This window comes from Frateuria terrea, from assembly GCF_900115705.1.
GTDB classification, from domain to species: domain Bacteria; phylum Pseudomonadota; class Gammaproteobacteria; order Xanthomonadales; family Rhodanobacteraceae; genus Frateuria_A; species Frateuria_A terrea.
Genome location: NZ_FOXL01000008.1, coordinates 54,664 through 110,760, shown reverse-complemented (window position 1 = coordinate 110,760; position 56,097 = coordinate 54,664). Strand labels below are relative to the sequence as shown.

57 protein-coding genes (1 of these 57 only partly in view) are annotated in these 56,097 nt (G+C 69.1%); 51 read left to right on the top strand and 6 right to left on the bottom strand.

Annotation, left to right across the window (positions count from 1 at the left end; translation table 11 throughout):
- The 38 genes from flgF to BMZ38_RS14440 all read left to right on the top strand — a co-directional run.
- Positions 1–732 carry the 3' portion of a flagellar basal-body rod protein FlgF gene (gene flgF / locus BMZ38_RS14630; RefSeq protein ID WP_091339295.1) on the top strand. 9 nt of this gene lie to the left of the window's left edge, so 732 of the gene's 741 nt are visible here — the last part of the coding sequence; its start codon lies off the left edge, out of view; the stop codon is at positions 730–732.
- A gap of 17 nt (positions 733–749) precedes the next feature.
- On the top strand, positions 750–1,535 hold the full coding sequence (flgG, locus tag BMZ38_RS14625; RefSeq protein WP_091339292.1) for a flagellar basal-body rod protein FlgG: 786 nt from the start codon (positions 750–752) through the stop codon (positions 1,533–1,535).
- A 12-nt stretch (positions 1,536–1,547) separates the two neighbouring features.
- On the top strand, positions 1,548–2,225 hold the full coding sequence (gene flgH, locus BMZ38_RS14620) for a flagellar basal body L-ring protein FlgH (protein WP_091339290.1): 678 nt from the start codon (positions 1,548–1,550) through the stop codon (positions 2,223–2,225).
- Positions 2,226–2,425: 200 nt separating this feature from the next.
- The gene (locus tag BMZ38_RS14615) at positions 2,426–3,523 is read left to right on the top strand and encodes a flagellar basal body P-ring protein FlgI (protein ID WP_091339287.1); all 1,098 of its coding nucleotides are present in this window, start codon (positions 2,426–2,428) and stop codon (positions 3,521–3,523) included.
- Between the two features lie 17 nt (positions 3,524–3,540).
- Complete coding sequence (gene flgJ / locus BMZ38_RS14610; protein WP_091339284.1) at positions 3,541–4,638, top strand: flagellar assembly peptidoglycan hydrolase FlgJ; 1,098 nt, start codon at positions 3,541–3,543, stop codon at positions 4,636–4,638.
- Between the two features lie 114 nt (positions 4,639–4,752).
- The gene (flgK, locus tag BMZ38_RS14605; protein WP_091339281.1) at positions 4,753–6,627 is read left to right on the top strand and encodes a flagellar hook-associated protein FlgK; all 1,875 of its coding nucleotides are present in this window, start codon (positions 4,753–4,755) and stop codon (positions 6,625–6,627) included.
- A 12-nt stretch (positions 6,628–6,639) separates the two neighbouring features.
- A complete protein-coding gene (gene flgL, locus BMZ38_RS14600) occupies positions 6,640–7,833 on the top strand; it encodes a flagellar hook-associated protein FlgL (protein WP_091339278.1) in 1,194 nt (397 codons plus the stop codon).
- Positions 7,834–7,996: 163 nt separating this feature from the next.
- Entirely contained in the window at positions 7,997–10,078 is a 2,082-nt protein-coding gene (locus BMZ38_RS17640) for a flagellin N-terminal helical domain-containing protein (protein ID WP_139202438.1), read from the top strand.
- A 62-nt stretch (positions 10,079–10,140) separates the two neighbouring features.
- Entirely contained in the window at positions 10,141–11,538 is a 1,398-nt protein-coding gene (gene fliD, locus BMZ38_RS14585; RefSeq protein ID WP_091339276.1) for a flagellar filament capping protein FliD, read from the top strand.
- Between the two features lie 16 nt (positions 11,539–11,554).
- Positions 11,555–11,965: a flagellar export chaperone FliS gene (fliS, locus tag BMZ38_RS14580; protein ID WP_091339273.1), complete on the top strand. Its 411-nt coding sequence runs from the start codon at positions 11,555–11,557 to the stop codon at positions 11,963–11,965.
- Positions 11,962–12,246, top strand: coding sequence for a flagellar protein FliT (locus tag BMZ38_RS14575; protein WP_175483752.1), 285 nt, complete (start codon positions 11,962–11,964; stop codon positions 12,244–12,246). Before fliS ends, BMZ38_RS14575 begins: the two co-directional genes overlap by 4 nt.
- A 271-nt stretch (positions 12,247–12,517) precedes the next feature.
- Complete coding sequence (locus BMZ38_RS14570) at positions 12,518–13,072, top strand: PilZ domain-containing protein (protein ID WP_091339268.1); 555 nt, start codon at positions 12,518–12,520, stop codon at positions 13,070–13,072.
- 375 nt (positions 13,073–13,447) lie between these two features.
- Positions 13,448–14,875: a sigma-54 dependent transcriptional regulator gene (locus BMZ38_RS14565; protein ID WP_091339565.1), complete on the top strand. Its 1,428-nt coding sequence runs from the start codon at positions 13,448–13,450 to the stop codon at positions 14,873–14,875.
- 156 nt (positions 14,876–15,031) lie between these two features.
- Positions 15,032–15,355, top strand: a complete 324-nt coding sequence (gene fliE, locus BMZ38_RS14560; protein WP_091339266.1) for a flagellar hook-basal body complex protein FliE — start codon at positions 15,032–15,034, stop codon at positions 15,353–15,355.
- A gap of 39 nt (positions 15,356–15,394) precedes the next feature.
- Positions 15,395–17,086: a flagellar basal-body MS-ring/collar protein FliF gene (gene fliF, locus BMZ38_RS14555; protein ID WP_091339263.1), complete on the top strand. Its 1,692-nt coding sequence runs from the start codon at positions 15,395–15,397 to the stop codon at positions 17,084–17,086.
- The gene (fliG, locus tag BMZ38_RS14550; RefSeq protein WP_175483753.1) at positions 17,086–18,096 is read left to right on the top strand and encodes a flagellar motor switch protein FliG; all 1,011 of its coding nucleotides are present in this window, start codon (positions 17,086–17,088) and stop codon (positions 18,094–18,096) included. The genes fliF and fliG overlap by 1 nt, the downstream gene beginning before the upstream one ends.
- Positions 18,096–18,710, top strand: a complete 615-nt coding sequence (locus BMZ38_RS14545; protein WP_091339258.1) for a FliH/SctL family protein — start codon at positions 18,096–18,098, stop codon at positions 18,708–18,710. The genes fliG and BMZ38_RS14545 overlap by 1 nt, the downstream gene beginning before the upstream one ends.
- A 112-nt stretch (positions 18,711–18,822) precedes the next feature.
- Positions 18,823–20,166, top strand: coding sequence for a flagellar protein export ATPase FliI (gene fliI / locus BMZ38_RS14540; protein WP_091339255.1), 1,344 nt, complete (start codon positions 18,823–18,825; stop codon positions 20,164–20,166).
- The gene (fliJ, locus tag BMZ38_RS14535) at positions 20,163–20,600 is read left to right on the top strand and encodes a flagellar export protein FliJ (RefSeq protein ID WP_091339252.1); all 438 of its coding nucleotides are present in this window, start codon (positions 20,163–20,165) and stop codon (positions 20,598–20,600) included. Before fliI ends, fliJ begins: the two co-directional genes overlap by 4 nt.
- A gap of 69 nt (positions 20,601–20,669) precedes the next feature.
- Positions 20,670–21,686, top strand: a complete 1,017-nt coding sequence (locus BMZ38_RS14530; RefSeq protein WP_091339250.1) for a flagellar hook-length control protein FliK — start codon at positions 20,670–20,672, stop codon at positions 21,684–21,686.
- Positions 21,687–22,433: 747 nt separating this feature from the next.
- Positions 22,434–22,949 (top strand): flagellar basal body-associated FliL family protein, encoded by a 516-nt coding sequence (locus tag BMZ38_RS14525; protein WP_091339247.1) that lies wholly within the window; start codon positions 22,434–22,436, stop codon positions 22,947–22,949.
- Between the two features lie 13 nt (positions 22,950–22,962).
- Positions 22,963–23,976 carry a flagellar motor switch protein FliM gene (gene fliM / locus BMZ38_RS14520; protein ID WP_091339243.1) on the top strand — a complete coding sequence of 338 codons (1,014 nt, stop codon included), beginning with the start codon at positions 22,963–22,965 and terminating at the stop codon, positions 23,974–23,976.
- Positions 23,973–24,305 (top strand): flagellar motor switch protein FliN, encoded by a 333-nt coding sequence (fliN, locus tag BMZ38_RS14515; protein ID WP_091339240.1) that lies wholly within the window; start codon positions 23,973–23,975, stop codon positions 24,303–24,305. Before fliM ends, fliN begins: the two co-directional genes overlap by 4 nt.
- Positions 24,306–24,309: 4 nt before the next feature.
- Positions 24,310–24,693: a FliO/MopB family protein gene (locus BMZ38_RS14510; RefSeq protein WP_091339235.1), complete on the top strand. Its 384-nt coding sequence runs from the start codon at positions 24,310–24,312 to the stop codon at positions 24,691–24,693.
- A gap of 47 nt (positions 24,694–24,740) precedes the next feature.
- Positions 24,741–25,508, top strand: coding sequence for a flagellar type III secretion system pore protein FliP (gene fliP, locus BMZ38_RS14505; RefSeq protein ID WP_091339562.1), 768 nt, complete (start codon positions 24,741–24,743; stop codon positions 25,506–25,508).
- On the top strand, positions 25,505–25,774 hold the full coding sequence (gene fliQ / locus BMZ38_RS14500; protein ID WP_091339232.1) for a flagellar biosynthesis protein FliQ: 270 nt from the start codon (positions 25,505–25,507) through the stop codon (positions 25,772–25,774). Before fliP ends, fliQ begins: the two co-directional genes overlap by 4 nt.
- Before the next feature lie 15 nt (positions 25,775–25,789).
- The gene (fliR, locus tag BMZ38_RS14495; RefSeq protein WP_245747262.1) at positions 25,790–26,572 is read left to right on the top strand and encodes a flagellar biosynthetic protein FliR; all 783 of its coding nucleotides are present in this window, start codon (positions 25,790–25,792) and stop codon (positions 26,570–26,572) included.
- Between the two features lie 7 nt (positions 26,573–26,579).
- On the top strand, positions 26,580–27,716 hold the full coding sequence (gene flhB, locus BMZ38_RS14490) for a flagellar biosynthesis protein FlhB (protein ID WP_091339228.1): 1,137 nt from the start codon (positions 26,580–26,582) through the stop codon (positions 27,714–27,716).
- Positions 27,717–27,728: 12 nt separating this feature from the next.
- A complete protein-coding gene (gene flhA, locus BMZ38_RS14485; RefSeq protein ID WP_091339223.1) occupies positions 27,729–29,825 on the top strand; it encodes a flagellar biosynthesis protein FlhA in 2,097 nt (698 codons plus the stop codon).
- A gap of 126 nt (positions 29,826–29,951) precedes the next feature.
- The gene (gene flhF, locus BMZ38_RS14480) at positions 29,952–31,364 is read left to right on the top strand and encodes a flagellar biosynthesis GTPase FlhF (protein ID WP_091339219.1); all 1,413 of its coding nucleotides are present in this window, start codon (positions 29,952–29,954) and stop codon (positions 31,362–31,364) included.
- On the top strand, positions 31,361–32,305 hold the full coding sequence (locus BMZ38_RS14475) for a nucleotide-binding protein (protein WP_342707644.1): 945 nt from the start codon (positions 31,361–31,363) through the stop codon (positions 32,303–32,305). Before flhF ends, BMZ38_RS14475 begins: the two co-directional genes overlap by 4 nt.
- Position 32,306: 1 nt before the next feature.
- The gene (locus BMZ38_RS14470; protein WP_091339212.1) at positions 32,307–33,110 is read left to right on the top strand and encodes an RNA polymerase sigma factor FliA; all 804 of its coding nucleotides are present in this window, start codon (positions 32,307–32,309) and stop codon (positions 33,108–33,110) included.
- Positions 33,111–33,154: 44 nt separating this feature from the next.
- Positions 33,155–33,562, top strand: coding sequence for a chemotaxis response regulator CheY (locus tag BMZ38_RS14465; protein ID WP_091339209.1), 408 nt, complete (start codon positions 33,155–33,157; stop codon positions 33,560–33,562).
- Positions 33,559–34,200, top strand: a complete 642-nt coding sequence (locus tag BMZ38_RS14460) for a protein phosphatase CheZ (RefSeq protein WP_091339206.1) — start codon at positions 33,559–33,561, stop codon at positions 34,198–34,200. The genes BMZ38_RS14465 and BMZ38_RS14460 overlap by 4 nt, the downstream gene beginning before the upstream one ends.
- Positions 34,201–34,217: 17 nt before the next feature.
- Entirely contained in the window at positions 34,218–36,131 is a 1,914-nt protein-coding gene (locus BMZ38_RS14455) for a chemotaxis protein CheA (RefSeq protein WP_091339203.1), read from the top strand.
- Position 36,132: 1 nt separating this feature from the next.
- The gene (locus BMZ38_RS14450) at positions 36,133–36,873 is read left to right on the top strand and encodes a flagellar motor protein (protein ID WP_091339200.1); all 741 of its coding nucleotides are present in this window, start codon (positions 36,133–36,135) and stop codon (positions 36,871–36,873) included.
- Entirely contained in the window at positions 36,870–37,919 is a 1,050-nt protein-coding gene (gene motD, locus BMZ38_RS14445; RefSeq protein ID WP_091339197.1) for a flagellar motor protein MotD, read from the top strand. The genes BMZ38_RS14450 and motD overlap by 4 nt, the downstream gene beginning before the upstream one ends.
- A gap of 28 nt (positions 37,920–37,947) precedes the next feature.
- Complete coding sequence (locus tag BMZ38_RS14440; RefSeq protein ID WP_091339195.1) at positions 37,948–38,409, top strand: chemotaxis protein CheW; 462 nt, start codon at positions 37,948–37,950, stop codon at positions 38,407–38,409.
- A gap of 249 nt (positions 38,410–38,658) precedes the next feature.
- On the opposite strand, the gene BMZ38_RS14435 is transcribed toward BMZ38_RS14440, so the two are convergent.
- The 5 genes from BMZ38_RS14435 to fliK form a co-directional block, all read right to left on the bottom strand.
- A complete protein-coding gene (locus tag BMZ38_RS14435) occupies positions 38,659–39,294 on the bottom strand; it encodes a DsrE family protein (protein ID WP_175483754.1) in 636 nt (211 codons plus the stop codon).
- A gap of 129 nt (positions 39,295–39,423) precedes the next feature.
- Positions 39,424–40,353 carry a c-type cytochrome gene (locus tag BMZ38_RS14430; protein ID WP_091339186.1) on the bottom strand — a complete coding sequence of 310 codons (930 nt, stop codon included), beginning with the start codon at positions 40,351–40,353 and terminating at the stop codon, positions 39,424–39,426.
- Positions 40,350–40,994 (bottom strand): c-type cytochrome, encoded by a 645-nt coding sequence (locus BMZ38_RS14425; RefSeq protein WP_245747253.1) that lies wholly within the window; start codon positions 40,992–40,994, stop codon positions 40,350–40,352. The genes BMZ38_RS14430 and BMZ38_RS14425 overlap by 4 nt, the downstream gene beginning before the upstream one ends.
- A gap of 258 nt (positions 40,995–41,252) precedes the next feature.
- The gene (locus BMZ38_RS14420) at positions 41,253–41,519 is read right to left on the bottom strand and encodes a flagellar biosynthesis protein (RefSeq protein WP_091339181.1); all 267 of its coding nucleotides are present in this window, start codon (positions 41,517–41,519) and stop codon (positions 41,253–41,255) included.
- Complete coding sequence (gene fliK, locus BMZ38_RS14415) at positions 41,516–42,673, bottom strand: flagellar hook-length control protein FliK (protein WP_091339178.1); 1,158 nt, start codon at positions 42,671–42,673, stop codon at positions 41,516–41,518. The genes BMZ38_RS14420 and fliK overlap by 4 nt, the downstream gene beginning before the upstream one ends.
- A gap of 176 nt (positions 42,674–42,849) precedes the next feature.
- Between fliK and BMZ38_RS14410 the strand changes: the two genes are divergently transcribed.
- From BMZ38_RS14410 to BMZ38_RS14365, 10 genes are all read left to right on the top strand, one after another.
- Entirely contained in the window at positions 42,850–43,164 is a 315-nt protein-coding gene (locus BMZ38_RS14410; protein WP_091339175.1) for an STAS domain-containing protein, read from the top strand.
- A 17-nt stretch (positions 43,165–43,181) separates the two neighbouring features.
- Positions 43,182–43,544 (top strand): response regulator, encoded by a 363-nt coding sequence (locus BMZ38_RS14405; protein ID WP_091339172.1) that lies wholly within the window; start codon positions 43,182–43,184, stop codon positions 43,542–43,544.
- Positions 43,545–43,564: 20 nt separating this feature from the next.
- Positions 43,565–45,532 carry a chemotaxis protein CheA gene (locus tag BMZ38_RS14400; protein ID WP_091339169.1) on the top strand — a complete coding sequence of 656 codons (1,968 nt, stop codon included), beginning with the start codon at positions 43,565–43,567 and terminating at the stop codon, positions 45,530–45,532.
- 161 nt (positions 45,533–45,693) lie between these two features.
- Positions 45,694–46,215 (top strand): chemotaxis protein CheW, encoded by a 522-nt coding sequence (locus tag BMZ38_RS14395; protein WP_091339166.1) that lies wholly within the window; start codon positions 45,694–45,696, stop codon positions 46,213–46,215.
- 12 nt (positions 46,216–46,227) lie between these two features.
- A complete protein-coding gene (locus BMZ38_RS14390; protein ID WP_091339163.1) occupies positions 46,228–47,949 on the top strand; it encodes a methyl-accepting chemotaxis protein in 1,722 nt (573 codons plus the stop codon).
- A gap of 2 nt (positions 47,950–47,951) precedes the next feature.
- On the top strand, positions 47,952–48,827 hold the full coding sequence (locus BMZ38_RS14385) for a CheR family methyltransferase (protein WP_091339160.1): 876 nt from the start codon (positions 47,952–47,954) through the stop codon (positions 48,825–48,827).
- Positions 48,824–49,474, top strand: a complete 651-nt coding sequence (cheD, locus tag BMZ38_RS14380) for a chemoreceptor glutamine deamidase CheD (protein ID WP_091339157.1) — start codon at positions 48,824–48,826, stop codon at positions 49,472–49,474. The genes BMZ38_RS14385 and cheD overlap by 4 nt, the downstream gene beginning before the upstream one ends.
- 130 nt (positions 49,475–49,604) lie before the next feature.
- Positions 49,605–50,705: a protein-glutamate methylesterase/protein-glutamine glutaminase gene (locus BMZ38_RS14375; RefSeq protein ID WP_091339154.1), complete on the top strand. Its 1,101-nt coding sequence runs from the start codon at positions 49,605–49,607 to the stop codon at positions 50,703–50,705.
- Between the two features lie 16 nt (positions 50,706–50,721).
- Positions 50,722–51,903 carry a methyl-accepting chemotaxis protein gene (locus BMZ38_RS14370; RefSeq protein WP_091339151.1) on the top strand — a complete coding sequence of 394 codons (1,182 nt, stop codon included), beginning with the start codon at positions 50,722–50,724 and terminating at the stop codon, positions 51,901–51,903.
- Between the two features lie 18 nt (positions 51,904–51,921).
- Entirely contained in the window at positions 51,922–52,221 is a 300-nt protein-coding gene (locus BMZ38_RS14365) for an STAS domain-containing protein (RefSeq protein ID WP_091339555.1), read from the top strand.
- A 44-nt stretch (positions 52,222–52,265) separates the two neighbouring features.
- On the opposite strand, the gene BMZ38_RS14360 is transcribed toward BMZ38_RS14365, so the two are convergent.
- Positions 52,266–52,592: a DUF6249 domain-containing protein gene (locus BMZ38_RS14360; protein WP_091339149.1), complete on the bottom strand. Its 327-nt coding sequence runs from the start codon at positions 52,590–52,592 to the stop codon at positions 52,266–52,268.
- 110 nt (positions 52,593–52,702) lie between these two features.
- On the opposite strand from BMZ38_RS14360, the gene BMZ38_RS14355 reads away from it, so the two are divergent.
- The 3 genes from BMZ38_RS14355 (at position 52,703) to BMZ38_RS14345 (ending at position 56,063) form a co-directional block, all read left to right on the top strand.
- A complete protein-coding gene (locus BMZ38_RS14355; protein WP_091339146.1) occupies positions 52,703–53,284 on the top strand; it encodes an RNA polymerase sigma factor in 582 nt (193 codons plus the stop codon).
- The gene (locus BMZ38_RS14350) at positions 53,281–53,736 is read left to right on the top strand and encodes a hypothetical protein (protein ID WP_091339143.1); all 456 of its coding nucleotides are present in this window, start codon (positions 53,281–53,283) and stop codon (positions 53,734–53,736) included. The genes BMZ38_RS14355 and BMZ38_RS14350 overlap by 4 nt, the downstream gene beginning before the upstream one ends.
- 233 nt (positions 53,737–53,969) lie before the next feature.
- Complete coding sequence (locus BMZ38_RS14345) at positions 53,970–56,063, top strand: M13 family metallopeptidase (protein WP_091339140.1); 2,094 nt, start codon at positions 53,970–53,972, stop codon at positions 56,061–56,063.
- Positions 56,064–56,097 lie beyond the last annotated feature (34 nt).

Sequence of the window (56,097 nt, the reverse complement as noted above, 5' to 3'; positions counted from 1 at the left end):
TCGCTCTACGTCGCCATGACCGGCGCCACGCAGATGATGCGGGCGCAGACCGAAGTGGCGCACAACCTGGCCAACGCCGACACCGTCGGTTTCAAGGCGCAGATGTCGGCCTTCCAGGCGCTGCCGGTGCAGGGGCCGGGCATGCCCACGCGGATCAACGGCGTGGCGCAGGGCGAGGGCGTGGACCTGCGCTCGGGCGCCGGGATCCAGACTGGCCGCGAGCTCGACGTCGCGGTGCAGGGCGAGGGCTGGATCGCAGTGCAGGCGGCCGACGGCAGCGAGGCCTACACGCGCGCCGGCAACCTGCAGCTCACGCCCGACGGCCTGCTGACCGACGCACGCGGCAACCTGGTGATGGGCGACAGCGGGCCGATCAGCCTGCCTCCGGCCACCCAGGTCAGCATCGGCAACGACGGCACCGTGTCGGTGGTGCCGACCGGGCAGGGTCCGGAAACGCTTTCCTCGGTCGGCCGCATCAAGCTGGTCAACCCGCCGGCCAACCAGCTCGCGCTGGGCAGCGATGGCCTGATGCACCTGGCCGGTGGCGGCACCGCCCAGGCCGATCCGGCGGTCGGTCTGAAATCCGGCGTACTCGAGTCCAGCAACGTCAACCCGTCGCAGACGCTGGTGCAGATGATCGAGCTGTCACGCCAGTACGAACTCCAGGTCAAGGCGATCAAGAACGCCGACGACAACGCGCAGTCGGCGACCCGCCTGCTGCAACTCAGCTGATTGCTCAGGAGACATCCATGTTCTCTTCCCTGTGGGTCGCCAAGACCGGTCTGGATGCGCAGCAGACGCGCATGGACGTGGTTTCGCACAACCTGGCCAACGCCAACACCACCGGCTTCAAGACCTCGCGCGCCTCGTTCCAGGACCTGATCTACCAGAACCTGCGCCAGCCCGGCGGCCAGACCACCGAGCAGACCAACGCACCGTCCGGCCTGATGCTGGGCACTGGCGTGCGCGTGGTCGGCAACGAGAAGCTGTTCACCCAGGGCAACCCCGAACAGACCGGCAACTCGCTGGACGTGATGATCCAGGGCCGCGGCTTCCTGCAGGTGACCATGCCCGACGGCACCATCGCCTACACCCGCGACGGCTCGCTGCACATGGACCAGAACGGCCAGGTGGTCACCGCCAATGGCTACGCGGTGGATCCGGCGATCACCATTCCCGCCAATGCCCAGTCGATCGTCATCGGTAGCGACGGCACGGTCAGCATCACGGTGCCGGGCCAGGCCGCGCCGCAACAGATCGGCACCGTGCAGCTGGCCGATTTCATCAATCCGGCCGGCCTGCAGCCCAACGGCGACAACCTGTACCTGGAAACCGCCTCTTCCGGCTCGCCGCAGATCGGCCAGCCGGGCCTGAACGGGCTGGGCACGCTGCAGCAGGGCGCGCTGGAGTCCTCGAACGTCAATGTGGTCGAGCAGATGGTCGACATGATCGAGACCCAGCGCACCTACGAGATGAACTCCAAGGCCGTCTCCGCGGCCGACCAGATGCTCCAGTTCCTCACCAACAAGACCTGAGCGTAAGCCGCGATGTCCCTGTGCCGCCTTTCCACCCTTGCCCTCGCGCTGTCGCTGCTCGCCGGCTGCATGGCCATGCCCGCGTGCGACGACGGTCAGTGGGCGCCGACGCCGCCGATGCAGCCGCCGGTCGCCGCAGCGCCCGCCGACGGCTCGATCTACCACGACAACCAGAACATGGAACTGTTCTCCGATGCGCGCGCGCACCGGGTGGGCGACATCCTCACCATCGCGCTGGTGGAAAGCACCCAGGCCAGCAAGAAGGCCAGCACCAGCACCAGCAAGAAGGACAAGGCCGACCTCGCGGCGCCGACGATCCTCGGCAAGGGGCTCACGCTCAACGGCAATCCGCTGAGCGCGGGCCTCGACGGCGAGCGCAGCTTCGACGGCAACGGCTCCTCCAGCCAGAGCAACCAGCTCACCGGCCAGATCACCGTTACCGTGGCCGAACGGCTGTCCAACGGCAACCTGATCATTCGCGGCGAGAAGTGGCTGACCATCAACCAGGGCCAGGAGCTGGTTCGCATCTCCGGCATCGTGCGCCCGCAGGACATCAGCCCCGACAACTCGGTGCCCTCGACCCGCGTGGCCGACGCACGCATCAGCTACACCGGCCGGGGCACGCTGGCCGATGCGAACACACGCGGCTGGCTGTCGCGCTTCTTCAATTCCAAGTGGATGCCGTTCTGATGAACGCCATGAAACGCAACCCCGCGCGCAGTGCTCCCTCTCCCCTGCAGGGAGAGGGCTGGGGTGAGGGGTCGATCGTCGCGGGCGGCGTTCGTCCGACCCGGTCCGTTTTTGCTTCTTTCAAAAGTCGCCTGATCAACCTCTTTCGCACCAGTGGCCGTGCACCCCAACCCTCTGCCCGGAGGGGAGAGGCAGCGGGTTTGTGGCTCGTCCTGGGGATCGCGGCGCTCTGCCTGCTGGCCGTCCCAGCCCACGCCGACAAGATCCGCGACCTCGCCTCCGTCGGCGGCGTGCGCTCCAACCAGTTGATCGGCTACGGCCTGGTCGTGGGCCTGGACGGCTCCGGCGACCAGACCACCCAGGCGCCCTTCACCACGCAAAGCCTGGAGAACATGCTCCAGCAGTTCGGCATCACGGTGCCGCCGAACGCGCGCCCGCAGCTGAAGAACGCCGCCGCGGTGACGATCACCGCCGAACTTCCGCCGTTCGCCAAGCCCGGCCAGACCATCGACGTCACCGTCGCCTCGATCGGCAACGCCAAGAGCCTGCGCGGCGGCGAACTGCTGATGTCGCCCTTGCGCGGCGCCGACGGCAACGTCTACGCGATCGCCCAGGGCAGCGTGGTGGTCGGTGGCGTCAGCGCGCAGGGCAAGAGCGGCTCCAGCGTGCAGGTCAACATCTCCGCCAGCGGCCGCATTCCCAACGGCGCCTCGGTCGAGCGCAGCGTGCCCAGCGCGTTCGGCAATGCCGGCGACCTGATGCTCAATCTCAACACGCCCGACTTCACCACCGCCGCGCGCATCGCGCAGGCAATCAACACGGCGTTCGGCGCGGGCACCGCGCAGCCGGTCGACGGCGGCACGGTCAGCGTGCGCGGCCCGCAGGACCCGGCGCAGAAGGTGGCCTGGCTGGGCCTGGTCCAGCAGCTGGAGGTCACGCCGGGCGATGCTCCGGCGCGCGTGGTGGTCAATTCGCGCACCGGTACCGTGGTGATCGGCTCGGACGTCAAGGTCACCGCCGCCGCCGTGGCGCACGGCGCGATCCAGGTGACCATCAGCGAACAGCCGCTGGTGAGCCAGCCGCAGCCGTTCTCGCGCGGGCAGACCGCCGTGGTGCCCAGCTCCGACGTGCAGGTCAGCGAGGATGGCGCGCACATGTTCAAGTTCGGCCCCGGCGTGAGCCTGGACACGATCGTGCGCGCGGTGAACCAGGTCGGCGCCGCCCCCAGCGACCTGATCTCGATCCTGCAGGCGCTCAAGCAGGCTGGCGCGCTTCATGCAGAGCTCGTGGTGATCTAGTCACGCGCGACGGAAACATGACGCCCGCCAACGCCTCCCTGCCAGCGCTCGACACCTGGACCGACCTGTCCGGGTTCGCCCAGCTGCGCGCGCAGGCGCAGGACAACGGCAAGGCGGCGCTGCCGAGGGTCGCCAAGCAGTTCGAGGCGATCTTCACCCAGATGATGCTCAAGTCCATGCGCGAGGCCAACGCCAGCTTCGGCGACAACGCCGTGGGCGACAGCGAGCAGGGCAAGGCCTACCGCGACCTGTTCGACCAGCAGCTGTCGCTGTCGCTCTCGCAGGGCAACAATGGCCTGGGGATCGCCCGCATGCTGGTGCGCCAGCTCGGCGGAAAGGACGCCGAGCCGAAGACCGCGCCAACCACCGACAACAAGGCATTGCTCGCCAGCGTCGCCACCGGTGCGCTGCCGGGCGGTGCTGCCGCCAGCCTGTTCGGTCCGCTCGCCGCCGGCGCTGAAGTGGGCACCCGCGCGCTGCTTCACCTGGGCGAAGGTACCGACGGGCAGAACGACGGCTCGCTGCCGTTCGCCGCCGATGCGGGCGCCGCGCAGGACTGGCGCGCCACGCTGGGCAAGCTGGCGCAGGGCGCGGCGAGCGTGGCCAGCAAGTTCATCCCCGGCGATCCGGTCGGCTTCGTGCAGGCGATGGCGCCGCATGCGCAGGCCGCCGCCGACAAGCTCGGCGTCTCGGTGCGCGCGCTGCTGGCGCAGGCCGCACTGGAGACCGGCTGGGGCAAGCACCTGCCGCACCGTCACGACGGCTCGAGCAGCTTCAACCTGTTCGGCATCAAGGCCGGCGGCGGCTGGGACGGCGACAAGGTCAGCGTGCCGACGCTCGAATACGAAGACGGCGTGGCGGTGCGCAAGCGCGACAACTTCCGCGCCTACGCCAATCCCGGCCAGGCCTTCGCCGATTACGCACGGATGCTTTCGGACAACCCACGCTACGCCCACGCGCTCGGGCAGGGCGAGAACGTTGCCGGCTTCGCCCATGCGTTGAGCCGAGGCGGCTACGCCACCGACCCGGCCTACGCCGCCAAGCTCACCGCGATCGCCAACAGCCCGCAGATGCGCGAGGCGCTGGCGGCACTGGATGCGGGGACATTCAAGTGAGGCGTCAAGTTGCCGTCACAGGGGGCATGACGCATGCCCTCGACACCATCGCCTTCTTGCCCGGCCGGACCGGGAAAGAGACGTCACAGGCATTGCGTTGTCAAAGGATTCCCCATGGCTGACCTGCTTTCGACCGGCGTCTCCGGCCTGCTTGCCGCGCAGGTGGGCCTGAGCACCACCGGCCACAACGTCTCCAATGCCAACAGCGACGGCTACAGCCGCCAGCAGGTGACGTTCGCTGCCCGCGCGCCGCAGGCCGAGGGGCGCTACTACGTGGGCACCGGCGTGAATACGCAGGCAGTGCAACGCGCCTACAGCCAGTACCTCAACAGCGCGCTGTGGTCGGCGTCCTCCTCCAAGGGGCGCGCCGATGCCTACCAGGCGCTGACCGACCAGCTCAACAACCAGCTCTCCGGCAGCAGCAACCTGCAGAGCTCGCTCGACACCTTCTTCGGCGCGGTGCAGGACGTGGCCAACGCGCCGGCCGACGCCTCCGCGCGCGGCGTGCTGCTGGCTCGCGCGGGCGCGTTGGCGAGCACTTTTCGCGCGCTGTCCGGCCAGTTCGGCAGCCTGGATGGCCAGGTGCAGCGACAGCTCACTGACACCGTCACCTCGATCAACTCCGACAGCGCTGCCATCGCCAAGCTCAACGAGCGCATCCGCGCCTCCACCGGCGGCAGCGAGCCCTCCGACCTGCTCGACCAGCGCGATGCGCTGATCAAGAAGCTCTCCGGCGAAGTGGGCATCAACGTGGCCAAGCAGAATGACGGCACCCTCAGCGTGTTCGTCGGCAATGGCCAGGCGCTGGTCAGCGGCACGCAGTCCTTCGAGCTGGGCACGTCATCCAACACCTACGACGCGACCCGGCTGGAAGTGGTCGACAAGGGCACCGGCGCGGTGCTGAGCGGGCGCATCGGCGGCGGCACGCTGGGCGCGCTGCTGGATTTCCGCAGCAACGTGCTCGACCCGGCGCAGAGCCAGCTCGGCCGCGCCGCGCTGGCGATGGCCGATGCCTTCAACGCCCAGCATGCGCAGGGCGTGGATCTCAACGGCCAGCTCGGCGGCACGTTCTTCAACGTCGCCGGCCCGGCCGTCCAGGCAGCCGGGAGCAATGCCGGCAGTGCCACGCTGTCGGCCAGCATCGACGACATCGGCGCGCTGGGCAGCCAGGACTACGTGCTGTCCTTCGACGGCAGCGCCTGGAACCTCAAGGATGGCAGCGGCGCCACGGTCGCGATGACGGGCACCGGCACCGCCGCCGATCCGTTCAAGGCCGGCGGCCTGAGCTTCGTCGTCGGCGGCGGCGCGGCCAGCGCGGGCGACAGCTTCCGCATCCAGCCCAGCCGCAACGCGGCCGGCGGCATCAATGTGGCGATCACCGATCCGAACAAGATCGCCGCGGCCAGCGCGCTGCTCGGCAGCGCGGCGGGAACCAACACCGGCAGCGGAAGCGTGGGTGCGCTTTCCGTCGCCGACGGCACGGACGCCAACCTGTTCACCGCCTCCAGCATCGTGTTCGCCTCCCCGACCAGCTACAGCATCGATGGCGGCCCGGCGCAGACCTTCACCCCCGGCACGCCGATCGTGCACAACGGCTGGAGCCTCACCCTGGACGGCGCGCCTGCCGTCGGCGACAGCTTCGGCGTCAAGGCCAACACCAACGCGCGCGGCGACAACGCCAACGCGCTCAAGCTTGGCGCGGTGGCCAACCTGGGCGTGCTCGACGGCGGCGCCACCAGCGTCGGGCGCGCCTACGGCCAGCTGGTCGGCCAGGTCGGCAGCGCCGGGTCGCTGGCCGACGACGCGGCCAAGACGCAGAGCGCCGTCTACAACCAGGCGATGTCGGCGCAGCAGGGCGTCAGCGGCGTGAACATGGACGAGGAAGCGGCCAACCTGGTGCGCTACCAGCAGGCCTACCAGGCATCGGCGCAGGTCATCACCGCTGCCAACACCGTGTTCAACGCGCTGCTCGGCGCGTTCAGGGGCTAAGGGATTTCCGCCATGCGAGTCTCCACCAGCTGGATGCAGCAGCAGTCGGTCAACACCATGATGGAGCGGCAGGGCGACCTGTCCGACATCCAGACCCAGATGGGTACCGGCAAACGCATCAACCAGCCATCCGACGATCCGGTCGGTGCCGCGCGCGCGGTCGAGCTGACCCACCTGGGTGCCGACACCGCGCAGTACCAGCGCAACATCACTTCGGCCAACGCGCGGCTTGGGCTGGAAGACCAGACGCTGTCGTCGGTCACCAACGTGTTGGCCCGCGTGCGCACGCTGCTCTTGGAGGGCATGAATGCAACCCAGACGGACGAGTCGCGTAGCGACATCGCCGCCGAGATGGTGCAGCTGCGCGGCCAACTGCTGGGCATGGCCAACAGCAAGGACTCCCAGGGCGACTACATCTTCGCGGGCAACCGCACGGGCGCAGCGCCGTTCCAGGCGCAACCCGGTGGCGTCAGTTACGTGGGCGACGACGGACAGCGCATGGTCGCCGCCGGCCCCGGACTGCAGGTGGCTACCGGCGATCCAGGCAGCGCCATCTTCATGGCTGTTCCCAATGGCAACGGCGTTTTTGCCGTCGGCGCCGCCGCGGCCAATGTCGGCAGCGCGGTGGCCGGCGCCAATAGTGTCACCGACGCCAGCGTATGGGATGGCGGCACCTACCAGATCACCTTCACCGCAGCCGATGCCTACGAGATACGCGACGGCGGCGGCGTGCTGGTCGCCAGTGGAGCCTACGACGCGCAGAAGGGCGGCGCGGTCCCCTTCAAGGGCGTGCAGGTCGCCTTCAGTGGCGCTCCCGCCGCGGGCGATAAGTTCACCGTCGCGCCTTCGTCGAACCAGGATGTCTTCGCCACGCTCGACGGCATCATCGGCACGCTGAGCCAGACCAATGGCGGCGGCGCGGCAATGCAGAACGCACTCAACGGGCAGCTTTCCAATCTGGATCAGGCCATAGGCTCGGTCAGCCAGGCCCGCGCAGGGGTCGGTGCACGCATGAATGCGCTGGATCAGCAGTCCTCGCTCAACGATGACCTGACGTTGCAATACAAGACTGCATTGTCAGACGTGCAGGATCTGGACTACTACGACGCGGTGAGCAGGTTGAGCCTGCAGAGTTCCTCGTTGCAGGCGGCGCAATTGACCTTCAGCAAGTTGCAGAACATGTCTCTGTTCGATTACCTGCGTTGACATGCGGCTTTTCTTCAACTGAGAGATAAAGTCAACAAGCGTTGCTCAAGTTTCCACAGATCGGGTCGAAAAAGTGGCTGAGGCGGCGGTGTTCCCACGGAATCCCCGCTGGCTACCACCGCCGGCCACCGGCACTTGAAGACCCTATCTGGAGATATTTCCCATGGTCATGAGCGTCAACACCAACATCAGCTCGCTGAACGCCCAGAACAATCTGGCGAAGTCGCAGAGCAAGCTCGCCACCGCGATCGAGCGCCTGTCCTCGGGCATGAAGATCAACAGCGCGAAAGACGATGCCGCCGGCCTCGCCATCTCGACCCGCTTCACCACCCAGATCAACGGCCTGAACCAGGCCGTCAGCAACGCCAACGACGGCATCTCCCTGGCGCAGACCACCGAGTCGGCGCTGAACGAGGTGACCAACAACATGCAGCGCATCCGCACCCTGGCGGTGCAGTCGGCCAACGCGACCAACTCGCAGAGCGACCGCGACGCGCTGGACGCCGAAGTGCAGCAGCGCCTCTCCGAGATCACCCGTATCTCGCAGCAGACCACCTTCAACGGCCGCCACGTGCTCGACGGCAGCTTTGGCAGCGCCGCGTTCCAGATCGGTGCCAACGTCGGCGAGACCATCTCGGTCAACCTGAGCCAGGGCGCCGGTGCCAAGCAGGTCGGCCAGATCGCGCAGTCTGCCACCAGCGACATCAGCAGCATGTTCGCCAGCCCGGCCGGCCTGACCGTTGCGGCGGGCGACCTGACGGTCGGTGGCCAGAACGTTGCCGCCGGCAGCTACACCGATGCGGCCAGCCTCGCGGCCGCCCTGAACACCGCGGCTGCCGCCGCCGGCTATACCGGCACGGGCGCCGATACGTTCGCCACGGTGTCGGGCAACGAGATCCAGTTCGCCAACAACACGGCCAGCGCCATTGCGCTGGGTGGCACCAAGGCCGCTGCGGTGTTCGGCGCCGGCGTGACCTCGGTCGCCGCTGCCACCACGGGCGCGGCCACGCCTGCGACGGCTTCGTCGTCCGGCCTGCCTGCCGGCAAGAATGCGATCACGCTCGCTGCGGGTGATCTCACGATCGACGACGGCACCGGCGGTGGTGCGGTCAGCATCACGGGCACCTTCAAGGATGCGACCGAGCTGGCCGCCGCCATCAATGCAGCAGGCTTCACGGCATCGGCTGCCGGTGGCGAGCTCACGATCGACAATTCGGCCAATGCCAACCCATTGACGGTTGCTGGCGCGACTGCCACCGCTCTGGGCTTGAACCAGACCGTCGCTGCGTCCTCCGCGGGTACAGCCTCGTCGGGTCTGGCGGCTGCCATCAGCACCAACGCCAACTCCTATGAGCTGGCCGCCGGCGACCTGACGATCACCTCGGGCAGCGGCACTGCCCAGGACATTACCGGCACCTTCGCTGATGCGACCGCCCTCAAGGCCGCGATCGACACCGCGGCAACCGCCGCCGGCGCCACCGGTTTCACCACCACGGTCAATAGTGGTGAGCTGGACTTCAGCAACGCCGGTGCAAGCACGGTGACCTTTGGCGGCACCCTGGCAGGTGCGCTGGGCATCTCCACCACTGCCATTGCGGCTGCCACCCCGGGTACGACGACCGACGGCGCGGCCACCACCACCGGCGTCAATACGGCGGTGTCGGCGGCGGCGACCGGCGCGCTGTCGCTGGCGACGGGCGACCTGACCATCAACGGCACCGACCTGGCCGGCTCTTACAAGGATGCGCAGAGCCTGGTCGATGCGATCAACAGCAAGGGTATCGACGGCGTCTCGGCGTACTACGACAGCAGCAGCAAGAGCGTGCACCTGAACTCGCAGAGCGACCTGACCGTTAACGGCACCAAGGCCGGCACCGGCGCGGGCAACCTGGGCTTCTCGGGTGCCGGTGCCACCGCCATCGCCACCGGCAGCAACCTGGCCGCCAGCGACGTCAAGTCCGTGGCCGGGGCCAACGACACCATCAGCCGCATCGATGCCGCCCTGGGCACCATCAGCTCCATGCGCAGCGACCTGGGTGCGGTGCAGAACCGCTTCAGCTCGACCATCGCCAACCTGCAGACGATCTCGCAGAACCTGTCCTCCTCGCGCAGCCAGATCCAGGATGCGGACTTCGCGGCCGAGACGGCCAACATGTCCAGCGCGAACATCCTGCAGCAGGCTGGTGTCTCGGTGCTGGCCCAGGCCAACTCCTCCACGCAGGCCGTGCTCAAGCTCCTGCAGTAATTGCCTGACCCGGAACGGCCGCGGCAACGCGGCCGTTCCTCTTATTCAAGGAACCTTCGACCATGGCAATCACCGCAGCGTCCACTTCACCTACGACGGGCTTGCTGACTTCCATGGGCGTGGGTTCCGGCCTCGACGTCGCCAGCCTGGTGACGTCGCTGGTCAATGCCAAGAAGGCGCCGCAGCAGGACCAGATCACCAGCCAGGCGGCCGAGACCAATACGCTGCTTTCCGGCCTGGGCCAGATCAGCGGCGCGCTCTCCGGCCTGCAATCGGCGATGTCCTCGCTGACCGATGGAAGCGCCTTCAGCGCGCGCTCGGTCACCAGCAGCGACACCGATGTGCTGAGCGCCAGCAGTGCCGGCACCCCGGTCAGCGGCAGCTACAAGATCGAGGTGACCCAGCTGGCCGCCGCGCTCAAGGCATCTTCCGGTGCCTTTGCCACGTCGAGCACGACGGTCGGCACGGGTACGCTCACCCTGGCGGTGGGCGGACAGTCGATGAAGCTCACCATCGACAGCAGCAACAACACGCTGGCGGGCATCCGCGACGCGATCAACAAGTCCACGGACAACCCCGGCGTCTCGGCCACCATCGTGACCGGCACCGACGGCGCTCACCTGGTGCTCAGCGGCACGCGCACCGGTGCGGCCAACGGATTCACCGTATCCAGCAGCGGCGGCGACGGCGGTCTGGCCGCGCTCTCCTACAACGCGGCGGCCTCCAGCGGCAACGCGCTCAGCGTGATCACCGCGGCGCAGGATTCGGAATACACCATCGACGGCCTGGCCGGGCATAGCGCAGGCAACACCGTCGCTGGCGCCATCGATGGCCTGAGCCTGAGCCTGGTCACCGCAGGCACCAGCACGCTGACGGTGGCCAACGACGGTTCCAAGGCCACCTCCGCGCTGACCAACCTGGTCAGCGTCTACAACAGCTTCGTGGGGATCTACCAGAACCTCACCAAGTATGACGCGACCACCAATACCGCTGGCGCGATGATCGGCGATGCCACCGTCAACAGCATCAGCAGCACGCTCCAGCGGCTGGTCAGCGGCACCGCCAATGGCGGCAGCCTGGCCGATCTGGGCATCACTTTGCAGGTCGACGGCACCCTGAAGCTGGATAGCGGCAAGCTGGCCACATCGCTCGCCGATGGCGGCAAACGAGCGGCGGACCTGTTCGGCGGAGACGACGGTTTCGCCGCCCAGATCAACAGCCAGCTGGACCAGTGGGTCGGCAGCAACGGCGCGATCGCCAGCCGCACCTCCAGCCTGAGCCAGCAGCTGAAGGATCTGTCCAGCCAGCAGACCGACCTGGACAGCCGCATGGCGGACCTGACCGCGCGCTACCAGGCCCAGTTCACTGCGCTGGACACGCTGATGACCAAGCTCAACAGCACCAGCAGCTACCTCACCCAGCAATTCGACGCGCTGACCGCGGCGAGCAAGAGCAAGTAAGACGGAGTAACCCAACATGGCATTCGGACAGGGCGCCAACGCCTACCAGCAGGTCCGCTCGCACGGCGGCGTGGAGTCGGCCGATCCGCACGGCCTGATCACGCTGTTGATGGATGGCGCGCTGGAACGCCTGGTCACCGCGCGTGGCCACATGCAACGCGGCGAGATCGCGCCCAAGGGCGAAGTGATCGGCCGCTGCATCGAGATCATCGGCGGCCTGCGCGACGCGCTCGATCCGAAGGTCGACACGCCGCTGGTCGGCCAGCTCGACCAGCTCTACGACTACATGGGCCGGCGCCTGCTGCACGCCAACATGCGCAACGACGTCGCCGCGCTGGACGAGGTCAGCGCGCTGCTGCAGAAAGTGCGCAACAGCTGGGTGCAGGTGCCGCTCGAAGCGCGGCGCCCGGCCGGCGCCGGCGCATGAATGAACAACTGCCAATGGCACTGGCCCTGGCGCTGACCCGCGTCATGCTAGACGCCGCCCGCACGGGCGACTGGGAGCAGGTGGTCGCCCTGGAAGCCGAGCGCCAGCCGCTGGCGATGCAGCCGGTGGCGGGCGACGCGGACAGCGTGCGCCAGCTCGGCGAACTGCTGGCGCTGGACTGCGAAGTGCGCGCCCTGGTCACCCAGGCGCGCGAGACGGCCGGCGCCCAGTGGCAGGCCGGACAGGACCGCGCCCGCGCGATTGCCGCCTACGGCGGTTGAGCCGCATACCGCTTCCTGACCTAAAAGCCGGCTTTAGCTCCCTCTCCCCTACGGTGAGAGGGCTGGGGTGAGGGGCCAAGGTTTGCGGACATCACGGACAAGCCGGATCAGGTTCGCGTCGTCGGGTCGGGAACCGAATCGGCTAAGTGAAGGCTTCCCGCGAGCCCCGGCCCCTCACCCCAACCCTCTCCCAGGAGGGGAGAGGGAGCAAAAGGCACGGCCCGCTGGCTGCATACTCACCGCCGATGCCGCCATTCGTCGGAGCAACGTCATGATCGCCACCGCCTGGAACGAGTTCGAGCAGCGGCTCGCCTGCGAGGACAGCTGGCACGCAGACAGCCAGCCGCTTGCCTGGCCGGTGCCCGACACGCTCAGCCAACGCCTGGCCGAACGCAATGCCGCCGCGCTCGCTTCGGTCGCCGCACTGGAAGAGCGCCGCGCCGAGAACGTCGATGACGACAGCCCGGTCATGCAGGAACTGCTGCGCCTGGATGCCAAGCTCAACGCGCTGATCGACATGATCAACCGCGTTGCGCTTCCGGCCGACGCACTGCCGCCACGGCAGCCGCTGCGCTTCAACGCGATCGGAGCGGTGCTGCCGGCTGCGCTGGTGCCCGTCGGCGAGGCTTTGCTGCTGCGCCTGCGTTTCGATGCCTGCCCTGGCGTGCCGCTGGAAATACCGGCCCGCGTCGAGCGTCGACTCGACGGCGGCGGCGCCTTCGTCGCCTTCCATGCGTTGGGCGATGGCGTCGCCGCGTCACTCGAACGTTTCGTGTTTCGTCACCACCGACGCAAAGTGGCAGGTGCGCGTCAGGTCAACGGCTGAGCAAGTGCCAGAGCCACGTGAAGCAGAGCACTTGTGATGCGTGAAGCACTTCACACTTTTGCAGGCTCGCGCGCCGTCGATTTGACGGTCGGCGGCGCCACGGTGTCGCACAAGGTCACTCGCCGTCGAACCGATGGCGCCGGCAAACCGTCGCCAATGCTCGGGTCGCGCGTGACGCACCTTCGACATTTTCTTCACGGGTGACGCATTAGGGCCACCCGCCCGTCCGCGGACAGCCCGCGCAGGCGCCTGCGCTGGCCTTCTTCTTGCTCCCTCATCCGCGAGCCCGGTGACGGAAAGCCGGCATCTGGAAAGTACGAACACTGCGGGATGGTCGGCGGTTCGTCGTTCAAGCGCCAAGCGGAGACACATTCAATGAGCAAGGTCGATTTCCTGGTGATCGAGTCGAACGAGGCGCGGGCCGAGTCCATCGTGTCCGCGCTGCATTTCCTCGGTTACCACCCGCAGCGGGGCGTGGACTGCACCGCAACGGAGGAATCGACCCACGCCTGGCGCGCCGTCTACGTCGGTTCCGTCGAGCACGCCGCCGAGGCCGAGCGCCAGTTCGCGCTGCTGGGCGACGCCGCCAGCCACGTGCCGGTACTGCTGGCGAGCGATTCGCAATGGGCCGCGCGCCTGTGCGCCGCCAGCTCGCCGTTCGCCGCGCGCATCGGCATGGTGGAATTCCCTCTGCGCTACGAGCAGCTGGCCGAAGTCATGCGCAGCCTGTATGCGCGCCTGCTCGGCGGCCGCCGCGGCGAGCTGCGCTTCGTCGGTGATTCGTCGCCGATGCGCCATGTCAACGCGCTGATCCGCCAGGTCGCCCCGTTCGACTCCTCCGTACTGGTGCTGGGCGAGTCCGGCACCGGCAAGGAAATGGTCGCGCGTACCATCCATGAGTGCTCGCCGCGCCGCGACAAGCCGTTCGTGGCGATCAATTGCGGCGCGATTCCGGCAGAACTGCTCGAGAGCGAGCTCTTCGGCCACGAGAAGGGCGCCTTCACCGGTGCGATCAGCGCGCGCAAGGGCCGCTTCGAGATGGCCGAGGGCGGCACGCTGTTCCTGGACGAGATCGGCGACATGAGCCTGCCGATGCAGGTCAAGCTGCTGCGCGTGCTGCAGGAACGCATGTTCGAGCGCGTCGGCGGCAACAAGACCCAGCGTTGCGACGTGCGCATCATTGCCGCCACCCATCGCAACCTCGAACAGGCGATCGCCAACGGCCAGTTCCGCGAGGACCTGTTCTACCGCTTGTCCGTGTTTCCGTTGGAGATGCCTGCGCTGCGCGAGCACCTGGACGACCTGCCGGTGCTGATCGGCGAGTTCAACCAGCGCCTGGCCCGCCGCGGCCTGGGCAGCGTGCGTTTCACTGCCGGCGCGCTCAACGCGCTGCACCAGTACGCCTGGCCCGGCAACGTGCGTGAGCTGTGCAACCTGGTCGAGCGGTTGGCGATCCTTTACCCCCACGGCGAAATCCGTGCCGGCGACCTGCCGGAGAAATACCGTGGACGCCAGGTCGTGGAGGAGGTGCAGGGCGCCGCTTCGCTGCTGGCGATGATGGAAGGCGCTGCGCTGGATACCCAGATCACCGCTGCGGCCGTCGCCAGCGACGTCACGGTGCTGCCCGAGGGTGGGCTCGACCTCAAGGACCACCTGGCCGACATCGAAGTGGGGCTGATCCGCCAGGCGCTCGACGTGACCGGCGGCGTGGTCGCCCACGCGGCCAAGCTGCTGCACATGCAGCGCACGACGCTGGTGGAGAAGCTGCGCAAGTACGGCTTGCAGAACAGCCTGGCTGCGTAAGCCGCGGGGCGGGATCGGCGGCTGCGCGGCTGCTTCCGCACCGCGCCCGCGAACGCCTTCGTGGGCGCCGCTCGGTCTTCGCCGCGATGCTCCCGCTTCCATGGCACGGCTCGTGCAAACACCCCTTCGAAACCCGCCACGCGCCGGAAACCCGACATGAGCACCATCGACGTCAACAACCTGCTCGCCCAGATGCGCCAGCTTTCCACGCAGGTGCGCCCGGCCGAAAGCGCGTTCAAGGCGGCGCCGGCAGCGAAGGCGGATTTCGGTTCGCTGCTGAAGGAATCGATCGCCAGCGTCGGCCAGAGCCAGCAGCAGGCCGGGCAGATGGCGGCGAGCTTCGAGCGCGGCGATCCGGGCGCGGACCTCGGCCGAACGATGGTGGCGATCCAGAAGGCCGACCTTTCGCTGCGTGCGATGACCGAAGTACGCAACAAGCTGGTCGATGCCTACAAGGACATCATGAACATGCCGGTCTAAACACCGGCTTTCCATTCGCTCTACGGATGAACCCTCCCCATGGCTGACAACGCCATCGCCACCACCGCCGACAGCCCGGCCAGCCGCTTCGACCTCAAGCAGCTTGCGCGCAGCCCCGCCTCGCGCCAGTTGCTGCTGCTGGTCGGCATGGCTGCGGCCGTGGCGCTGGGCGTGGCAGTGGTGTTGTGGTCGCGCGGACCGAACTGGGGCCTGCTCTACGCGGGCCTGGGGCAGCAGGATGCCGCCGCGATCACGCAAGCGCTGCAATCCACCAACACGCCCTACAAGCTGGGCGACGACGGCGGCTCGATCATGGTGCCGGCGTCCGACCTGGCCGCGGTGCGCCTGCGCCTGGCCGGGCAGGGCCTGCCGCAGGGCACGGCCGCCAACACGCTGCCACAGTCCGATTCGCCCTTCGGCATGAGTGACCTGGCCGAGCGCACGCGCTACCAGCAGATGCTGGAAACCGACCTGGGCAACACCATCGGCAGCCTGCAGGGCGTGCGCTCGGCGCGCGTGCACCTGGCGATGGCCAAGCCCTCGGCGTTCATCCGCGACAGCCGCGAGGGCAGCGCCTCGGTGCTGGTCACGCTCTATCCCGGCCGGCAGCTCGATGCGAGCCAGGTGGCCGCGATCGTGCACCTGGTCGCCGCCTCGGTGCCGGATCTGGACCCCAAGCAAGTCTCGGTGATCGACCAGCAGGGCCAGCTGCTCACCGGCAGTGACCCGGACAGCGCCGCCGCCGTGGGCGACAGCCGCCTGCGTCTAGCCACGCGCATCGAGAACACCTACGCGCAGCGCATCGAGGAGCTGCTCACCCCGCTGGTGGGGCCTGGCAAGGTGCACGCACAGGTGTCGGTGGACCTCGACTTCAGCCAGACCGAGAAGGCCAGCGAGACGTACGGCCACGACCACCCCGCGCTGCGCAGCGAGCAGACCAGCAGCGAGCGCCACGGCAGCGGCAGCGTCGCCGACGGCGGCGTGCCGGGTGCGCTGAGCAACCAGCCGCCGGTGATGACCGCGCAGCCGACCGCCGCCAACCCGAACGCGGGCGGCAAGGCGGCGGCCACACCCGCGCCCGCGGCGGCCACGGCGCAGGCCGACACCGGCGACAACTCATCCAGCGCTACCCGCAACTACGAGCTGGACCGCACCATCAGCCACACCAGCGACCCGGCCGGCCGGCTGGCGCGCCTGACCGTGGCGGTGGTGGTCGACGACAAGTCCGTGAGCGGTCCGAAGGGCGACGCCAGCGTGCCATTCACGCCGCAGGAGCTGGACCACCTGACCCAGCTGGCCAAGAACGCGGTCGGCTTCGACCCGGCGCGCGGCGACAGCGTCAGCGTGATCAACCAGGCCTTCCACACCGCGCCTGCCGCCGACGCGCCCGAGGAGTTGCCGTTGTGGCAGCGTCCTGGCGCGCTGGACCTGATCAAGCAGGGCATCGGCGTGCTGATCGCGCTGATCGTCGCCTTCGGCCTGCTGCGCCCGCTGCTCAAGGGACTGCTGCGCGGCGCGCCGCAGCCGGCGCTGGCCGGCGCCGGCGGCAGGATGCCTACGGTTTCCGTGCGCGTGGCCGATGACCCGGAGGATGAGCGCAGCCGGCTGGCGGGACCCTCGCAGGTGCTCGGCTACGAACAGAAGGTGGGCCTGGCCCGCCGCATGGTCAGCGACAATCCCAAGCAGGTGGCGCAGGTGGTGAGGAACTGGGTGGGCGAGGACGGCGTCTGATGTCAGGCAAGGCAGACACATCCATCTCGGGCGCCCAGCGCGCCGCGATCCTGCTGCTCACCCTCGGTGAGGAGGATGCCGCGGAGGTGCTCAAGCACCTGTCCGCGCGCGACGTGCAGGCGGTCGGCCAGGCCATGGCCGTGCTCACCTCCGTCTCGCGCGAGCAGGTCGACCAGGTGCTCACCCGCCTGCACGACGACCTGGGCCGGCAGACCTCGCTCGGCGTCGGCACCGAGGACTACATCCGCAAGATCCTCACCAACGCGCTGGGCGAAACCAAGGCCGGCAATCTGATCGACCGCATCCTGCTGGGGCGCTCCAGCAAGGGCCTGGAATCGCTCAAGTGGATGGAGGGCCGCTCGATCGCCGAGATGATCGGCCAGGAGCACCCGCAGATCATCGCACTGGTGCTGGCGCACCTGGAGCACGACCAGGCCGCCGAAGTGCTCGGCTACCTGCCCGCGCGCACGCGCTCGGACGCGATCATGCGCATCGCCACGCTCGACGGCGTGCAGCCGCATGCCCTGAACGAGCTGGACGAAATCATGGAGCGCCAGTTCTCCGGCAACACCAACAAGTTGAAGTCCGCCAGCGTCGGTGGCCTGAAGGCCGCGGCGAGCATCCTCAATGCGATGGAGACCAGCCGCGAGGCCGAGCTGATGGCCGCCATCCGCAGCCACGACCCGGGCCTGGGCAGCAAGATCGAGGACCTGATGTTCGTCTTCGACGACCTGGTCGAGCTGGACGACCGCTCGATGCAGGCCTTGCTGCGCGAAGTTCCGTCGCCGCGCCTGATCGTGGCGCTCAAGGGAGCCGAGCCGGCGATCCGCGACAAGATGTTCGCCAACATGTCCAAGCGCGCGGCCGAGATGCTGCGCGACGACCTGGAAGTGGCCGGGCCTGTGCGCGTGTCCGAGGTGGACGCCGCGCAGAAGGAAATCCTCGGTATCGCGCGCCGGCTGGCCGACGCCGGCCAGATCACCCTCGGCGGCGGGGATGACCTGGTCTGATGAGCGCCGTGCTCAACCGCGATGCCGCCGGCGGCTACCAGCGCTGGGAGCCGCCGCAGGTCGGCGACGTCCAGGCCCCGGCACCGGCCGAATCCGTCAACCATCCCACCGTCAGCGACCTGGAAACGCTCGAGCGCCAGGCGCGTGAGGAAGGCTACGCCGCCGGCCACGCCCAGGGCCTGGCCGAGGCGCGCGCGCAGGGGCGCGAGCGCGTAGCGCGGCTGGAGTCGATGTGCGCGCAGGCAGCGCGTCCGCTCGATGCGCTCGACGCGGCCGTGGAGCAGGAACTGGCGCAGCTGGCGCTGCTGGTCGCCCGCCGGGTGATGGCCCATGAGCTGGCCACGCATCCGGAGCACATCGTGCACGCCGTGCGCCAGGCCGCCGCGGCGCTGCCTGCGGCGACCCGCGAACTGAAGGTGCGCCTGCACCCGGACGACCTCGCACTGCTGCGCGAGCTGGACGCGGCCGAACCGTACTGGCAACTGGTGGCCGATGCCACGCTCAGGCGCGGCGACTGCCTGCTGCAGAGCGAACGTTCGCGGCTGGACGCGCGCGTGGAGACGCGGCTGGCGGCCATGATCGACGCCGTTCTCGGCGCCGAGGCCGACGCATGAGTCGCGGCAACGCCCGGAAACCGAAGGCGGTTCTGGCGCGATGTCCCGCTAGCCCCGCCCGTCACCCTCTCCCCACGGGGCAGAAGGAGCTCGGTCGCGAGGGTATCGGTCGATGACCCGCGCGGCCTGGACCGAGCAGCTTGCCCGGCGGCGCCAGCGCGCGCAGGCCGCCCCCACGTTTGCCGTCGAAGGTCGACTCCGCCGCGTCGTCGGCCTCACGCTGGAAGCCGAGGGCTGCGAAGCCGCCCTCGGCGCGCGCTGCCTGGTCGACACCGCCGACGGCAGCCAGCTCGACACCGAGGTGGTCGGCTTCGCCGACGAACGCCTGCTGCTGATGCCGGTGGGCGAGATGCACGGCGTGTTGCCCAATGCGCGTGTACGGCCGCTCGCCCATGCCGGTGGGCTGCCGGTCGGCGCCGGTCTGCTCGGGCGCGTGATCGGCGCCGATGGCATACCGCTGGACGGCAAGGGTCCGCTGGACTCCGGCGAGCACGCCGCGCTCAAGGCCGAACCGATCAATCCGATGGCGCGCAAGCCCATCGACACCCCGCTGGACACCGGCGTGCGCGCGATCAACGCGCTGCTCACCGTCGGCCGCGGCCAGCGCCTGGGCCTGTTCGCCGGCTCCGGCGTGGGCAAGTCCACGCTGCTGGGCATGATGACCAGGTACACCGACGCCGACGTCGTGGTCGTGGGCCTGATCGGCGAGCGCGGCCGCGAGGTGAAGGAATTCGTCGAGCACACGCTCGGCGAGGAAGGCCGCCGTCGCGCGGTGATCGTCGCCGCCCCGGCCGACGCGCCGCCGCTCAAGCGCCTGCGCGGCGCGCAGTACGCCACTGCCATCGCCGAATGGTTCCGCGACCGCGGCCAGCGCGTGCTGCTGCTGATGGATTCGCTCACCCGCTACGCCCAGGCGCAGCGCGAGATCGCGCTGGCGATCGGCGAGCCGCCGGCGACCAAGGGCTACCCGCCCTCCGTCTTCGCGATGTTGCCGGCGCTGGTCGAGCGTGCCGGCAACGACGCCGAGGGTGTCGGCTCGATCACCGCCTTCTACACCGTGCTGACCGAGGGCGACGACTACCGTCACGATCCGATCGCCGATGCCGCGCGCGCGATCCTGGACGGCCACATCGTGCTCTCGCGCGACCTGGCCGAAGCCGGGCACTACCCGGCGATCGACATCGAGGCATCGATCAGCCGCGTGATGCCGGCGGTCACCGCGCGCGAGCACCAGCGCGCCGCGCAGCGATTCCGCCAGGTCTACTCGGCCTACCGCCAGCAGCGCGACCTGATCGCGGTGGGCGCCTACCAGAAGGGCTCGGACCCGCAGGTCGACCAGGCCATCGTGATGTGGCCGAAGCTGCGCGCGTTCCTGCAGCAGGAAGTGGACGAACCGATGAGCCTCGCCGACGGCATCGGCGCGCTGGATGCCCTCGCCGCCGAGGCGGCCCAATGAGCAAGCGCGCCGACCGCCTGCAGCCGGCCGCCGACCAGGCCAAGCAGCGCAGCGAAGATGCCGTGCTCAAGCTCGCCGAGCAGCAGCAGCGGCTGGCCAAGGCCGAGCGGCAGTTGATGGAGCTGCGCGGCTATCGCCAGGAGTACGCCAACCCACCCAGCGCCGGCGGATTGACGGCCACCGCGCTGATGAACCGCCAGCAATTCGTCGAACGCATCGACCGCGCGATCGCCCAGCAGACCCTGGAGATCGAACGCCAGCACCGCCTGCTCGACCAGGTGCGGGGGCTCTGGCGCGACGCGCACGCCCGTGAGGCCGCGCTGGACAACGTGATCGACCGATACCGCGAGCAGGACCGCAAGGCCGAGGAGCGCCGCGAGCAGAACGACGTCGACGAGCGCATGCAGTACCGCCGCCCCAACCGCCAGCCGTGAGCACGCTTGGCGTGGAGTTTGCACGCCAGTGCCTGACGCACGTCGTTTGACGCCATTGAAGGAAGTGCCATGAGCGCGACCACCGCCGCCGTGAACCCCGCCGCCCCGCCGGCCCCCGCACCCGCGCGGACTGCCGCCGACCCGGCTTCCGCCGCTGACGACAATCGCTTCGACCGCCACCTGGACGCGGCCCGCCAGCAGCACGGCGACGCGCAGGACAGGCCGGCGCACGAGGACGGGCACGAGTCGCCCTCGACCAACGATCCGGCGACCGCCAGGACCGGCCAGGGCAAGCCTTCGCACGCTTCGGCAAAGGACGAAACCAACCCCGACGCCGCCGCGCTGGCTGCGGCGATGCTTACGCTGATCGGCCAGGCGGCGCCGGCCAAGCCGTTGGCTCAGGCCGGCGGCGTGGCGGCGGCACCGGCCAAGGTTGCCGGTACCGCTGGAACGGTCGCCAGGCAGCCGGCCGCGCTCATGCTGCTCGCCGGTGCAGCGGCCACGGCCGCGGCCGCCAGGCCGGCGGTCAACCTGGATACCAACGCGCTCGCGCCGATGCTGGCCAAGCCATCCGAGCAGAAGGACACCCCGCTGGATGCGCTGCAGATGGCCGCTGCGTCCGGCGCCCAGCCAGCGATGCCTACGCCTGCGAACACGGCGCCGCCGGCTCCCACCCTCAACATCGCCAGCCCTGCCGGTACCCCCGCGTTCGCGCAGGAGCTGGGCCAGCACGTGGTATGGCTGGGCCACCAGGACGTCAAGCAGGCACGCATCCGCCTGCACCCGGAAGACCTGGGTACGCTCGACGTCAAGGTCAGCATGAACCACGACCGCGTCGATGTGAGCTTCGCCGTGCAGCACCCGGCCGCCGTACACGCCGTCCAGCAGACATTGCCTCAGCTGGACGCGCTGCTCGCGCACCATGGCCTGGCGCTGGGCCATGCCGATGTCGGCCAGCGCCAGCAGCAGGGCGAGGGCGGACGTGGGGGCGAAACGGCCGGTACGGTCGGCGAGATCGAGCCGGAGTCCGTGACGAGGGCGAGCGTCCCGGTAACGGCGCTCGGGATGCTCGATACGTTCGCCTGAGGCAAGGCCGTTCGAATACGGCCTGTGGCCTACGCTCACGGCGAACGGGTTTTCCGGCCTGGCCCCACGCCAACTCCTGTCCCGCGGGGCGAAGGGCTCAAAAGCCCGCGCTTTCGAACCCGTTCGCGCTGAGCGTAGGCGCGCAGCGCCGAAGTCGAGGTGCCAGCCTCGAACCACCCATTCGAACCCTCTCCCTCCGGGAATGGGTGCCGACAGGCGGTGAGGGTCCGGGCAGAGCGCGCTCATCGGCACCACCGGACCCTCACCCCAACCGCTCTCCCGGAGGGAGAGGGGCTCAAGAGCCCGCGCTTTCGAACCCGTTCGCGCTGAGCGTAGGCGCGCAGCGCCGAAGTCGAAATCCCGGCCTCAACCCGTCTATTCGAGCCCTCTCCCTTCGGGAGTGGGTGCCGACAGGCGGGTGAGGGTCCGGACGGAGCATACGCACCGGCAAGACCGAACCCTCACCCAACCTTCTGCCGGAGGGAGAAGGACTCGAGAGCCTGAGCTTTCGAGCCCGTTCGCGCCGAGTCCAGGCGCGCCGCACATGACTCGAAGCGCCCGCTGCCGACTTTCAGGCGCTCGTCGTGATCGCGACGCGCCCTTTCCCCGCCACGCGTCAAGAAAGCGCCGCCTTGGCCGCAAACCCTGCAGGGACAAGGCGCCCCCACCATGGCATGCGGCTTGCAACAACGCTCCTGCACGGTGGCGCCTGTCGCCCCGACGGACACATACGGACCGAGGTTAGGCATGGCAACAACCGAAGAAGAAGTGGTCGCAACGGTGCCGAAGAAGAGCCGCTCGCCGCTGGTGATCGGACTGGCGGTGGCGCTGCTGGCCGTATCTGGCGTGTGCGCCTACGCGCTGACCGCGTTGCGCGGCCACGGCAAGGCAACCACTGCGGCGACCAGCAAGCACGGTGCCGAGGCCAAGCCGGTCGACACGCAGCCGGAACTGTTCCTGCCTCTGGACCCCGCCTTCGTGGTCAATTTCCGCGACGACGCATCCATGCGCTACCTCCAGGTCGGCGTCACCCTGATGGCGCACGACCAGGCCGCGCTGGACACCGTCAAGAGCGTCGACCCGGTGGTGCGCAACGCGCTGGTGATGCTGTTCAGCCGCCAGGACTACGCCATCCTCAGCGACCCCGCCGGCAAGCAGAAGCTGCAGGCCGAGGCGCTCGATGCCGTGCGCAGCATCGTTGCGTCGCGTACCGGCAAGCCCGGCATCGACGCGCTGTACTTCACCAGCTTCGTGATGCAGTGAGGCCATCGCGCCCATGAGCGACCTTCTTTCCCAGGACGAAATCGACGCGCTGCTCGACGGTGTCACCGGCGGCAGCGTTGCCACCGGCGAGGACGAGCCGCCGCCGACCGAAACGGTGCAGTCCTACGACTTCACCCAGCAGGACCGCATCGTCCGCGGCCGCCTGCCGACGCTGGAGATGGTCAACGACCGCTTCGCGCGCTTCTTCCGCCTGGGCGTGTTCAACGTGCTGCGCAAGAGCTGCGAGGTCTCGGTGCTCGGCGTGAAGATGGTCAAGTTCGCCGAGTACGTGCACAGCCTGGCGGTGCCGAGCAACCTGAACCTGGTCAAGATCAAGCCGCTGCGCGGCACCGCGCTGGTGGTGTTCGAGCCACGGCTGGTGTTCACCGTGATCGACAATTTCTTCGGCGGCGATGGCCGCTTCCACGCGCGCATCGAGGGCCGCGACTTCACCGCGACCGAGAACCGCGTGATCCAGATCATGCTGAGCGAGCTGTTCGGCGCGATGACCGAGGCGTGGAACCCAGTGCTGCCGCTGGAGTTCGAGTACCTCAATTCCGAGATCAACCCGCAGTTCGCGAACATCGTCAGCCCGACAGAAACCGTCGTGGTGTCGCGTTTCCACGTCGAGCTCGACGGTGGCGGCGGCGAAATCCACCTGACCTTGCCCTACGCGATGGTCGAGCCGATCCGCACCCTGCTCGATGCCGGCGTGCAGAGCGACCTGGCCGACCGCGACGACCGCTTCACCGAGCACCTGCACGAGGAGGTGCTCGACGCCGAGGTGGAACTGAGCTCGCTGCTGCTCGAGGCGGAACTGTCCATCGGCGATTTCCTGGGCCTCAAGCCGGGCGACGTGATACCGGTGGCATTGCCCGAGCTGTGCACCGTCTTCGCCGAGGACGTGCCGGTGTTCCGCGGCCGCTACGGCCTATCCAACGGCCACACGGCCATCCAGTTCCAGGCCCATGTCGGCCGCCGCGAAAAGCGCGCGTCCGGCGAGTTCACAGAGAAGAAAAGCGCATGACTGCCAACGACGCCGCGATCGTAGACCGCATCGAATCGGACGCCCTGAACGGCTTTGCCGGCGAGGGCGACGTCAACCTGGACATGATCCTCGACGTGCCGGTGACCCTGGCCATGGAGGTCGGTCGTACCCGCATCAGCATCCGCAACCTGCTGCAGCTCAACCAGGGCTCGGTGGTGGAGCTGGACCGCGCGGCCGGCGAACCGCTGGACGTGTTCGTCAACGGCACGCTGGTGGCACACGGCGAGGTGGTGGTGATCAACGAGAAGTTCGGCATCCGCCTGACCGACGTGGTCAGCCCGGCCGAGCGCGTGCGCAAGCTGCGTTGATCCGATGCTGGCCGCCCTGATCTTCGCCGCGCCCGCCGCCGCGCCCGACATCAATGTCGGCGGGGAATTGCTGCGGGTGCTCTTGAGTCTCGCCGCGGTAGTCGCGCTGATCTTCGTGGCCGGCTGGATGAGCCGTCGCCTGCAGGCGCGCACGCTGCCGGGCGGGCGGCGCATCCGCTGCGTGGAGACCTTCGCCGTGGGTGCGCGCGAGCGCGTGCTGCTGCTCGATGCCGACGGCAAGCGCCTGCTGGTCGGCGTGGGGCAGGGCGGCCTGCGCACACTGCACGTCTATGAAGGCGCGGCTCCGGTCGAGGCCAACCCGCCGGCGGCGATGCCGGCCGCTCCCAACTTCGCGCAACTGCTGTCGCGCTGGAAAGGCAAGTCGTGAATCCGTTTTCGTTCCGCGGCGCCCGTTGGGCGCTCGCGCTGCTGCTGATGCTGCTTCCGCTGTTCGCCGCCGCCGCACCGCAAGCCGCGCCGACGCAGGCCCCCGCGCTGAGCATGCCGGCCAGCCCCGCTGCGCCGGCCGGCATCCCGGTGCTGACCGTGCACGACGCACCCGGCGGCGCGAAGAACTGGACGCTCTCGCTGCAGCTGCTGGGCCTGATGACGGTCCTGACGCTGCTGCCGGCGATCCTGCTGATGATGACCTCGTTCACCCGCATCATCATCGTGCTGGGCTTCCTGCGCCAGGCACTGGGCACGCAGTCGACGCCGCCCAACCAGGTGCTGCTGGGGCTGGCGCTGTTCCTCACCCTGTTCGTGATGGGGCCGGTGTTCAACAAGGCCTACAGCGACGGCGTCAAGCCGTACATGGATGGCCAGATGACCGCCGAGCAGGCGCTCCCCGCCGCCAGCGCGCCGTTCAAGCGCTTCATGCTCGACCAGACGCGCGACGCCGACCTGCAGCTGTTCACCCAACTGGCCAAGGAGAAGCCCTACGCCAGCAGGGACGACGTGCCGTTCCGCGTGGCGATGCCGGCGTTTCTGACCTCGGAACTGAAGACCGCGTTCCAGATGGGCTTCCTGCTGTTCATCCCGTTCCTGATCATCGACCTGGTGGTCGCCAGCGTGCTGATGTCGATGGGCATGATGATGGTGTCGCCGATGATCATCTCGCTGCCGTTCAAGATCATGCTGTTCGTGCTGGTGGACGGGTGGACGCTGTTGATCGGGACGTTGGCCGGGAGCTTCTACACGTGACTCCTGAATCCGTCATCCAATTCGGCCAGCACGCGCTCTACGTGGCGATGCTCGTCGCCGCGCCGCTGCTGCTCACCGCACTGGCCGTGGGCCTGCTGATCGGCGTGATCCAGGCGGCTACGCAGATCAATGAGATGACCCTCTCGTTCATCCCCAAGCTGATCGCGATGGCAGTGGTGGCGCTGATCACCGGCCCGTGGATGCTGCGCACGCTGGTGCAGTTCACCCGGCAGCTGATCGAGGGGCTGCCGGGTGCCGTCAAGTAACGGGGTCGCCAGGTGATGGGCAACGGCGTGCCGATGGTCGACCTCGCGCAACTGGAGAACTGGCTGGGCGGCCTGCTGTGGGCGTTGGGCCGGGTCGGCGGCTTGTGCCTGGTCGCGCCGGTGCTGGGCTCGTCGATGATCCCCGCGCGCATTCGCGTGGGCCTGGTGATGATGTTGACGCTCGTGCTGGCGCCGCTCGCGCCGGGGGCGATCGATCCGCTAAGCGCCACGGGCGTGGCCACCATGGTCAGCCAGATCCTGGTCGGCGCCTCGGTCGGCTTCGTGCTCAAGCTGGTCTTCGAGGCGGTGGCGTTCGGTGGCGAACTGGTGGGGCAGGGCATGAGCCTGGGCTTCGCCGAGGTGGTCAATCCCGGCGGGGGCGGCAGCACGCCGGTGCTCAGTCAGTTCTACATGGTGCTGGTGACGCTGCTGTTCCTCGCGCTCAACGGCCACTTGCGGTTGATCCAGCTGCTGGCCGAGAGCTTCCACACGTTGCCGCCCGGGCCGGTAGCCATCAACGCCGGAGGCCTGCACGCGGTGGTGCTGTTCGGCGCGCACCTGTTCGCCGGCGCGGTGCGGGTGGCCTTGCCGGCGGTCACGGCACTGCTGGTGGTGAACATCGGCTTTGCCGCGATCAGCCGCGCGGCGCCGTCGATGAACCTGTTCGCGGTCGGCTTTCCGATCACCCTCTGCCTGGGCTCGATCGCGCTGTGGCTGGGCCTGCGCGCACTGCCGGGCGCGTTCGAGACGCTGCAGGACAGCGCCTGGTCGTTGATGCACGAGCTGATGGGAGGCTGACGTTCCCATGGCCGAGAACGACGATCAGGAACGCACGGAACAGCCATCGGAAAAACGGCTCCGGGAAGCGCGCGAGAAAGGCGACGTCCCGCGCTCGCGCGACCTTTCCGGGGCGCTGGTGACGCTGGCGGGCGTGGCCGCGCTGCTTTCGGGCAGCGAGCGGGCGATGAGCCACGCCCGCACGATCTATCACCTGGGCCTGGACTACAGCCGCGCGGCGTTGTTCTCCGACGCACTGCCGGCCCGCGTGCTCGGCATGGCGGTGCGCGAAGCGCTGATGCTGTTCACGCCGGTGGCGGTGGCCACGCTGCTGGCCACCTTTGCCGGGCCGGTGTTGCTGGGCGGCATCCACTTCAGTGGACAGGCGCTGCAGCCGAAGTTCGACCGGCTCAATCCCGCGGCCGGCCTGGGCCGCATCTTCGCCATGCGCGGCCTGGTGGAGCTCGGCAAGGCCCTGCTCAAGCTGCTTTTCATCGGCGGCGCGCTGGCGCTGCTGCTGAAGCACTCGGTGGACGAGCTGCAGGCGCTGGGCCGTGCCGACGTGACCCTGGGCGTGGTGCGCGCGATGTCGCTGTTGGGCCGCTCGGCCCTGCTGTTCGGCGCACTGCTCGCGCTGATCGGCGGCGGCGATGCGCTCTACCAGAAGTTCGACCACGCCAAGCGCCTGCGCATGACGCGCCAGGAACTGAAGGACGAGGCCAAGGAAACCGAGGGCAACCCCGAGCTCAAGGGCCGCATCCGCCAGGTGCAGTTCGAGATGTCGCGCCGGCGCATGATGCAGGAGCTGCCCAAGGCCGACGTGATCGTGACCAATCCGACCCATTTCGCCGTGGCCCTCAAGTACGACGAAAACGGCAACGGCGCGCCGCGCGTGATCGCCAAGGGCGTCGACGTGCTGGCCCAGCAGATCCGCCTGGTGGCGGGCGGCCACCGCATCCCGATGGTCGAGGCGCCGCCGCTGGCACGCGCCTTGTATGCCACCACCTCGCTGGGCCGGGAAATCCCGGTCTCGCTGTACGTGGCGGTGGCGCAGGTACTGGCCTACGTCTACCAGTTGAAGCAGGCGACGGCACGCGGCGACGAGCCGCCGCCGGCGCCGCAGCCCGAGGTCGATCCGGACCTGATGGGGCCATACAAGTTCTAAGGGGAAGCACAGATGGCCGCCGCAGGCGCAATGGAAAGTCTCAAGCAGCTCGGACGCCGCGGCGTCGGCGCACCGGTGGTCATGCTGGCGATGCTGGCGATGGTCATGCTGCCGATGCCGCCGTTCCTGCTGGACATGCTGTTCAGCTTCAACATCGCGCTGTCGCTCGTCATTTTGTTGGCGGTGATCTACGTGATGCGGCCGCTGGAATTCGCCGCTTTTCCGACGGTCGTGCTGATGGCGACGCTTTTACGTCTCGCCCTGAACATCGCCTCGACCCGCGTGGTGCTACTGCACGGCCACGACGGCCCGGGGGCGGCCGGCAAGGTGATCGAGGCCTTCGGCGAGTTCGTCATCGGCGGCAACTTCGCGGTTGGCCTGGTGGTGTTCGCGATCCTGACCATCATCAACTTCGTGGTGGTCACCAAGGGCGCCACCCGCGTGTCGGAAGTCACCGCCCGCTTCACCCTGGACGCGATGCCCGGCAAGCAGATGGCGATCGACGCCGATCTCAACGCCGGCCTGCTGACCCAGGAACAGGCCCGCGAGCGCCGCCAGGAAGTACGCGAGGAAGCGGACTTCTACGGCTCGATGGACGGTGCCTCCAAATTCGTCCGCGGCGATGCGACCGCCGGCATCCTGATCCTCTTCATCAACATCGTCGGCGGCTTCTTCGTCGGCATGTTCCAGCACGGACTGGGCGCGGGCGAATCGGCCAAGACCTACACCCTGCTGACCATCGGCGACGGCCTGGTCGCGCAGGTGCCGGCGCTGATGCTCTCGATTGCCACCGCGGTGATCGTCACCCGCGTGTCCAAGTCGCAGGACATGGGCAAGCAGGTGCTCGGCCAGGTGTTCGGCCAGCCGCGCGCGCTGGCCGTGGCGGGCGCGGTGCTGGGCGTGATGGGCCTGATCCCGGGCATGCCGAACCTGGCCTTCCTGCTGCTCGGCGGCTGCTGCGGCGGCGCGGCGTACCTGATGATCAAGCGCGAGCGCGAAACGCGCGAGAAGCTGGCCGAGGCCATTGCAGAACCGGCCGCCGCGACGGCGCAGGTGCCGCCGGAGCGCATGGAGCTGGGCTGGGACGACGTCGCCAGCGTCGATCCGCTCGGCCTGGAAGTGGGCTACCGGCTGATCCCGCTGGTCGACACCCACCAGGGCGGCGAACTGATGGGCCGGATCAAGTCGGTGCGGCGCAAGTTGTCGCAGGAGTTCGGCTTTCTCGTCCCGGCGGTGCACATCCGCGACAACCTGGACTTGGGACCCAACAGCTACCGCATCACCCTGATGGGCGTGCCGATGGGCGAGGCCGAAGTGCACGGCGACCGCCTGATGGCGATCAACCCGGGCCGCGTGCATGGGCCGCTGCAGGGTATCCAGACCAAGGACCCGGCGTTCGGGCTCGAAGCGGTATGGATCGAACAAGGCCAGCGCGAGATGGCGCAGAGCCTGGGCTACACCGTGGTCGACCCGGCCACTGTGGTCGCCACGCACCTGTCGCACATCCTGCAGACGCACGCGCACGAACTGATCAGTCACCAGGATGTCCAGCAACTGCTGGACCGTCTGGCGCAGACGGCGCCGAAGCTGGTCGAGGACCTGGTGCCCAAGCGCCTGGCGCTGGGTGTGGTGGTCAAGGTGCTGCAGAACCTGCTGGCCGAGCGCGTGCCGATCCGCAACATGCGCACGATCGTCGAAACCTTGGCGGAGCACGCGGGGCAAAGTCAGGATCCCGGCATCCTCACCGCCGCCGTGCGCGTGGCGCTGGGCCGGCAGATCGTGCAGGAGATTACCGGGCTGGGCACCGAGGTGCCGGTCATCACGCTGGCGCCGGAACTCGAGCAGATCCTGATGAATTCGCTCGCCGGCGGCGGCGTGGCCGGCGCGGCGGTGGAGCCGGGCCTGGCCGACCGCCTGCAGCAGAGCGTTGCCGACGCCGCCCGACGCCAGGAAATGGGCGGCGAACCGGCCGTGCTGCTGGTGCCGCCGCAGCTGCGCCCGTGGCTCGCGCGCTTCACCCGCCACGTGGCACAGAACCTGCACGTACTGGCCTACAACGAGGTGCCGGACAACCGCAGGGTGCGGCTGGTCCAGGCGCTGGGACGTTAAAGGCCGGGAGACGGGCATCGTGGTTGGCAACTCGCACAAGCAGGCAGCACAGGGTTCCGGGGCCGGTGCCGCGCGCGCGCCGGCGAGCGGCGCGATGGCTCCGACCCGCTTGCGGAGCAAGCAGCAATGAAGATCAAACGTTTCGTGGCGCCGGACATGCGCCAGGCGATGCGCGAGGTGCGCGAGGAGCAGGGGCCCGACGCGGTGATCCTGTCGACGCGCCGCCTCGACGAGGGCATCGAGATCATCGCCGCGGTCGACTACGACGAGGCGCTGGTGCGCGAGGCCGCACGGCACGGCGCCGCGCCCGCGTCCGCCGAGCCACCGGCCCTGCCGGTGCATGCCGCGGTGCCGCCGCCGCCCCGCGGATCCAGCGTCGAAACGCTGGCGCCCGCCAATCGGCCGACGCCGGTGGAGGCTCCTGCCAAAACCACCGTGCCTGTTGCGGCGGACGCCAGGCGCAGCACGCGATCCGTCACGGCGGAAGAACACAAGCCAGTGCGTCCGGAAGCGCGACCAGCCCAGGCGGTTGTCCGCGCCGAGGTGGAAACGCAGGCACCCGAAGCCCCGGCCGAACCCGCACCGGTACATCCGCTGATCGAGCGCGCCGCGCAGGACACCGTGCGCATGCGGGCCGAGCTTTCCAGCCTGCGCGAGATGCTGGAGATGCAGCTCTCCAGCCTGGCCTGGAACGACATGGAACGGCGCCAGCCGCTGCACGCCCGCGTGCTGCGGGAGCTGACCCGGCTTGGCATCGAGGCGGACGTCGCCCGCGCGCTGGCCGAGGAGCTGCCCGCGCAGATGACCGCCGAGCAGGCCCGCTACCTGCCGCTGGGCATGCTGAGCCGCGGCCTGGCCGTGAGCGGCCGCGGGCGCTCCGACGAAGGCGGCGTCACCGCCCTGGTCGGCCCGACCGGGGTGGGCAAGACCACCACGCTGGCGAAGCTCGCGGCCCGCGCCGTCGTGCGCCACGGCGCCTCGCAGGTCGCGCTGGTCAGCACCGATCACTACCGCATCGGTGCCGCCGCGCAGCTGGAGCACTACGGCCGGCTGCTGGGCGTGCGCGTGTACCCGGCCTATGACGCGCAGAGCCTGCGCCAGGTGCTGGAGCTCCTGAAGGGTTGCCACACCGTGCTGGTCGACACCGCCGGGCTGGCCGGCAACGACCCGAGGTTGAAGGAGCAGCTCGACGCGCTGGGCGAGGCGGGCGACCTGCGCGTCTGCCTGGTGCTGGCCGCCAACGCGCAGGCGCAGTCGCTGGAGGAGGCCGTGCGCGCCTACCTGCCGGCGCGGCCGCATGCGGCGATCCTGACCAAACTCGACGAGGCGCCGAGCCTCGGCGGCGCACTCTCCGTGCTGATCCGCCACCGGCTGGCGCTGGACTACACCACCGATGGCCAGCGCGTGCCCGAGGACATCGCCGCCGCCGATGCGCGCCTGCTGGTGTGCCGCGCCGCGCAGGTGCTCAAGGGCAATGCGCCGGCGACGGACGAAATGCTGCTGGCGGAGCGCTTCGGCGCGATGGTGGCGCAGGCATGAGCGGAATCCTTGCAATGAACCAGGCGTGGGGTTTGAAAGAGATGTTCAACGCGATCACGGGCGAGCGCGACCTGGCACCGCCTGCACCGCACCAGCCGCACCAGGCGGCCAACACCGGCGCGCCGCGTCGTCGCTGCCGTGCCATCGCGGTGGCTGGCGGCAAGGGCGGTGTCGGCAAGACCACCGTGGCGGTCAATCTCGGGATGAGCCTCGCCATGATGGGCCGCGACGTGATGTTGCTGGACGCCGACATGGGCCTGGCCAACGTCGATGTGCTGCTCGGCCTGGCGCCCTCGCGGCACCTGGGCCACCTGCTCGACGGCACCGCCTCGCTGGAGGAACTGCTGCTGGATGCGCCGCACGGGCTGAAGATCATCCCCGGCGGCTCCGGCGCGCGCCGGCTGGCTCAACTGGGCAACGGCGAGCACGCGGCGGTGATCCGCGCGTTCGACGAACTCCCCCGGCCGCCGGACTACCTGCTGGTCGACACCGCCGCCGGGCTCTCGGACAACGTGGCGATGTTCGCCGCGGCGGCCGACGAGGTGGTGGTGGTGGTCTGCGACGAGCCGGCCTCGCTCACCGACGCCTATGCGCTGGTCAAGGTGCTCTCGCGCGACTTCGGCGTGCGCCGGTTTCGCTTCGTGGCCAACCTGGTGCGCAATGCCGGCGAGGCCCGCGCATTGCACCAGAAGCTGGCCAAGGTCTGCGACCGCTTCCTGGACGTGGTGCTGGATTTCTCAGGCTTCGTGCCCCAGGACGAGCGGCTCAAGCAGGCGATCCGCCGCCAGAACGCGGTCGTGGACCTGTGGCCGGCGGCGCGTTCGTCGCAGGCATTCAAGCAATTGGCCGGTGCGGTCGATAACTGGGAAGAACCCGCGCGCGCGGGCCTGGATCGCATCGCGTTCTTCGGCGGCCAGGCCGTGACGGCGTCGGGGTGGTGACATGAGCGTGGCATCGGAATATCTCCAGCTGCAGAAACAAAGTGCAGATGAGTTGGTGCGCCAGCACGCACCGCTGGTGCGCCGTATTGCCTATCACCTGATGGGCCGCCTGCCGCCGAGCGTGGATGTGGGCGACCTGATCCAGTCCGGCATGATCGGACTGCTGGAGGCCGCGCGGCACTACGCCACCGACCGCGCCGCCAGCTTCGAGACCTATGCCGGCATCCGCATTCGCGGCGCCATGCTGGACGAGCTGCGCAAGACCGACTGGACCCCGCGCTCCGTGCACCGCAAGGTGCGCGAAGTCGCCGAGGTGGTGCGCCAGATCGAGATCGAGACCGGTGCCGACGCCGAGGACGCCGAGGTCATCAAGCGCCTGGGGATCAGCCCGGAGGAGTACCACCAGGTACTCGCCGACGCCGCCAGCGCGCGCCTGCTGAGCCTCACCGCGCCGGACGACGGCGACGGCTCGCCCGCCTTCGACGTGGTCGACCAGGGCAGCCTCGGGCCGGCCGAGAGCATCGAGCAGGACGGCCTGCGCCAGGCACTGATCGACGGCATCGGCACCCTGCCCGAGCGCGAGCAGCTGGTGATGTCGCTGTACTACGAGCAGGAATTGAACCTGAAGGAAATCGGTGCCGTGCTCGGCGTGACCGAGTCGCGCGTGTGCCAGATCCATGGCCAGGCGATCGTGCGCCTGCGCGCGCGCCTGGGCGATTGGCGTGACGGGAATGGGGAATCGGAAATGGGCAGTCGCAAAGGCAAGAGCCGGCGCTCCCACACCGATCGCTCCCCTCCACGCTGACCATTGACGATTAACGATTCCCCATTCCCTTTTCCAGAGGAAACATGGACAAGAACATGAAAATCCTCGTGGTGGACGACTTCTCCACCATGCGGCGCATCGTCAGGAACCTGTTGGTGGAGCTGGGTTTCAGCAACCCGCTGATCCAAGAGGCCGACGACGGCAACAACGCGCTGACCATGCTGAAGAGCCAGCCGTTCGACATGGTCGTGACCGACTGGAACATGCCCAACATGACGGGCATCGACCTGTTGCGCGCGATCCGCGCCGAACCGTCGCTGAAGGGCCTGCCGGTGCTGATGGTCACCGCCGAGAACAACCGCGACCAGATCATCGCTGCGGCGCAGGCGGGCGTGAACGGCTACATCGTCAAGCCGTTCAACGCGGTGACGCTGAAGGAGAAGCTGACCAAGATCTTCGAGCGCATCGCCGCCGCGGGAGCCGGCGCATGAGCGCCGTCCTCTCCACGTTCGACGAAAGCGCCCTGCCGCCGGAGCTGCAGGACCTGCTCAACAGTGCCGACGGCGCCGCCTTCGAGCAGGCGCTCGATGCGTTGGTGCGCCAGCGCGAGCAGCACCTGTTCCGCGCGCTGGGCCTGCTCGCGCGCGACCTGCACGGGGCGGTCAGCCGGCTGGGCAACGACCTGGCCCAGGAAGGCGTGCCCGGCCGCGTGGCCGACGTGCGCAAGCACCTCAACGACGTGCTGGAGATGAGCTCGCAGGCAGCCCACCGCAGCATCGATTTCGCCGAGCGCATGAGCCCAGAGGCCGACGCGCTGGCGCAGAGCGCCGAACAGGTGCTCGCCTCGGCCGCGCCGTGCGACCCGGTCGCCGACCTCGCGCGCCAGGCCGGCAGCTTCGCCGGCGCCTGCCGCGAGGGCCTCAACGACATGGTGATGGCGCAGTCCTGGCAGGACCTGTCGGGCCAGCGCATCAAGAAGGTGGTCAACTTCATCGAGTCGGTGGAGTCCTCGCTGCTGGAGCTGGTGCGCCTGACCGGCGCATTGTCCGGCCGCGAGCCGCCGCCGGTGGTGGAGAAGATTTCCGGCCAGGACGAGGCGGACCGCCTGCTCAGCGAATTCGGCTTCTGAGCGGGTCCGGAGCGAGCATGGACCCCTCACTCGACGCCGAACTGCGCGACGATTTCCTGGTCGAGGCCGGAGAACTGGTCGAGCGCCTGTCGGAACAGCTGGTCGAGCTGGAAGGCAACCCGCGCGAGGCCGAGCTGCTCAACGCGGTATTCCGCGCCTTCCACACGGTCAAGGGCGGCGCGGGCTTCCTCGCCATCGAGCCGATGGTGCAGTTGTGCCATCACGCCGAGGACCTGCTCAACGTCGCCCGCAACGGCGTGCTGGTGCTGGATTCGGGACGGATGGACGCGTTGCTCGAGGCGCTGGACCTGCTCAACGCGATGATGGATGCGCTGCGCGGCGGCGCGTCGATGGCGATGCCGCCGCCGGCGCTGCTGCGCCGGCTGATGCCGGGCATCGCAGCACCGGCGCCGCCGCCGGTGGCCGTCGCCGCAGCCGCGCCCCGGGCCGACGGCAGCATCGACGACAGCGAATTCGAAGCGCTGCTCGACAGCCTGTACGGCACCGCCGCGCCCGGGACCGTGCCTGCGGCCGCGCCCGCGCCGTCGACGATCAACGACGACGAGTTCGAGGCGTTGCTCGACAACCTGCATGGCACGGCCGCACCGGGCGCTTCGCTACCCGCGGCGGCCAATACCATCGCCGACGACGAATTCGAAGCCTTGCTGGACAACCTGCACGGCAAGGGCGGTGCGCCCGGTGCCGCGCCGGTCACGGCAGCCGCACCTGCCGCTCCCGCCCGCGCCGCCGCCCCGGCGGAAACCAGCGTGCGCGTGGATACCGGCCGACTGGACGCGCTGGTCAACCGCGCCGGCGAGCTGGTGCTGGTGCGCAACCGCCTGCAGAGCCTGGCCCTGAAAAGCGGCGACGAGACGCTGGCACAGGTGGCGGCCGAACTCGACCGGGTGGCCGACGAGATGCAGGGCGCCGTGCTCTCCATGCGCATGCAGCCGGTCGGCCGGCTGTTCCAGCGCTTCCCGCGCATCGTGCGCGACCTCGCCCGGCAGCTGGGCAAGGAAGTGGACCTGGTCACCGAAGGCGAGGGCACCGACCTGGACCGCAGCCTGGTCGAGGCGCTGGCCGATCCGCTGATCCACTTGTTGCGCAACGCACTGGACCACGGCCTGGAAATGCCGGACGAACGGCTCAAGGCCGGCAAGTCGCGCCGCGGCACCGTGCGCCTGTCGGCCAGCCAGCGCGGCGAACGCATCGTCATCGCGGTCAGCGACGACGGCCGCGGCATGAACCCCGAGGTGCTCAAGCGCAAGGCGGTCGAAAAGGGCGTGATCGACGAGGCCCAGGCCGCGCGGCTGACCGAGACCGACTGCTACGAGCTGATCTTCCGCCCGGGCTTCTCCACCGCCGCGCAGATCTCCGACATCTCCGGCCGCGGCGTCGGCATGGACGTGGTCAAGACGCGCGTGGCCGAACTGGGCGGCACGCTGCAGGTGCGCTCGAGGCTCGGCCATGGCAGCGAGCTGGAACTGACCGTGCCGCTGACGCTCGCCATCCTGCGCGTGCTGATGGTGCGCGTGGGCCCGCGCCTGTTTGCGCTGCCGCTGTCGAACGTGGAGGAGGTGTTCGAACTTGCCGCCGGCCAGGACCGCATGCTCGACGGACGGCTGGTCGCCAACCACCGTGGCCGCGCGCTGCCGCTGGGCGATCTGGCCGGCTGGGCCGGCGTCGTCGGCGCCGCGCCGCGCCATGTGGTGGTGCTGCACATTGGCCACCAGCACATCGGTTGCCTGGTGCACGAGGTGCTCGGCCGCGAGGACGTGATGGCCAAACCGCTGGGCCCGCTGTTCGAGGGCATCCCCGGTATCGCCGGCGCCACCGTCACCGGCGACGGCAAGCTCGCGCTGGTGCTCGACCTGGCCGGCCTGGCCGACGACGGCGGGCAGTTGCTGCCGTCACTGCGCGCGGCGGGCTGAAGTGGATCCGGTGAGCCTCATCGGCACGATCCTGGCCTTCCTGGTCATCATCGTCGGCACCATCCTGAAGGGTTCCACGGTCGGCGCCCTGGTCAACCCGGCGGCGTTCGTGATCGTGTTCGCCGGCACCGCTGCCGCGCTGATGGTGCAGACGCCCGGCGCCGTGCTCCGGCGCGCGCTGGGCATGCTGCCGATGGTCTACCGGCCGCCCTCGTTCCATCCGTCGGACCTGATCGGCCGGATCATCGGCTGGAGCGAGATCTCGCGCCGGCAGGGCCTGCTCGGGCTCGAGCCGCAGATCGACGAGGAGGCCGACGGCTTCGTGCGCAAGGGCCTGCAGATGCTGGTCGACGGCGGCGAGCCGGATGCCATCCGCAGCGTGCTGGAAGTGGAGCTGGAGGCGCGTGAGCACAATGAACTGATCGCGGCCAAGGTGTTCGAGAACGCCGGCATCTACTCGCCGACCATGGGCATCATCGGCGCCGTGATGGGCCTGATGGCGGTGATGCAGAACCTGGCCGACCCGAGCAAGCTCGGGCACGGCATCGCCGCCGCCTTCGTCGCCACCATCTACGGCGTGGCGCTGGCCAACCTGTTGATGCTGCCGATGTCTGCGCGCCTGAAGGGCCTGGTGCGCAAGCAGACGCAGATGCGCGAGATCCTGGTCGAGGGGCTGGTCTCGATCGCCGAGGGCGACAACCCGCGGCAGATCGAGGCGAAGCTGCAGGGCTACCTGTCGTGAAGCGCAAGCACCACGAGGACCACGTCAACCACGAGGCCTGGGCGATTCCCTACGCCGACCTGATGACGCTGCTGCTCGCCTTCTTCGTGGTGATGTACGCGGTGTCGGTGGTCAACGAGGGCAAGTACCGCGTGATGTCCGAGTCGATCATCGAGGCGTTCAACGGCTCCAGCCACGTGATCGCGCCGATGCCGCCGCAGAAGGCCAGGCCGCACAACGTCGATCCGGCGATCGCCGCGCCGCAGAGCCAGCCGGGCGCGGCGGCCGCGCCGGTGGCGGTGCCGATCCCGCTGCGTCCGGCGTCGCGGCGCATGGATGCCGTGCGCGCAACGCACGAGACGATGCGCGACGTGCAGGCCGCGGCCGAGGCGCGGCGGCAGGCCAACCTCACGCGCATCCAGCACGAGGTCGAGCGGGCGCTGCAGCCGCTCATCGACAAGCAGCAGGTGATCGTGCGCCGCACGCCCAACTGGCTGGAGATCGAGATCCGCACCGATATCCTGTTTCCCAGCGGCGTGGCGCAACTCTCGCGCCCGGCCGGTGCCGTGCTGGGCAGCCTGGCCGGCATCCTGGCGCCGTTCGGCAACCCGCTGCGAATCGAAGGCTACACCGACGACAAGCCGATCAACACGGCCGTCTATCCGTCCAATTGGGAACTTTCTGCAGCGCGCGCGGCCAGCGTGGCGCGGCTGTTCGCCGAGCATGGCATCAGCCCTGCGCGACTGGGCATCATCGGCTGGGGGCAGTTCCGCCCGGCCGCCGACAACGCCACCGCGGAGGGCCGCAACCGCAACCGCCGCGTACTGGTGGTGGTGCTGAGCGACCACGCCATGCCGGTGCGCTATTCGGGCGATGCGGACCGCGCCGGCCAGTTGGCCGACAGCGCGTCGCCGACGGATGCGTCCGATACGTCCGTCGCGGGGACGCACGCCGCGGGCCTTGCCAATGCTCGCCCGCAGGTTGCGTCCGCACAGCATGTTGCCGCGAAGGCGCCGGCGCACGTCACCGAACCGACCCTCGTCGTCACTCCGGAGCGTGGCAAATGACGCGCGCTTCTTTCATGGAGCCCAAGGCATGACCGCCCCGGCCGTCCCGAACCATCGACACTGGCTCACCTTCCAACTGGACGGCCAGGCCTATGCCGCGCCGCTGGTGCAGGTGAGCGAAGTGATCCGCGTCGGCGAAGTCACGCCGGTCCCCGGTGCCGCCTCCGACCTGCTCGGTGTGCGCCACCTGCGCGGCCGTGTCGTGCCGGTGCTCGATGGTCGTCGCCGTCTCGGCCTGCCGCCGCGCGACGGCGAGGACGACGGCGTGCGCGTGGTCATGCTCAGCCACGCTGCCCACCTCGTCGGGCTGCGCGTGGACGGGGTCGGCGAACTGCTGCTGCCCGGCAACGAATCCGTCGCCCCGCCGCCACCCGGGCGCGCCACGCGCGAAGACGATCCAGTGACTGGCGTGCTGCCGTGGAAGGGTGGTTTCGTCGCCTTGCTCGATGTGCGCCGGCTGTGCCGGTTGCCGGAAAGCGGCGCCGCCTGATCCGCTTGTGACGCTGACCGGCTGAAACCCCGCGGGATACCCGGGAAAACCAGGCTTGAGCCTCTCTCCCGCCGAGAGAGAGTCCGGTGCTGCTGGCGCATTCGCTCCGCCCGGACCCTCACCCGCCTGTCGGCACCCTCTCTCCCGGAGGGAGAGGGATTCGAACGGGTAGCTGAGGGTGGCGCTTCGACTCCGGCGCCCGCGCCTATATCCAGCGTGATCGAGCGTGCGGGAAAAGGCCGCAGCCGATCACTCCGCCTCCTTCGGCACCTCGCCGTACCCGGCCGCCTGCAATTCCTCGCGCGCGGTCAGGGCCGAGAGCGCCAGCGTCATGCCGGAACGCACGTTGGATGCGACGAAGTTCTGGTGGCCCAGGGCCTGGCCACACACCACCATCTTCACGTTGGCCTTGTGCAACTGGCTGATCAGGGACGCGTTCGGATTGGAGTGGCCGAATTTCTGTCGATAAGCCTTGTCCGACAGCGCCAGGTCGACCCCGCGTCCGTAGAACAGCACCACCATGTGGACCTTGTCGTTGGGCACGCCAGCGAGCGCATACAGGTTCAGCAGCTTGGCCGCCGTGTGCAGGCGCACGTTGATGTCGTTGTCGCGTGTCGGGCCGTCGCTGTCGACGTCGATGTAGAGCCGATGCTCCGCCACGGTCGAGGGCATCAGCGCATCGGGCCCCACCGGCAGCACGCCACCGGCGCCGTGGATGCGCGGGTAGGTCAGGCGCGCGTCGGCATGCGGCTGCGACACGGTGAACGCGATCACCGCGGCGCAGGCGATCAGCAGCAGGGCAACGCCGCTCCATGCCAGCGTGCGGCGGATCGGCGAGGGGGCGAGGTCATCGGCGGACATGGCGGTGGCTTTGCTGTAGGTCATCCCTGCGGGTCTCCGTTGGCTGGACGGCCGTGGCGCGCAATACGGCAGTGTAGGTAGATGGCGTGAAGTACCGGGCAACGTGGCCATGCGGTGCGGTGGAACGTGATGGCCGTCACGCATGCGACGGCGTCATTGCGCCGGCCGCGCGCCGAGCAGGCGTCCGTTGACGCGCGTGCCGTACAGCGACATCGGCGTGTCGTGGTAGGCCTTGCGCGTGGCGGCCAGGTCGCCGTGGTAGCGCGGGTCCTGCGGGCGCTCGTGCGCGTCCATGAACATGGCCACGTCCCAGGCATCCTGGTCGCTCAGCATGCCGCCGCGGCTCAACGGCATGTTCGCCTTGATGAACGCGGCCGCCTTGTCCAGCTCGTGCATGCCGGCGCCCCAGTTGAACGAGTCCGGACCCCACAGCGGCGGGAACACGTATGTGCCGGCCACCTTCTGACCCTGGCCTTGGGCGCCGTGGCAAAGCGCGCAGTCGCGCCCGAACACCGACTGGCCGCGCGCATAGTCCGGTGCCTTCGCCGGTCTGGGCACGCTCGGATAGCCTGCGCCTTCGAGCTTCGTGCCCAGCGGCGCACCCTGCGCCATCCAGTAGGAATAGGTCTCCAGCGCCACGATCACCGGGTCGTCCAGCGGCGGCGCCTTGCCGTTCATGCTGTACATGAAGCAGCCCTGCAGGCGTTCGCCGTAACTGTTCACGTGATGGTTCTTCTTGCGGTACTGCGGATACATGCCGTACGCGCCCCACAGCGGCGCGGAGTCGGCCAACCGGCCCGCGTCGAGGTGGCAGTTGACGCAGTTCAGGCCGTTGCCGACGTACGCCGGCGCGGCCTTGCGCGTATGCAGGAAGATCTCGCGGCCCAGCCGCACCATGTCGCCGTAGGGACCGGCCGGGATCGTCGATTCGGCCGGTGGCGTGAAGGAGGTGGTCGCGGGCGCCTTTGCTGCCGGTGCGGCTGCGCGCGGCGCGTCGGCGGCGTGCGCATCGAGCGGCGTGCGGCCGCTGCATGCGGCGAGTACCAGCGGAGCAAGGAGCAGGGCGATCAGGCGCGCGGTCATTTGCGGACGCTCCTGCCGACCGGCGACTGCGCCGCAAACCACTGCGCCACCGCGGCGATGTCCTGGGCACTCAAGGCGCGGCTCAGGTGCTGCATGAGCCCGAGCGGATCGTTGCGTCGCGTGCCTTGCTGCCAGGCCTTCAGCTGCGCCTCGATGTACGCTGCCGGCTGCCCGGCCAGCGGGGGGAAGTTCGCACCCACGCCCACGCCGCCGGGCCCGTGGCATTGCTCGCAGGCGGGTACTTGCGCGGACCAGCGCCCGCGCGTGGCGAGCGTGGCGCCCCTGGCGTCGGCCCCCGGACCGTCGGCCGGCTTCGTGACCTTGGCCTTCACCGGCACTGGCAGGCGGGCGTAATACATCGCGACCCCGTCGCGCTCGTCCGGCGACAACGCTTGCGCGATGGGCTGCATCACCGCGTTGGAGCGCGTGCCCTTGGCGTAGTCGTCCAACTGCCTGCGCAGATAGCCGGCGTCCAACCCGGCCAGGCGCGGAAAGCCGGCCGCTGCCTGGCCGCGACCATCGGCACCGTGGCAGGACTGGCACGGCGGCGCACCGCGTTCGTTGCCCCGGTTGACCAGGGTTTGCGCCGTCGCCGCGTTGGCTGGCGATGCCCATGCCAACGCGAGCCAGAGCCCCGCCACGACGCCTTCCCAACCCCTGCCGCGCATCCGCAATCCCCCCATGGCTCCGTGCCGGCAGGGCAAACCCTTGCCGGCCAAAAGCAACGAATAGCGAGCTCGGCGTGCAGGGAATGTCTGCGCGCTGGAGCCGGCTTGCGACGCGGTGGCGAGGTGTCGGGGGCTCCGAGCGCGCAACGGCGGGACTTGGCGCGGGCTCCGGCTCCTCACTCCAGCCCTCTTCCCGCAGGGGAGAGGGAGCGAAGCGCGCGTGTAGGAGGTTCAGGCGGCGTGTTCGCCGCCGGCCTCGTAGACGCTGGCCAGCACCGCAGCGGCGGCAGCGTAGAGCAGCACGGGCACGTCCTCGCGCAGGCGCAGCGCGGCCAGGATCGAGGCAACCTGTGGATCGTGGTGCAGCGGCAGCCCGAGCGCGCGGGCGCGGGCGAGCAGCAATTCGAGCGCCTCGGGCGGCAGCGGCGCGGCCTTGGTTTCGGGACCGGCCAGGCGCAGGGTGACGCGTCGCTGCGGCGGCGGCAGGGTGGCGCTCATGCGGTGGCCTTCAGCAACAGGGCGCTGGCGTGCCCCTGGCCTTGCGGCAGGCCGGTCTGGCAGCTCAGCTGGTCCAGTTGCAGGCCACTGGCGGCCAGGCGCTGGCGCAGCGGGGTGAACTGGCGTTCGAGCCGCTCGTTGGTGGCGCTGCGTTCGGCCCACAGGCGCACGTTCAGGCGCAGGTCGCGCAACTGCAATTCGCCCTGCAGCGGACCCAGCGGCGGCAGGTCGAGGGCGAAGCCCAGCGTCCACGTGCCGGCGCCGGTCTCGGCGTCCTGGCCGTGTTCGAGGTGCAGCTGCAGCACGTCGCGGCCGAGCGGGCCCTGCAACGGGATCTCGATCATCCAGGCCTGCGCGCCGGCCGCGTCGAGCTGGGCGATTTCCAGCCGGGCCAGCGCGGCGTGCACGTCGCCGCGCAGGCGGCCGAGCAGTTGGCCGATGTCGTCATCGGCGGAGGGTTCGCCGAAGGGTGGGGCCAGCGGCACGCGCGGTTGCGCCTGCAGGCCGCGCTGGCGCAACGGCGGCGGGGTGTCGGCACCGCTGGCGGGCGGGTGCATGGGCAGCCGCGGTTGCCGGTCGAGCACCGCGGCCAGGCGCAGCAGTACTGCCTTGAAGTCCTCGTCGCCCAGCGGCATCGGATTGCTGCGCGGGTTGACCAGTTGCGATTCGAGGAACAGCCCGCTGCGGGCGACCGCCTCGCGCAGGCCGTCCGCGCGGGTGATGTCCTGCGGCGTGCGCACGCCCTGGTCGAGCAGGGCCAGCGTGGCGCGCACCTCCGGCGGCAGCTGGCGCACGATCGGCCGCTGCGCCAGCGCGCCCAGCGTGGCGAGCAACGGCGCGTAGCCGTTCTGCTGCGGCAGGCGTTCGCGCAGGGCCTGTTGCACGCGCGGGTCGGCGGCAGCGCCGGCAAGGATTTCCAGCAGCGGCGGGTTGCCCATCGCCAGCACGCGTACCTGGAACTGCGAGGGCAGCGGGATGCCGAGCGGGTCGGCCTCCACTGTGAACGCGCCGATCTGCAGCACCATGCGGCCCTGCTCGCCCATGCCCAGCGGGCGGGCGTCCAGCACCGTGCCCACGCGCCAGCTCTCGGCCGTGGTGCCGGAGGCGGCACCCGCCCAGGTCATCGCGGCGAGGCTGGTGGGTTGGATGATCACGCGGGTCTCCTGCCTGCCGGCCGGGCAGTGGGTCGGTTCCGTGCAGTCGGTACAGGAATCGGCCGGGCGGACGATAACTTGAGCGATGGTGACGCCGGTCACTTTCCGGCACTAAAGCCTCCACCGGAACCGCCGATAAGGCTTGGGCAGGGGCCCGGTAAGAGCGGAGGCAAGCAATGGGCAGCAAACGTGAACACAGCGCACCGGCCGCGGTCGAGATCGGACTGCCGGCGGATTGCCGCATGGCCGCGCAGGCGGCATTGCTGGCCGAGCTGCTGGGCGCGCTGGACGCGCCGGCGACGCAGCTCGACGGCAGCGCGGTCGAACGCGTGGATACCGCCGCGCTGCAGCTGCTGACGCTGTTCCGCCGCGAGGCGCTGTCGCGCGGCTGCGCGGTGAGCTGGCGGGGCGCGAGCACGACATTGTGCGAGGCGGCCGAAACGCTCGGCCTGATCAAGGCACTGGATCTGCCGGCAGCCGTGCCGGCGTAGAAAACGAGGTTGATGAAATGGCAAAGATTCTTGCGGTGGACGATTCGGCGTCGATGCGCGGCATGGTGGCCTACACCCTGCGCGGCGCCGGCCACGAGGTGACCGAGGCCGAGAACGGCCAGCTGGCGCTGGACGCGGCCAACGGTGCGGCGTTCGACCTGGTGCTGGCGGACGTCAACATGCCGGTGATGGATGGCATCAGCATGGTGCGCGAGCTGCGCACGCGGCCCAGCTACAAGGGCGTGCCGATCCTGATGCTGACCACCGAGTCGCACACGGACAAGAAGATGGAAGGCAAGGCCGCCGGCGCGACCGGCTGGCTGGTCAAGCCGTTCGATCCGGAGCAGCTGCTGGCGACCGTCAAGCGCGTGCTCGGCTAAGCCGCAAAGAGAGCGATCCGATGAGCAGTACCGGCGGCCTGGCGCAGTTCCAACAAGTATTCATCGAGGAGAGCCTGGAAGGGCTCGACACGATGGAATCCTCGCTGCTCGCGCTGGACGATGGCGGCGACGGGGAGCTGGTGCATACCATCTTCCGCGCCGCGCACTCGATCAAGGGCGGCGCGGCGACCTTCGGTTTTCCGGAGATGGCCTCGTTCACCCATGAGGCCGAATCGCTGCTGGACGAGGTGCGCGGCGGCAAGCGCGCCATCGACAAGCCGATCGTCGAGCTGCTGCTGCGCTCGGTGGACTGCCTGCGCGGGATGTTCGACCGCGCCAGGGCCGGCCAGCCGCTCAACGACGCCACCTCCGATGACGTGCGCGGCGAGCTGGCGGCGATGATGGGCCGCGCTGCACCTGCCGCCGCGGTCCAGGGCCGTCGCGCCGGCGACCAGGCCGAGGCCTGGATCATCCGTTTCCATCCGCACGCCGGCATGCTCGCCGGCGGCAACGATCCGCTGCGGCTGATCCGCGAGCTGGCCGGGCTGGGCGAGCTCGCCGTCGAAGCCGACCTCTCGCGCCTGCCGGCACTGGCCAAGCTCGATCCGTCCGAATGCCACATGGGCTGGTCGATCGAACTGAAGGCGCCGGTCAGGCGCGAGGACATCAAGGCGGTGTTCGACTGGGTCGAGGACGAATGCGACCTCGCCATCGAACCCAAGCCCAGCGCCGTGGTGACGCCGGCCGCGCCGCCGGCGCCGGCGAACATCGCCGAGGCCGCCGCCCGCGGCACGCGCGAGGCCAATGCCGATTCCGGCTCGGTGCGCGTGTCGATCGACAAGATCGACGGCATGATCAACCTGGTCGGCGAGCTGGTGATCACCCAGGCCATGCTCGACACCTTCCGCGAGGAATTCGATCCTTCGCGGCTGGCCTTGCTGCAGCACGGCCTGACCCAGCTCGCCCGCCACGCGCGCGAGCTGCAGGAAAGCGTGATGGGCATCCGCATGCTGCCGATCGCCTCGGTGTTCAACCGCTTCCCGCGGCTGGTGCGCGACCTCAGCCAGAAGCTCGGCAAGCAGGTGAAGCTGGAGCTTCACGGCGAGCAGACCGAGCTCGACAAGACCGTGCTGGAGAAGATCGGCGACCCGATGGTGCACCTGGTGCGCAACGCCATCGACCATGGTCTGGAGACGCCACAGAAGCGTCGTGCCGCCGGCAAGAGCGACATGGGCACGCTCAAGCTGGACGCCTATCACCGCGGCGGCAACATCGTGGTGGAAGTGTCCGACGACGGCGCCGGCCTCAACCGCGGGGCGATCGTCGGCAAGGCGATCGAGCGCGGCCTGATCAGGAGTGGCGAAGGCCTGAGCGATGAAGCGGTCGGCGAGCTGATCTTCCAGCCCGGCTTCTCCACCGCCGAGGTCACCACCGACCTGTCCGGCCGAGGCGTGGGCATGGACGTGGTGCGCCGAAACGTGTCGGACCTCGGCGGCACGGTCACCATCCGCAGCAAGCCGGGGCAGGGCAGCGTGTTCACCATCACCCTGCCGCTCACCCTGGCGATCATCGACGGCCTCACCGCCGCGGTGGGCCAGGAGCGCTACATCGTGCCGCTGGTGTCGATCGTCGAATCGGTGCAGCTCAAGCCCGAGGCGCTCAAGACCGTGGTCGGCGGCGGTGAGCTGTTCCGCTTCCGCGGCGAGTACCTGCCGGTGCTGCGCCTGCACGAGCTGTTCGGCTGCGACGGCGCCAAGCGTGCGATCGAGGATGGCCTGGTCATCGTGGTCGAGGGCGACGGCTCCCGCGTGGGCCTGTTCGTCGACGGGCTGGTCGGCCAGCAGCAGGCGGTGGTCAAGTCGCTGGAAACCAACTACCGCCGCGTGCAGGGCGTCTCCGGCGCGACCATCCTGGCCGACGGCTCGGTGGCGCTGATCACCGACATCGCCGGACTGGTGCGCCTGCACGGACGCCGCAAGGCGGCCTGACCGCCCCAGCGGGAATTCCGCCCGCTTTGACTGCCTCCCGTGCCCGGCTTCCTTCCGGACCGGACGGGAAGTTCCGAGGGTCTGCTCCTCTTCCCTGCACTCAAGAACGCCGTCCGCCCGCCGATAGGAATCATGGATCGGTACTTCACCGTGGAACGCACATGACCCACCCAGCGAACCCCGTCGCCTCCGACGCCGAAACGGCGGCGACGCAATACCTCACCGTGAACCTCGCCAGCGAGGAATACGCGATCGACATCCTGGCCGTGCGCGAGATCCGCGGCTGGACGCCGGTCACCCGCATACCGCAGGCGCCGCACTACGTGCTGGGCGTGCTCAACCTGCGCGGCGCCATCGTGCCGGTGCTGGACCTGCGCCTGCGCTTCGGGCTGCAGCGCGAGGAGTACAGCGCCACTACCGTCACCGTGGTGGTGACGGTGGCCGGGCGCCTGTTCGGCGTGGTCGTCGATGCCGTTTCCGACGTGCTGGACGTGCAGGCCGACGGGGTCCGCCCGGTGCCGGACATGGGTACCGCCGTGGATACCGAATACTTGAAGGGATTGACCTCCGTCGATGAGCGCATGGTGCTGCTCCTGGACGTGGACAAGCTGTTGCAGCCGCAGGACGCGCAGATGCTGGAAGCCGCCTTGCCCGCGGTTACCGAAGTCAAAGCCGTGGCCTGACAGGACCTACCGATGAAGATGCCGAAACTCAAGTTCAAGATTCCCGCCCTGACCGTGCGCGGCCGCCTGCGCCTGGTACTGGGCATGCTGATGCTGATGCTGGTGGCCGGTGCCGTGATCGGCATCGGCTCGATGCAGCTGCAGAACGAGGGCATGCGCGCGATGTACCAGGACGAACTGGTCACCGCGCAGACGGTGTCGCGCATGCGCGCCGATTCGCTGATGCAGTTCATCGTGCTGGGCGAGGCGGCGAAGCTGGTCAAGCAGCCGCCGCAGCTGAAGCAGAAGATGGACGACTACGCTGCGCTGGAAGCGAAATTCAGAGCGGAGAAGAAGAGCTTCGACGCCGCGCCCAAGAGCGAGGCCGTGGCCGCGCAATACAAGAAGTACATGGCCGACGAGGGCGACTACGTCAGCGGCCTGAAGGACATGACCGATGCGCTGAACCAGCATGACGAGGCCGCCGGCGACGTGCTCGACATGGAAGTGCGCCCGCTGATGATGATGCGCCTGGAAGTGCTGGACAAACTCGTCACCATGCAGCGCGACGAGGCGTTTGCCGCCTACCAGGCCCAGGTGTCGCGCTTCAAGCTGATCCGCGCGGTCAGCATCGGCGCGCTCGCCGCCGGCCTGCTGCTGGCGATCTGGATGGCGCTGTCGCTGAGCCGCTCGATCATCAATACGCTCACCTATGCCGGTCGTGTCGCCCGTGAGATCTCCCAGGGCAAGCTCGGTCATGCGATCAAGGTGAAGCGCAACGACGAGCTGGGCCAGCTGCTGGATGCGTTCCGCAGCATGGACGAGCGCCTCTCCGCCATCGTCGGCGAGGTTCGCCACGGCTCCGGTGCGGTGAGTACCGCCGCGCAGCAGATCGCCCGCGGCAACGACGACCTCTCCCAGCGCACGCAGGAACAGGCCTCCAGCCTGGAGGAAACCGCCTCCTCGATGGAGGAGATGACCTCCACCGTCAAGCAGAACGCCGAGAACGCCAGCCACGCCAACCAGCTGGCCCGCGGCGCCCGCGAGCAGGCCGAGCGCGGCGGCGAGGTGGCCTCGCAGGCGGTGGTGGCGATGAAGGAGATCAACGCCTCCAGCCGCAAGATCTCCGACATCGTCAGCCTGATCGACGAGATCGCCTTCCAGACCAACCTGCTCTCGCTCAACGCGGCGGTGGAAGCGGCGCGCGCCGGTGAGCAGGGCCGCGGCTTCGCGGTGGTCGCCACCGAGGTGCGCAACCTGGCGCAGCGCTCGGCCGGCGCGGCCAAGGAGATCAAGGCGCTGATCAACGACAGCGCGGAGAAGGTGCGCACCGGTACGGAGCTGGTCGACCAGTCCGGCAAGGCACTGGGCGAGATCGTCGACAGCGTCAAGAAGGTTACCGACATCGTGGCCGAGATCGCCGCGGCCAGCCAGGAACAGTCGGCCGGCATCGACCAGGTCAACCATGCCGTGTCGCAGATGGACGAGATGACCCAGCAGAACGCCGCGCTGGTCGAAGAGGCCGCCGCGGCCGCCCGCGCAATGCAGGAGCAGGCCAACGAGCTGGCTCGGCAGGTGGCGTTCTTCCATCTGGATGGCGACCTCGCCGCGGCGCCTGCGCCGGCCGCCAAGCCGGTGGCCGCTGCGGTGGTCGCCGAAGCCGAGGCGGTGTTCGCCGCCGTGCGCAACAGCCCGGCCCCGCGCGCGGCGCGGATGGCCGAGCCGGCCGCCGCGGGTGTGTGGAAGGAGTTCTGAGCATGAGCGCGGTGGTCGACCACGACAACCCGGCGGCCGGCCTGGCTGGCCCGGTGCTCGGCGATGGCGACTTCCAGTTCCTGCGCACGTTCGTCTACCGGCACTGCGGCATCGCGCTGAGCGAGCAGAAGCACCAGCTGGTGCAGGGCCGCCTGGCGCGGCGCCTGCGCGCATTGGGCCTGAAGGACTTCGGTGCCTATTGCGAGCTCCTGCGCACCGAACCGGAGCGTGAGCTCGGCGAGCTGGCCAGCGCGATCAGCACCAACGTCACGGCGTTCTTCCGCGAGGTACACCACTTCGAGGCACTGGCCAACGAGATGCTGCCGCGATGGCTGGAGCAGAAGCGGCGCGAGGGCGACCGCTTGCGCATCTGGTCGGCCGGCTGTTCCAGCGGCGAGGAACCCTATTCGCTTGCGATGGTGCTGGCCGAGGCGCTGGAGCGGTGCGGCCGCAACGTCGACGCGAAGATCCTCGCCACCGACCTTTCGCCGGCGGCACTGGCGGCGGCGCAGAAGGGCGTCTACCCGGTCGAGCGACTCGATGGCGTCAGCGCCGAGCGGCGCCGGCGCTGGTTCCTGCGCGGCGAGGGCGAGTACGCGGGCCTGGCCTGCGTGCACCCGAAGCTGCGCGAGCTGACCACCATCGCGCCGCTCAACCTGCTGCACGCGTGGCCGATGCAGGGACCATTCGACGCCATCTTCTGCCGCAACGTAGTGATCTATTTCGACCAGCCGACCAAGCAGAAGCTGTTCCACCGCTTCGCCGGCCTTCTGCCCACGGGTGCGCCGCTGTTCCTGGGCCACTCCGAATCCATGCACGGCCTTTCCGACGAGTTCGAACTGATCGGTCGCACCATCTACCGGAAACGCTCTGCATGACCCAGGTCGCCGCGAGCCTGCCGCGAGGCCAGGCCATCGCACCCGCTCTACCCGGTTTCGAACACCTGCGCAGGTTCTGGGACCCGACCCACCAGTGCGTCACCGCCAAGGTGCTGCCGGGCGAGTTCTACGTGAGCACGCAGGAGGAAATGATCTCCACCGTGCTCGGCTCCTGCATTGCCGCATGCATCCGCGACAGGCGCCGGCAAGTGGGCGGCATGAACCACTTCATGCTGCCCGAGCCGGTCGGCGAGCGCGACGCCTGGTCGGCCGCGGTCGGCCGCGCGGCGCGTTATGGCTCCGACGCGATGGAGCAGCTGATCAACGCCATCCTGAAGGCCGGCGGCCAACGCGAGGACCTGGAAGTGAAGGTGTTCGGCGGCGGCCGCGTACTGGCGCAGATGACCGACGTGGGCCGGCGCAACATCGAATTCGTGCAGCGCTACCTGACGACCGAAAAGCTGGCCGTGGCGGCATCGGACCTGGGCGACGTGTACCCGCGCCAGGTCCAGTACTTCCCGGCCAGCGGCAAGGTGCGCGTGCGCCAGCTGCGCGGCACCCGCGACGCCCAGCTGGTCGACGGCGAGCGGTTCTACCTCAAGCGTTTGGCAAACGATCCGATAAAGGGAGAGGTGGAGCTGTTCTGACCTGGTGGCGCTGGGCCGTGGGGGCGCGGCATCCGCCGTGCCGGCTGCCCAGCCGCGGTGCAGACGGATCAACGCCCTCACGACCCAGCCCCATCGCTCCACCCATCACAGGCAAGCTCGAGATAACGGCATGGACAAAGTGCGAGTACTGGTAGTCGACGATTCCGCACTGGTGCGCAAGCTCCTGTCGACCATGCTTGCCTCCGATCCGCGTATCGAGGTGGTCGGCACGGCGGCCGACCCACTGATCGCGCGCGACAAGATCAAGCAGCTCGAGCCCGACGTGCTCACGCTCGACGTCGAGATGCCGCGGATGGACGGACTGACCTTCCTGGAAAACCTGATGCGGCTGCGCCCGATGCCGGTGGTGATGGTGTCCTCGCTGACTGAGCAGGGCGCCGAGGTCACCCTGCGTGCGCTGGAACTGGGCGCGGTGGACTTCTTCGCCAAGCCCGCCAGCGACCTGGCCGGCACTTTCGCCGGCAGCGCGCAGGAGATCTGCGCCAAGGTGGTGACGGCGGCACGCTCCAAGCCGCGTGCGCGAACCGCGGTGCGCAAGCTGGACGTGGCGCCGCGGCTGTCCGCCGATGCCGTGCTGCCGCTGTCGCAGTCGGCCGGCACGCGCGGTGGCAGTCCGATCATCGCCATCGGCGCCTCCACCGGCGGCACCGAGGCGATCCGCGTGGTGCTGGAAGCGATGCCGCCGGATGCGCCGCCGATCGTGATCACCCAACACATCCCTGCCGCCTTCAGCGGCCCGTTCGCCGCACGCATGGACCATTGCTCGGCGATGCGCGTGTGCGAGGCGCACGACGGCCAGCCGATCCAGCAGGGCCACGCGTACATCGCCCCCGGCAGCCAGCACCTGCTGGTGATGTGGGACGGTGCCAAGCACGTCTGCCGCCTGCACGACGGCCCGCCGGTGAACCGCCACAAGCCCTCGGTCGACGTGCTGTTCCGCTCGATGGCGGCCAGCGTCGGCAAGGCCACCGTCGCCGCGCTGCTTACCGGCATGGGTGACGACGGCGCTCGCGGGCTGCTGGAACTTTCCCAGGCCGGTGCCGCCACGCTGGTGCAGGACGAGGATTCCTCGGTGGTGTGGGGCATGCCGGGCGCCGCCTTCAAGCTGGGCGCCGCACGCGAAGCCCTGCCGCTCGACCAGATTGCCGCGCGCCTGCTCAGGCTGGCGCGCCAACCCCTCGACAGCGCCCCGCGCGTCGCCGCCCTTTGATCGCGGAAGCAATTCCATGAACGCCATCCTCTCCTTCTTCCATACCCGCCACCTGATCGGGTTTTCGGCCAGCGCCATCGCGCTGCTGGCCAGCCTGTTGTGGCATCCGGTGTGGCTCGCTCCGCTGCTGGTGATCGCACTGGCCGCGGCCTGGATCGTCGAGGCCCGCCAGACGGCGGCCAAGGTCGCGGCCGAGGGGCCGGTCGAGATCGACAGCACGCCGGTTCGCGAGGCGCTGGAAGACGTCCGCAGCGCGCTGGTCGACGAGCTCGGCCATGCCACGCGCGAACTGCACCAGGGCCTGGACCTGTTGCGCGACGCCGTGCAGGAGCTGGGCGGCGGCTTCGACGGCCTGTCGCAGAAGACCGGCCTGCAGCAGTCGCTGCTCAAACAGATCATCGACGTGCAGAACGGCGGCGTGTCGGTGCAGGATTTCGCCGCGCGCACCGGCGACCTGCTGGAACATTTCGTCGGCATGATCGTGCAGATGTCGCGCGAGAGCCTGCGCATCGTCTACCGCATCGACGGCATGGCCAAGGAAATGGACGCCGTGTTCGGGTTGCTGAAGAACGTCAACACGATCGCCGAGGAAACCAACCTGCTGGCGCTCAACGCCTCGATCGAGGCGGCGCGCGCGGGCGAGTCCGGCCGCGGCTTCGCGGTGGTCGCCGGCGAGATCCGCAACCTGGCCAGCAACTCCAACCAGTTCAACGAGCAGATTGGCAGCCACGTCGAGCGCGCCCGCACGGCGATGGAGCAGCTGCGCGGCCTGGTCGGCACCATGGCCTCGCAGGACCTGAACGTCGCGCTGTCGGCCAAGGGCGGCATCGACGCGATGATGGCCCACGTTACCGAGTCCGACGCGCGCACCAGCGCGGTGGCCGACCAGGTGGTCGAGATCAACCGAGGCCTGGGCAGCGACGTGTCCACCACCATCCGCTCGCTGCAGTTCGAGGACATCCTGAGCCAGTTGCTGCAGCAGACCCGCACGCGCCTGGTCGAGCTGCAGGAGATCACCGCCGATTGCACCCGCGACATCGAGGAACTGGCCTGCAGCAAGATCGACGCCGAGGCGCTGGAAGCCCGCGCGCAGCGCGTGCGCGCCCGCCTGGCGATCCAGCGTGAGAAGGCCCGCCTGCGTTCGCGCGGCCCCGCGCTGCAGAGCTCGATGGATGCCGGCGAGATCGAACTCTTTTAAGGACCCTGCACCATGAGCATCAACGTCCACCACGACAGCGACACCGACTGCCTGACCCTGCACCTGGGCGAGCACTTCGACTTCAGCGTGCACCGCGACTTCCATGACGCCTGCCTGGGCTCCGGGATCAAGGCGCGCAGCTACGTGATCGACCTGGGCGAGGTCACCTGCATGGACAGCTCCGCGCTGGGCATGCTGCTGCTGCTGCGCGAACACGCCGGCGCCGACCGCGCCGAGATCCGCATCGTCAATGCCCGCGACGAACTGCGCGGCACGCTGCGCGTGGCCGGCTTCGACAAGCTGTTCGTCCTGCACTGACGCCGTCGCTCCCTCTCCCGGGAAGGGGAGGGAGCAGGGCGGGATCACCCAAGCCGCCGCGCGATCCCGTAGAACACCAGGTTGCCGACGCCCGTGGCCACTGCCAGCACGGCCACCAGGCCGGGGGTCAGGTCCTGCCAGCCGAACGCCTGGATCAGCGCGAAGCCGATCCCCAGCGCGACCAGCACCACGCCCCAGTGCAGCGAAGAATGCCGCCGGCGCAGCTCCTCGCTCTGCAGCACCGAGCGCACCAGTTCCTCCGAGCCGCCGACGGTGACCATCTGCCGGCGCACGCGTGCGTCGACGACGACCTTGATGGCGTAGGTGATGCAGATGAACAGCGTGATGGGAATGAGGTCGCCGAGATTCATGGGTCCTGCTCCTGTGGTTGGGGTTCGGTGCAGGAGAGACGGCGGGCGTCCGCACGGTTGCACCCGAAGACACTTGCAACCGTTTGCCCGTGGCGCGTATCCCATGGGCGATGGATGAGCGCTCAACCAACCTGGACCGTGAACTGGTCGACGCCGTGCTGCGCGGCGCGCCCGGTGCCTTCGAGCGCCTGGTGCGCGACTACCAGGGCCTGTGCTGGCACATCATCCACCGCATGGTGCGCCATCCGGAGGACGCGCGGGAGCTGTGCCAGGAGACCTTCCTGCGCGTGCACCAGTGCCTGCACCAGTACCGCTACGAAAGTGCACTGAAGTCCTGGATCGGGCAGGTCGCCTATTCGATCGCGCTGCGCCACCTGCAGCGCAAGCGCATCCCGCTGCTCGAGCCGGCCGCCGACGGGGACGTCCCTTCCCCGCTGGAAAACCTGGGCGACGACTTCGACCTGGAGCAGGCCTTCGGCGATGCCCAGGTCGCGCGCCGCCTGCACGATGCCATCGACGCGCTGCCGCCGGTGCAACGCACGGTACTGACGCTCTACCATCTGGAGGAGGCCAGCATTCCGGAGATCGCCATGATCACCGGCCTGGCCTCCGGCACCATCAAGAGTCACCTGTTCCGCGCACGCCTGCGCCTTCGCACCGTACTGGAAGGCCGGCTGGGAGTTGCCGTATGAACCACGATCCCCGTTTTCCCCTGCCCGACGACGATGCGCGCGAATGGTCCGCGCAGGAGCGTGCGCTTGCCGAGGAGCGCGCCGGCCTGGCGCCGCAGGAGGGTGATCCGCAGCTGCGCAGCTATCGCCTGGTGGCCCACGCCCTGGCGCAGCCGCTGGACGAGCAGCTGCCGCCCGACTTTGCCCGCAGGCTGGCGCAGCAGGTGGAACGGGCCGCCGCCCGACCGGCTGACACCCGCCTGGAAGGCAACCTGCTCGTGCTGCTTGTCGGGGCGATGGTGCTGTCCGGGCTGGCCGCCACGTTGATATATGGCGCCCAGTGGCTGCCCTCGCTCGATCAGGGGACGGCCGGCGCCCTGCTGGCCAAACCCTGGGTCTGGGCGTTGGCGGCGTGTCTGGGCCTGTCGCGCCTGTCCCGGCATTGGCTGCAGCACCCCGACCAGACTGCCTGATGCGGCTTGAGCCCCTCTTTCCCTCGAGGGAGAGGGCAGGGCGAGCCGGGTGGGGCTCGCGGCCATGCCGGTGGCGGAAGATGCCTCTCCAAATCCATTCTGCTCGAGGCCCGGGGCCGCTCGCCACCGAAGGGGAGAGGGAGCCAAACGCACCTCCTAGCCCAGAGGTCATGCACGCACCCTTGCCGCTTCACCGCTATCGTGGGCGCCTGTTTCAACAGCGGAGCAATGCAATGCAAGCGATGCGATGGATGGTGGTGACCGCGTTCCTGTGCGGTTCGGCGGTAAGCGCGGGCGCGTTCGCGGCGGCGGCCCAGCAGGGCAAGGCGCCGGCGGGCATCCCGGTGGGCCATGCGATGGGCGTGGACCTGGCCGGCATGGACCACTCGGTCAAGCCCGGCGACGATTTCGACAACTACGCCAACGGCAACTGGCGCAAGACGGCGGTGATCCCGGCCGACCGCGCGAGCACCGGCATCTTCCTGCAGGTGTTCCAGAAGGCCGAGAAGCGCAACGCACAGATCATCCGCGACGCTGGCGCCAGCCATCCGGCCGCCGGCAGCAACCAGCGCAAGATCGCCGACTACTACGCCGCGTTCATGAACACCGCGGCGATCGAAAAAGCGGGCCTCTCGCCGCTCAAGCCGGAGCTGGACAAGGTCGCCGCGATCCGCACGCGCACCGACCTCTCGCGCGTGCTCGGCGGCCAGCTGCGTGCCGACGTCGACCCGATCAACGCCACCAACTGGCAGACCGAGCACCTTTTCGGCCTGTTCGTGACCCAGGGCCTGGAAGACCCCTCGCACAACATCGCCTACCTGCTGCAGGGTGGCCTGGGGATGCCCAGCCGCGACTACTACCTCAAGGACGACGCGGAGATGGCCGGTTTCCGCGACAAGTACAAGGCGTACATTGCCGCCACCCTGCAGCGTGCCGGCATCGCCGACGCGCCGGCCAAGGCGCAGGCGATCTTCGGACTGGAGATGAAGATCGCCAAGGCGCAGGCCAGCCTGGTCGAGAGCGAGGACGTGCACAAGGCCAACAACCCGTGGCCGCTCGGCGCGTACGCGCAGAAGGCGCCGGGCATGGACTGGAACGCGTATTTCGAGGCGGCGGGCCTGGCCGGCCAGCCGGTGGTCGACGCCTGGCAGCCCGACGCGATCAAGGGGCTTTCCGCGCTGGTCGCCAGCGAGCCGCTCCAGACCTGGAAGGACTACCTCACCTTCCATACCATCAACGAGAGCGCCGGCCTGCTGCCCAAGGCCTACGCCGATGCCAGCTTCGAGTTCTACGGCCATACCCTCACCGGTACGCCCAAGCAGCGCGACCGCTGGAAGCGCGCGATCGGCGCGGTCAACAACGACCTGGGCGACGCAGTCGGACAGATCTACGTCAAGAAATACTTCCCGCCCGCGTCCAAGCGCCAGGTGCAGGACATGGTCAAGAACATCCTGGCCGCGTTCGACGAGCGCGTGGACCAGCTCGACTGGATGACCGCCGCCACCAAGCAGAAGGCCAAGGCCAAGATCGAGTCGCTGAAGGTCGGCGTGGGCTACCCGGAGACCTGGCGCGACTACAGCGCACTGGTGATCAAGCCGGGTGATGCGCTGGGCAACCACCTGCGCGCCGTCGAGCAGGAATACCGCCACCAGAAGGCCAAGCTCGGCCAGCCGGTCGACCGCGGCGAATGGTGGATGACCCCGCAGACCGTCAACGCGGTGAACCTGCCGCTGCAGAACGCGCTGAATTTTCCGGCGGCTATCCTGGAAGCGCCGTTCTTCGATCCCAAGGCCGACGCGGCCGCCAACTACGGATCGATCGGCGCGGTGATCGGCCACGAGATCAGCCACAGCTTCGACAACACCGGCGCCGAGTTCGACGCGCAGGGCCGACTGGCCAACTGGTGGACGCCGGAGGACCTGGCCCACTTCAAGGCCGCCGGGCAGAAGCTGGTCGAGCAGTACGACGCGTACGAGCCGCTGCCCGGTCTGCACATCAACGGCCAGCAGACGCTGGGCGAGAACATCGCCGACGTGTCGGGATTAACCGCCGCCTGGATCGCCTACCACAAGTCACTCGGCGGCAAGCCGGCTCCCGTGATCCAGGGCCTGACCGGGGATCAGCGCTTCTTCCTGGCCTTCGGGCAATCCTGGCGCAGCAAGACCCGCGATGCGGCGCTGCGCCAGCAGGTGATCACCGACGTCCACGCGCCAGGCCGCTATCGCGCGCAGACGGTGCGCAACATCGACGCCTGGTACAAGGCGTTCGATCCGAAGCCTGGCCAGAAGCTTTATCTGGACCCCAAGCAGCGCGTGCACATCTGGTAGCAAACCCGAGCGCCCTTTCCCTCTTGGGAAAGGG

Bases quoted from the DNA above. Each gene is read 5' to 3' on its own strand.
- flgG (WP_091339292.1), top strand. From the start codon at position 750: ATGTTCTCTTCCCTGTGGGTCGCCAAGACCGGTCTGGATGCGCAGCAG.
- flgH (WP_091339290.1), top strand. From the start codon at position 1,548: ATGTCCCTGTGCCGCCTTTCCACCCTTGCCCTCGCGCTGTCGCTGCTC.
- flgJ (WP_091339284.1), top strand. From the start codon at position 3,541: ATGACGCCCGCCAACGCCTCCCTGCCAGCGCTCGACACCTGGACCGAC.
- flgK (WP_091339281.1), top strand. From the start codon at position 4,753: ATGGCTGACCTGCTTTCGACCGGCGTCTCCGGCCTGCTTGCCGCGCAG.
- flgL (WP_091339278.1), top strand. From the start codon at position 6,640: ATGCGAGTCTCCACCAGCTGGATGCAGCAGCAGTCGGTCAACACCATG.
- BMZ38_RS17640 (WP_139202438.1), top strand. From the start codon at position 7,997: ATGGTCATGAGCGTCAACACCAACATCAGCTCGCTGAACGCCCAGAAC.
- fliD (WP_091339276.1), top strand. From the start codon at position 10,141: ATGGCAATCACCGCAGCGTCCACTTCACCTACGACGGGCTTGCTGACT.
- fliS (WP_091339273.1), top strand. From the start codon at position 11,555: ATGGCATTCGGACAGGGCGCCAACGCCTACCAGCAGGTCCGCTCGCAC.
- BMZ38_RS14575 (WP_175483752.1), top strand. From the start codon at position 11,962: ATGAATGAACAACTGCCAATGGCACTGGCCCTGGCGCTGACCCGCGTC.
- BMZ38_RS14570 (WP_091339268.1), top strand. From the start codon at position 12,518: ATGATCGCCACCGCCTGGAACGAGTTCGAGCAGCGGCTCGCCTGCGAG.
- BMZ38_RS14565 (WP_091339565.1), top strand. From the start codon at position 13,448: ATGAGCAAGGTCGATTTCCTGGTGATCGAGTCGAACGAGGCGCGGGCC.
- fliE (WP_091339266.1), top strand. From the start codon at position 15,032: ATGAGCACCATCGACGTCAACAACCTGCTCGCCCAGATGCGCCAGCTT.
- fliF (WP_091339263.1), top strand. From the start codon at position 15,395: ATGGCTGACAACGCCATCGCCACCACCGCCGACAGCCCGGCCAGCCGC.
- fliG (WP_175483753.1), top strand. From the start codon at position 17,086: ATGTCAGGCAAGGCAGACACATCCATCTCGGGCGCCCAGCGCGCCGCG.
- BMZ38_RS14545 (WP_091339258.1), top strand. From the start codon at position 18,096: ATGAGCGCCGTGCTCAACCGCGATGCCGCCGGCGGCTACCAGCGCTGG.
- fliI (WP_091339255.1), top strand. From the start codon at position 18,823: ATGACCCGCGCGGCCTGGACCGAGCAGCTTGCCCGGCGGCGCCAGCGC.
- fliJ (WP_091339252.1), top strand. From the start codon at position 20,163: ATGAGCAAGCGCGCCGACCGCCTGCAGCCGGCCGCCGACCAGGCCAAG.
- BMZ38_RS14530 (WP_091339250.1), top strand. From the start codon at position 20,670: ATGAGCGCGACCACCGCCGCCGTGAACCCCGCCGCCCCGCCGGCCCCC.
- BMZ38_RS14525 (WP_091339247.1), top strand. From the start codon at position 22,434: ATGGCAACAACCGAAGAAGAAGTGGTCGCAACGGTGCCGAAGAAGAGC.
- fliM (WP_091339243.1), top strand. From the start codon at position 22,963: ATGAGCGACCTTCTTTCCCAGGACGAAATCGACGCGCTGCTCGACGGT.
- fliN (WP_091339240.1), top strand. From the start codon at position 23,973: ATGACTGCCAACGACGCCGCGATCGTAGACCGCATCGAATCGGACGCC.
- BMZ38_RS14510 (WP_091339235.1), top strand. From the start codon at position 24,310: ATGCTGGCCGCCCTGATCTTCGCCGCGCCCGCCGCCGCGCCCGACATC.
- fliP (WP_091339562.1), top strand. From the start codon at position 24,741: ATGCTGCTTCCGCTGTTCGCCGCCGCCGCACCGCAAGCCGCGCCGACG.
- fliR (WP_245747262.1), top strand. From the start codon at position 25,790: ATGGGCAACGGCGTGCCGATGGTCGACCTCGCGCAACTGGAGAACTGG.
- flhB (WP_091339228.1), top strand. From the start codon at position 26,580: ATGGCCGAGAACGACGATCAGGAACGCACGGAACAGCCATCGGAAAAA.
- flhA (WP_091339223.1), top strand. From the start codon at position 27,729: ATGGCCGCCGCAGGCGCAATGGAAAGTCTCAAGCAGCTCGGACGCCGC.
- flhF (WP_091339219.1), top strand. From the start codon at position 29,952: ATGAAGATCAAACGTTTCGTGGCGCCGGACATGCGCCAGGCGATGCGC.
- BMZ38_RS14475 (WP_342707644.1), top strand. From the start codon at position 31,361: ATGAGCGGAATCCTTGCAATGAACCAGGCGTGGGGTTTGAAAGAGATG.
- BMZ38_RS14470 (WP_091339212.1), top strand. From the start codon at position 32,307: ATGAGCGTGGCATCGGAATATCTCCAGCTGCAGAAACAAAGTGCAGAT.
- BMZ38_RS14465 (WP_091339209.1), top strand. From the start codon at position 33,155: ATGGACAAGAACATGAAAATCCTCGTGGTGGACGACTTCTCCACCATG.
- BMZ38_RS14460 (WP_091339206.1), top strand. From the start codon at position 33,559: ATGAGCGCCGTCCTCTCCACGTTCGACGAAAGCGCCCTGCCGCCGGAG.
- BMZ38_RS14455 (WP_091339203.1), top strand. From the start codon at position 34,218: ATGGACCCCTCACTCGACGCCGAACTGCGCGACGATTTCCTGGTCGAG.
- BMZ38_RS14440 (WP_091339195.1), top strand. From the start codon at position 37,948: ATGACCGCCCCGGCCGTCCCGAACCATCGACACTGGCTCACCTTCCAA.
- BMZ38_RS14435 (WP_175483754.1), bottom strand. From the start codon at position 39,294: ATGACCTACAGCAAAGCCACCGCCATGTCCGCCGATGACCTCGCCCCC.
- BMZ38_RS14430 (WP_091339186.1), bottom strand. From the start codon at position 40,353: ATGACCGCGCGCCTGATCGCCCTGCTCCTTGCTCCGCTGGTACTCGCC.
- BMZ38_RS14420 (WP_091339181.1), bottom strand. From the start codon at position 41,519: ATGAGCGCCACCCTGCCGCCGCCGCAGCGACGCGTCACCCTGCGCCTG.
- BMZ38_RS14410 (WP_091339175.1), top strand. From the start codon at position 42,850: ATGGGCAGCAAACGTGAACACAGCGCACCGGCCGCGGTCGAGATCGGA.
- BMZ38_RS14405 (WP_091339172.1), top strand. From the start codon at position 43,182: ATGGCAAAGATTCTTGCGGTGGACGATTCGGCGTCGATGCGCGGCATG.
- BMZ38_RS14400 (WP_091339169.1), top strand. From the start codon at position 43,565: ATGAGCAGTACCGGCGGCCTGGCGCAGTTCCAACAAGTATTCATCGAG.
- BMZ38_RS14395 (WP_091339166.1), top strand. From the start codon at position 45,694: ATGACCCACCCAGCGAACCCCGTCGCCTCCGACGCCGAAACGGCGGCG.
- BMZ38_RS14390 (WP_091339163.1), top strand. From the start codon at position 46,228: ATGAAGATGCCGAAACTCAAGTTCAAGATTCCCGCCCTGACCGTGCGC.
- BMZ38_RS14385 (WP_091339160.1), top strand. From the start codon at position 47,952: ATGAGCGCGGTGGTCGACCACGACAACCCGGCGGCCGGCCTGGCTGGC.
- cheD (WP_091339157.1), top strand. From the start codon at position 48,824: ATGACCCAGGTCGCCGCGAGCCTGCCGCGAGGCCAGGCCATCGCACCC.
- BMZ38_RS14375 (WP_091339154.1), top strand. From the start codon at position 49,605: ATGGACAAAGTGCGAGTACTGGTAGTCGACGATTCCGCACTGGTGCGC.
- BMZ38_RS14370 (WP_091339151.1), top strand. From the start codon at position 50,722: ATGAACGCCATCCTCTCCTTCTTCCATACCCGCCACCTGATCGGGTTT.
- BMZ38_RS14360 (WP_091339149.1), bottom strand. From the start codon at position 52,592: ATGAATCTCGGCGACCTCATTCCCATCACGCTGTTCATCTGCATCACC.
- BMZ38_RS14355 (WP_091339146.1), top strand. From the start codon at position 52,703: ATGGATGAGCGCTCAACCAACCTGGACCGTGAACTGGTCGACGCCGTG.
- BMZ38_RS14350 (WP_091339143.1), top strand. From the start codon at position 53,281: ATGAACCACGATCCCCGTTTTCCCCTGCCCGACGACGATGCGCGCGAA.
- BMZ38_RS14345 (WP_091339140.1), top strand. From the start codon at position 53,970: ATGCAAGCGATGCGATGGATGGTGGTGACCGCGTTCCTGTGCGGTTCG.